The organism is Aquimarina sp. AU58 (genome assembly GCF_900312745.1).
GTDB lineage: Bacteria > Bacteroidota > Bacteroidia > Flavobacteriales > Flavobacteriaceae > Aquimarina > Aquimarina spinulae.
On sequence record NZ_OMPD01000006.1, the window covers coordinates 230,687 to 280,052 of the forward strand.

The 49,366-nt window shown below is 34.0% G+C and carries 36 protein-coding genes and 1 tRNA gene (1 of these 37 only partly in view); 12 read left to right on the plus strand and 25 right to left on the minus strand.

The features are described 5' to 3' along the window. The 14 genes from DK441_RS02475 to DK441_RS02540 all read right to left on the minus strand — a co-directional run. On the minus strand, positions 1-410 hold the start of the coding sequence (locus DK441_RS02475) for a tetratricopeptide repeat protein (RefSeq protein WP_109097322.1). 3,139 nt of this gene lie to the left of the window's left edge; the window shows 410 of its 3,549 coding nt (coding positions 1-410); its start codon is at positions 408-410; the stop codon falls past the left edge of the window. A 225-nt stretch (positions 411-635) separates the two neighbouring features. Further along, a complete protein-coding gene (locus tag DK441_RS02480) occupies positions 636-1,268 on the minus strand; it encodes a Crp/Fnr family transcriptional regulator (protein WP_109097323.1) in 633 nt (210 codons plus the stop codon). After that, the gene (locus DK441_RS02485) at positions 1,265-2,044 is read right to left on the minus strand and encodes a patatin-like phospholipase family protein (RefSeq protein WP_109097357.1); all 780 of its coding nucleotides are present in this window, start codon (positions 2,042-2,044) and stop codon (positions 1,265-1,267) included. The genes DK441_RS02480 and DK441_RS02485 overlap by 4 nt, the downstream gene beginning before the upstream one ends. A 14-nt stretch (positions 2,045-2,058) precedes the next feature. Continuing rightward, the gene (cls, locus tag DK441_RS02490) at positions 2,059-3,480 is read right to left on the minus strand and encodes a cardiolipin synthase (protein WP_109097324.1); all 1,422 of its coding nucleotides are present in this window, start codon (positions 3,478-3,480) and stop codon (positions 2,059-2,061) included. A 23-nt stretch (positions 3,481-3,503) separates the two neighbouring features. Further along, positions 3,504-4,340, minus strand: a complete 837-nt coding sequence (locus DK441_RS02495; RefSeq protein ID WP_109097325.1) for a universal stress protein — start codon at positions 4,338-4,340, stop codon at positions 3,504-3,506. A 236-nt stretch (positions 4,341-4,576) separates the two neighbouring features. Beyond that, positions 4,577-5,623, minus strand: a complete 1,047-nt coding sequence (moaA, locus tag DK441_RS02500; protein ID WP_109097326.1) for a GTP 3',8-cyclase MoaA — start codon at positions 5,621-5,623, stop codon at positions 4,577-4,579. Continuing rightward, positions 5,616-6,527: a bifunctional molybdenum cofactor biosynthesis protein MoaC/MoaB gene (moaCB, locus tag DK441_RS02505; RefSeq protein WP_025664322.1), complete on the minus strand. Its 912-nt coding sequence runs from the start codon at positions 6,525-6,527 to the stop codon at positions 5,616-5,618. The genes moaA and moaCB overlap by 8 nt, the downstream gene beginning before the upstream one ends. 50 nt (positions 6,528-6,577) lie before the next feature. Then, a complete protein-coding gene (locus DK441_RS02510) occupies positions 6,578-7,021 on the minus strand; it encodes a molybdenum cofactor biosynthesis protein MoaE (RefSeq protein WP_109097327.1) in 444 nt (147 codons plus the stop codon). Between the two features lie 50 nt (positions 7,022-7,071). After that, on the minus strand, positions 7,072-8,169 hold the full coding sequence (gene moeB, locus DK441_RS02515) for a HesA/MoeB/ThiF family protein (protein ID WP_109097328.1): 1,098 nt from the start codon (positions 8,167-8,169) through the stop codon (positions 7,072-7,074). A gap of 23 nt (positions 8,170-8,192) precedes the next feature. Further along, positions 8,193-8,429 (minus strand): MoaD/ThiS family protein, encoded by a 237-nt coding sequence (locus DK441_RS02520; protein WP_109097329.1) that lies wholly within the window; start codon positions 8,427-8,429, stop codon positions 8,193-8,195. Beyond that, positions 8,413-8,997 (minus strand): molybdenum cofactor guanylyltransferase, encoded by a 585-nt coding sequence (locus tag DK441_RS02525; protein ID WP_109097330.1) that lies wholly within the window; start codon positions 8,995-8,997, stop codon positions 8,413-8,415. The genes DK441_RS02520 and DK441_RS02525 overlap by 17 nt, the downstream gene beginning before the upstream one ends. A 16-nt stretch (positions 8,998-9,013) precedes the next feature. Then, complete coding sequence (locus DK441_RS02530; protein ID WP_108809146.1) at positions 9,014-9,349, minus strand: winged helix-turn-helix domain-containing protein; 336 nt, start codon at positions 9,347-9,349, stop codon at positions 9,014-9,016. Between the two features lie 359 nt (positions 9,350-9,708). After that, the gene (gene glp / locus DK441_RS02535; RefSeq protein ID WP_109097331.1) at positions 9,709-10,884 is read right to left on the minus strand and encodes a gephyrin-like molybdotransferase Glp; all 1,176 of its coding nucleotides are present in this window, start codon (positions 10,882-10,884) and stop codon (positions 9,709-9,711) included. A 598-nt stretch (positions 10,885-11,482) separates the two neighbouring features. Further along, positions 11,483-12,031, minus strand: coding sequence for a hypothetical protein (locus DK441_RS02540; RefSeq protein ID WP_160111920.1), 549 nt, complete (start codon positions 12,029-12,031; stop codon positions 11,483-11,485). A 333-nt stretch (positions 12,032-12,364) separates the two neighbouring features. On the opposite strand from DK441_RS02540, the gene DK441_RS26400 reads away from it, so the two are divergent. The 7 genes from DK441_RS26400 (at position 12,365) to DK441_RS02570 (ending at position 26,679) form a co-directional block, all read left to right on the plus strand. Further along, a complete protein-coding gene (locus tag DK441_RS26400; protein ID WP_160111921.1) occupies positions 12,365-12,526 on the plus strand; it encodes a hypothetical protein in 162 nt (53 codons plus the stop codon). Positions 12,527-12,614: 88 nt separating this feature from the next. Next, the gene (locus DK441_RS02545; protein WP_160111922.1) at positions 12,615-14,570 is read left to right on the plus strand and encodes a hypothetical protein; all 1,956 of its coding nucleotides are present in this window, start codon (positions 12,615-12,617) and stop codon (positions 14,568-14,570) included. 16 nt (positions 14,571-14,586) lie between these two features. Then, entirely contained in the window at positions 14,587-15,255 is a 669-nt protein-coding gene (locus DK441_RS02550) for a response regulator (protein WP_109097334.1), read from the plus strand. Between the two features lie 723 nt (positions 15,256-15,978). Continuing rightward, entirely contained in the window at positions 15,979-16,503 is a 525-nt protein-coding gene (locus DK441_RS02555; RefSeq protein ID WP_235015693.1) for an FKBP-type peptidyl-prolyl cis-trans isomerase, read from the plus strand. A 1,335-nt stretch (positions 16,504-17,838) separates the two neighbouring features. Further along, the gene (locus DK441_RS02560) at positions 17,839-19,923 is read left to right on the plus strand and encodes a TonB-dependent siderophore receptor (RefSeq protein WP_109097336.1); all 2,085 of its coding nucleotides are present in this window, start codon (positions 17,839-17,841) and stop codon (positions 19,921-19,923) included. A gap of 19 nt (positions 19,924-19,942) precedes the next feature. Next, positions 19,943-20,560: an HmuY family protein gene (locus tag DK441_RS02565; RefSeq protein ID WP_109097358.1), complete on the plus strand. Its 618-nt coding sequence runs from the start codon at positions 19,943-19,945 to the stop codon at positions 20,558-20,560. Positions 20,561-20,937: 377 nt separating this feature from the next. Then, positions 20,938-26,679 (plus strand): choice-of-anchor L domain-containing protein, encoded by a 5,742-nt coding sequence (locus tag DK441_RS02570; RefSeq protein WP_109097337.1) that lies wholly within the window; start codon positions 20,938-20,940, stop codon positions 26,677-26,679. A gap of 13 nt (positions 26,680-26,692) precedes the next feature. Here DK441_RS02570 and DK441_RS02575 read toward each other — a convergent pair whose 3' ends face one another. Genes DK441_RS02575 through DK441_RS02585 form a run of 3 tightly spaced genes read right to left on the minus strand, consistent with a single transcriptional unit; the run spans position 26,693 to position 30,694 of the window. Next, positions 26,693-29,251 carry a carboxypeptidase-like regulatory domain-containing protein gene (locus tag DK441_RS02575; protein ID WP_109097338.1) on the minus strand — a complete coding sequence of 853 codons (2,559 nt, stop codon included), beginning with the start codon at positions 29,249-29,251 and terminating at the stop codon, positions 26,693-26,695. Continuing rightward, positions 29,252-30,160: a FecR family protein gene (locus DK441_RS02580; protein WP_109097339.1), complete on the minus strand. Its 909-nt coding sequence runs from the start codon at positions 30,158-30,160 to the stop codon at positions 29,252-29,254. Between the two features lie 15 nt (positions 30,161-30,175). Then, entirely contained in the window at positions 30,176-30,694 is a 519-nt protein-coding gene (locus tag DK441_RS02585) for an RNA polymerase sigma factor (protein WP_109097340.1), read from the minus strand. A 268-nt stretch (positions 30,695-30,962) separates the two neighbouring features. Between DK441_RS02585 and DK441_RS02590 the strand changes: the two genes are divergently transcribed. Both DK441_RS02590 and DK441_RS02595 read left to right on the plus strand, forming a co-directional pair. Continuing rightward, positions 30,963-31,955, plus strand: a complete 993-nt coding sequence (locus DK441_RS02590) for a hypothetical protein (protein WP_109097341.1) — start codon at positions 30,963-30,965, stop codon at positions 31,953-31,955. A 63-nt stretch (positions 31,956-32,018) separates the two neighbouring features. Continuing rightward, on the plus strand, positions 32,019-32,474 hold the full coding sequence (locus DK441_RS02595) for a DUF6438 domain-containing protein (protein ID WP_160111923.1): 456 nt from the start codon (positions 32,019-32,021) through the stop codon (positions 32,472-32,474). Positions 32,475-32,655: 181 nt separating this feature from the next. Here the strand turns inward: DK441_RS02595 and DK441_RS02600 are convergent, their stop codons facing one another. The 8 genes from DK441_RS02600 to DK441_RS02635 form a co-directional block, all read right to left on the minus strand. Further along, complete coding sequence (locus DK441_RS02600; protein ID WP_109097343.1) at positions 32,656-34,857, minus strand: PepSY domain-containing protein; 2,202 nt, start codon at positions 34,855-34,857, stop codon at positions 32,656-32,658. Between the two features lie 12 nt (positions 34,858-34,869). Further along, positions 34,870-35,364 (minus strand): DUF2271 domain-containing protein, encoded by a 495-nt coding sequence (locus DK441_RS02605; protein WP_200822825.1) that lies wholly within the window; start codon positions 35,362-35,364, stop codon positions 34,870-34,872. Between the two features lies 1 nt (position 35,365). Further along, positions 35,366-36,859, minus strand: a complete 1,494-nt coding sequence (locus DK441_RS02610) for an ankyrin repeat domain-containing protein (protein ID WP_109097360.1) — start codon at positions 36,857-36,859, stop codon at positions 35,366-35,368. A gap of 10 nt (positions 36,860-36,869) precedes the next feature. Then, positions 36,870-39,323, minus strand: coding sequence for a TonB-dependent receptor (locus DK441_RS02615; RefSeq protein ID WP_109097344.1), 2,454 nt, complete (start codon positions 39,321-39,323; stop codon positions 36,870-36,872). Positions 39,324-39,371: 48 nt separating this feature from the next. Beyond that, positions 39,372-40,277 (minus strand): DUF6607 family protein, encoded by a 906-nt coding sequence (locus DK441_RS02620; RefSeq protein WP_109097345.1) that lies wholly within the window; start codon positions 40,275-40,277, stop codon positions 39,372-39,374. Positions 40,278-40,949: 672 nt separating this feature from the next. Then, complete coding sequence (locus DK441_RS02625) at positions 40,950-41,297, minus strand: hypothetical protein (RefSeq protein WP_109097346.1); 348 nt, start codon at positions 41,295-41,297, stop codon at positions 40,950-40,952. A gap of 352 nt (positions 41,298-41,649) precedes the next feature. Continuing rightward, a tRNA-Leu gene (locus DK441_RS02630) sits at positions 41,650-41,731 on the minus strand. Positions 41,732-41,901: 170 nt separating this feature from the next. Continuing rightward, complete coding sequence (locus tag DK441_RS02635; protein ID WP_109097347.1) at positions 41,902-42,591, minus strand: aspartyl/asparaginyl beta-hydroxylase domain-containing protein; 690 nt, start codon at positions 42,589-42,591, stop codon at positions 41,902-41,904. Positions 42,592-42,669: 78 nt separating this feature from the next. On the opposite strand from DK441_RS02635, the gene DK441_RS02640 reads away from it, so the two are divergent. The 3 genes from DK441_RS02640 to DK441_RS02650 form a co-directional block, all read left to right on the plus strand. After that, entirely contained in the window at positions 42,670-44,058 is a 1,389-nt protein-coding gene (locus DK441_RS02640; RefSeq protein WP_109097348.1) for a dipeptidase, read from the plus strand. Positions 44,059-44,481: 423 nt separating this feature from the next. Next, positions 44,482-46,614 (plus strand): hypothetical protein, encoded by a 2,133-nt coding sequence (locus tag DK441_RS02645; RefSeq protein WP_109097349.1) that lies wholly within the window; start codon positions 44,482-44,484, stop codon positions 46,612-46,614. A 264-nt stretch (positions 46,615-46,878) separates the two neighbouring features. Further along, the coding region (locus DK441_RS02650) for a M43 family zinc metalloprotease (RefSeq protein ID WP_109097350.1) at positions 46,879-49,366 on the plus strand (2,488 nt) is incomplete at its 3' end.

A 49,366-nucleotide genomic window follows, 5' to 3' on the forward strand; every position in this document is an offset into this window, starting at 1 on the left:
TTTTGAAAAGCAGGAGAATTATTTTCATGATAATGACCTATATTATCAAAAGCATTTGCCTTTTCTTCACTATTATCTTGTAAATGTTTCTCACAAATTTCTAAAGCATTATTAGCATTCTCAAGAGATTTTGTGAAATTAGAAATTTTGTTTTGTATACTAGATATTTTGTTAAAGCAATTTGCTGCCTTTTCCCAATCCTTATTTTTTTGATATAGTAAAAGAGATTTTTCAAAAAAATCGATAGAGTTTTTGTAAACTTCTTCGGTGAGTAATGAATCTGCCTTTTTGTAGTATTGAGAGGCTAATAGTATATCTTTTTCTCCTTGTGAATAAGCGATTTGCCCAATAGTAATGAGCATTAAAATTTTAATCAATGGTGTAGATAAAACAGATAATAGTCGTTGCATAAATAATATTTTGCGATTACGCAGGTTTAACTTTTGTGTTAATAACAAAGAAACCGAAATTATAGGAATATTTTAGTTGTTTTTATTTAATACTTATCAGAGTCAGACATAACTAAATGTTTATACTATGTACAGTTTGAAAAATAATGCAATTATTATTGCAATACATTAACAATTGTTACAAAGTTTGTTTAAAGGGTATTCTTTACTAAGAACATCAACAGTTTACATTTCTAATACTTCGATATTGTTTCTGTTAAGTTTAACAACACCTTTTTTCTCAAGTTTTTTAAGCAATCGGGAGATTACTACTCTAGACGTATGAAGATCATATGCAATTTGCTGATGTGTAGTATTGATAATTTTGGTATGACTGATTTTGGTTTTGTCCTTAAGGTGCTTTAATAAACGATCATCCATATTTAGAAAAGCAATACTGTCTATGGTTTCAATGGTTTCTACTAATCGTTTGTGATAACTGCTAAAAACAAAGTTTCTCCAGGATTTGTATTTTGTTGTCCATTCTTCCATTTTTTCGATAGGAATCATTACTAATTTGGTATCAGTTTCTGCAATGGCTTTAATTTCACTTTTATGATGCCCCAGACAGCAAGATAATGTCATTGCACAGGTATCTCCTTGTTCTAAAAAATATAATAATAATTCGTCGCCATCATTATCTCCTCTAAGCACTTTTATAGCACCACTAATGATCAAAGGCATAAATTTAATATAGCTTCCGGGTTTGATGAGTTCAAAGCCTTCGGGGATTTCTTTAAAAGTTCCTACCTGATTAATTTCTTCGAGCAATTCGTCTTCAAAAAGGTGACCGTATTTATTTTTTATTTCTTTAATCATCCTTCTAGATTTTTTAGGAATAATCCTAATTGTAATTTTGCTTCCTGATATCCAAGATCATATATTTTATCCAAGCTACTACTGCTAAAAATACCGTGATTAACCAATTTCTTAGGTTGAATTATAATATCGCATAGATTAAACTTAACTTCGGCATTTGGCATAGCTCTAAGGTAATAAGCGCGTTGCATAACGTTGTATGAATGCTTAAAATCAGAAATTTTTGGTTTCCTAATCGGAGATACATCTACACCAATAATCAGGTCACAATGTTTTTTGAGTGGTGATACCGGGAAATTATCCAAAATTCCACCATCGGCATATAATTCATTATTAATGGTTACCGGAGTAAAAACACCGGGAAATGCAGCAGATGCCAATAAAGGTTTTATCAACTCTCCTGTGTTAAATACTTTTGTTGTTCCTTCTATAAGATTGGTTGCTGTAACAAATAGTTTTTTATGTAAGGATTCAAAGGAGTTTTCAGGGAAATACGTAAGCAGGTCGGTATAAAATTTTTCAGAATCTAAAAAACCAGCTTTTTTTCGAGAGAACCGATTTAATTTGAACAAAGGGGTTTGGGTAAAGAAATTTTTTATTTCTTCTGGAGGATGACCACCAGCATATAGTGACCCTACGATAGCCCCTGCACTTGTACCGGAAACAAAATCGACAGTTATTCCGGCTTCCTCCAGGGCATGTATAACTCCTATGTGAGCAACACCTTTAAACCCTCCACCAGAGAGTACTATCCCTATGTTTTTAAATGCTTTCATTTTCATTAATAAATTTACAAAACCGGACTAAAGATTTTGGCAAAACCTTCTTTTAATTTTTCACTCCAGGGACGTTGTATAAAGGTGCTAAAATCCAATTGCTTACTATTTTTAATATCTCTTAAAAAATCATCTCTTAATTCTATAGCAAAATTATCGTCGTAGATTACTGCATTTACCTCATAGTTTTGTTCAAAACTTCTAACATCCAAATTAGTTGTTCCTACAGATGATATGGTGTTATCGGCTACAATGGTTTTACTGTGTAAAAACCCTTCTGAGAATAGATGTATTTTTACTCCAGCCTGTAGTAGGTCTTCAAAATAAGAACGAATACACCATTTGACTATAACGTTATCCGATTTTTCTGAAAGTAGCACTCTTACATCAATTCCGCTCATTGAGGCTACTTTTAATGCATCCAGAATGGATTCTCCGGGGATAATATAGGGGTTTGTAATATAGATATAGTCTTTGGCTTCATTAATTATAGAAAAATACATCTGTTGGGTTGCCGAAAAATCAGAATCCGGGCCACTATGTACGATTTGGGCTGTAGAACCTTCTGTCTTTTTATAGGTATGAAAATATGAAGTGTCCAGAACTTCATCATTAGCACTTATCATATACCAATCCATTGCAAAAATGGCCTGAAGACTATGAACAACGGGCCCGTTGAGTTGTAAATGCATATCATGCCAAACCCCTAGGTTAGCATCACCTTTTACGTATTTATCAGATACGTTGATACCTCCTGTAAATGCAATCTTACCGTCTATTACTATGATCTTACGATGGTTTCTATAGTTTATCGATGATAAAAATTTACCAAATTTTATAGGCAAGAATTTATGGATTTCGACTCCTATGTTTTGTAGTTTTTTGATATACTTTTTACTCAAAGACATACTACCTATACCATCGTATAATACACGTACTTTTACTCCGTTTTTTACTTTTTTCTGAAAAAGCTCGAAAAGATCAGATGTTAATTTACCTTCTTCAAAAATGTAATATTCTAAATGGATAAAATGCTCTGCACTTTCTAAAGCGTCAAATATAGCTTGAAAAGTAGCTTCACCATTTTTAAGCAATTTCACGTTATTTCCTGTGCAGGGAGCAAAGTAAGAGTTTTTGGTAATTAGAGAAATGATTTTGTGGTGTTCTGCATATTCTTCTTCTGTTATTGAAGAATATTGATCCAATGCTTTTGCGATGTACGAAGTTACTTTTGGTGTATGTTTTAATCGGAATAATTTATTTTTTCTACGATTTCTACCAAGCATTAAGTACAAAAAGATGCCACCAACAGGAATCGTAAAAATAGTAAGAAGCCAGGCCAATGTTTTTGTAGGCCGCATTCCATTTAAAAGCAGTCGTATAACAATAAAAATTCCTAACAGGATATAAAGCGTAGTAGCAATATATAATAACATTTTATTGTATGAGTTTAAACATATCAACTATGCATAATTAAGAGAGGTACTCGTGTTCCATAACTTATTTTAGACGTTTCTGACCCCTTAAAAAATCGATCTAAAAATGTTTCTCTTTTGATAAACATAGCCGTCATATCAACATCCATGATTTGCACAAAACTATTAATAGCTAAAGCAGTTGGGACATTAATAATAGAGTGAAATGTATGATTTATTTCTTTAAAAAACTCTTTCATGTGTTTTTTGTCATCAAAATCGGCTACAGTTACAGTATCATCTTCTTTAATTTTAAGAACCCGTAAAGAAGATTTATGTTTTATGATAGTATCCATTAAAGGCTCGATACCTTCTGTATTAAAATGATCCCAGTAGTCTATAGCATATAAAATGGTTTTTGGATCTTTAAATTTATGTCCTTGAGGAATGGCTATTATAGGGCAGTCTATTTTGCGAATAACATTAAGCGTATTACTACCAAAAACCACCTCTGATGCTCCTGTAGCACCATTTGTTCCCATAATGATTATATCGATATTCTTAGATTTAACCACTTGTCGTATAGCATCTATAAAGACATCATAGTCGGTAATGGTATTAAATGTATAGTTTTGATTTGGATATTGGTCGGTTAGTTCTTTGACCATTTGACTAAGTTTCTTTTTAGTATCGCTAATTACCGACTGGTGGATTGTGGTATTAGCAGGAGCAGCCATAAGATCATCTGTAGTATAATGAGATGCTTTCTGTACATTAAAGAGATGAAAAGTGCAAAGTTCATTTTTAAAAAATTCTAAAGCATAATATATTGCATTTCTGGCATTGTCTGAAAAGTCGGTAGGAAGAAGGATATTTTTCATACGTTTAAATTTTAGTAATTACTTGATAATACATTAATTATAAAATTGAGAACGTATGTAACCACTCCGTTCTCACATTAAGAAATTTTAAACATCTTCTTTTGTGAAGAAATTTTTAATTTTCTTAATATTCGTTTCATGTGTAAAAGATTTATAGTTCTAAAAATAAACCAGATAGCATAAAATAACTATGATATCCGTCATGATGTTGGTCTATTGTTCTTACTCAGAATAAGTTAACCGCCAATAGCAATCATGCTACGATTATTAGAATGTATATCTGATTGGTTAAATTTATCCAGTGTATCCATCCCATTGCGTACTTTAAATTTGGTTTGTACTGCCTTTTGGATGATAGGGATTATTGATTTTCCCGCTCTTAACGTGGTCAAAAGATCTGATTCTTTTGAAGAGAATAAACAGTTTTTTATCTGCCCGTTTGCAGTTAGACGTATTCTATTGCAACCATCACAAAATGGATTGGTCACAGAGCTTATGATAGCAAAAGTGCCTTGATATCCTTTTATTTGATAACTTTTTGTAGTGTCATTAGGGGCATCTTGGAGTTTTACAATATCATTCTTTTCAAAATTAGAATGTACTTTAGAAAGAATCTCTTGTAAAGAAACCAGTCTCTTCATATTCCATTGATTTCCATCAAAAGGCATAAACTCGATAAATCGAACATGTACAGGTAGGTTTTTACTTAAATTAATAAAGTCAATAACTTCATCATCATTAAAACCTTTCATCAAAACACAATTCACTTTTACCACAAAACCTTCTTTAACTAATAAAATGATATTCTGATATACTTTTTCGAAATATGATCTACGGGTAATTTCTTTATTTTTTTGAGTATCGAGAGAATCCAGGCTAACATTAAGAGTTTTAATACCACATTTTTTGAAGTGATCTATAAATTTATCCACGATCACGCCATTGGTAGTTAATGTTAATTGAACAGGAAGTGAGGAGAGTTTTTCCATAATAAGAGCAGCATCTTTACGTATCAAAGGTTCTCCTCCTGTTAACCGAATTTTGGTAACACCCATACTTACAAATTCTTTGGCAATGGTATAAATTTCCTCATAGGTCATGAGATGATCTTTGGGGGATAATTGAATACCATCTGCTGGCATGCAATAGGTACATCGAAGATTACATCGCTCGGTGAGCGAAATACGCAGGTAATTGTGCTTTCTGCCAAAAGGATCAGTAAGAATAGCTTCTGATCTCACCGGTTTTTGAAACCTTTGAGGTCTGGTGTTAGTTTTAGTCATGTCTCGCTCCTTTTAAAATTCTAAACACATGTAATACTTCAGGAAAAATAGCATCCATAGACTCTTTTGCTCCATTAGTAGAGCCGGGTAATGCTAATACCAGAGTGTTTTTAATCGTTCCTGCTACACTTCTGGATAACATAGAGTAGGGCATACGATCTTGCCCATATTTACGTACAGCCTCTTCGATACCGGGAATAGTTCGGTCTAAAAGCGGTCGTAAAGCATCCGGAGTAACATCTCGTTTAGAGAGACCGGTACCCCCGGTATAAATAATAAGATCTGCTCCTTGTTGTTGATATTGTTTTGCATTTTCCTGTATGATTTCGGCCTCATCGGGAATGATTACATAATCTAAAATATCAACTTCACATTGTTCTAGTTTTGCGATGATAGCTTTACCAGCTTTGTCCTCTTTCTTTCCTTCAGAAATAGTATCAGAACAAACAATAACAGCAGCCTTAAGATCTCTTCTAAATTTATCTTTATAATCAGATTTTCCTCCTTTTTTATTGAGTAATTTGATATGATGAATCTCGACACCTTTATCAATAGGTTTTAGCATATCATACATATTTAGAGCTACAATACTTGCTCCATGCATAGCTTCTACCTCTACACCGGTTTTATAAATCGTTTTTATAGTAACCAAAACTGTGATTTCTAATCCTTCAATGGTATACTCAATTCCAGTATATTCAATTGGTAATGGATGACAATCTGGAAGTAAATCCGGAGTTTTTTTTACACCAAGTAATCCAGCTGCCTTACTCATTGCAAATACGTCTCCCTTTGGAACAGTACCTTGTTCTATTGCCTCTATAGTTTCGGGTTTACTAACCTTTACAATTGCTTGAGCTGTTGCAATTCTTAATGTAGATGTTTTATGAGTGATGTCTACCATATTTTGTCACTTGTCTTTTTTGAGATTTGAATTTTTATCTTTTTGAAGTTTTAACTATTCTGTTTCCATTGATGTGTTTGATCTTCAAAAATTTCTTTTCCAAAAACGGGAACATCTGCTTTAATAGCTTCAACCACATATTCCAGAGCTTTAAAAACTACTTTTCTTCTCGGGGAAGACACAAACACAAAAAGACAAATCTCTCCGGCATTTACTGTCCCTAAGCTATGGTAAATATGCATACAAGTAAGGTCAAATTTTTCGAAAGTGGCCTCTCGTATTTCATGAAACTTTTGATTTGCCATTTCTTCATAAGCAGTATAGTCAATAGCCGTAACGATCTTACCATCAATTTCATCTGCACGAACCTGCCCCAGAAATATGTTATGGGCTCCTATACTGGTTTTAGTTTGATGTTTTGCAATAGATGTTCCTATAAATTCTGACGAAATAGGACCTTGTACAAATACATTTTTTGGTTTCTTTTTTTCCATAGTTATTTTTTAGATCTTTTTAATCCAAATGTCTTTAGACCTCACAGGTCTTAGAGACCTGTGAGGTCTGGTATGATTTCATGTAAAGCAATAGCCCCTCCTTTTATATGAGATATGTTTTCGAATCCATTCTGAAGTAAGATGTCTAAAGCTCTTTTACTTCGAATACCAGATTGACAAAAAACTATCGTTTCTTTTTCTTTAGAAATAGTATCTAATTTTTGTTTAAGACTATCTAATGGGATATAAATAGGGTTTAAATATTCAATTTTTGGTTGCTCATGAGTCTCACGAACATCTATAAATTGGGCATTTTTTACTAAAAAAGCTTCTTGGGCAGTGATTTCTGAAATTTGCTTCACACCACAAAAAAGGTCGTAGTCTGTAGTTTCAAAACGATTTGCAGAATCAAGGATTTTGGATACTTCTGCTGTAACTCGATTAATAGTAAAAGATGAGAATTGTGTAGTTAAGCAATTGTACATTAACAGTTTTCCGTTAAGTACATCACCCAGGTCTAAAATAATTTTAAGAACCTCGTTGGCTTGCATACTACCAATAATACCTGGTAATACTCCCAGAACTCCTATCTCTGAGCAAGAAGGAACACTTCCTGCTTTTGGAGGTTCGGGGAATAAGCATCGATAAGAAGGACCATTTTGATAATTAAATACAGATACTTGCCCTTCATACTTAAAAATAGCTCCGTATACCAGCGGTTTATCGGTGATAATACAAGCATCATTAACCAGGTATCGGGTGGAGAAATTATCAGTCCCATCAACAATAATATCATATTCAGAAAAAAGAGATATGGCATTTTTTGGAGTTAGTTTTTCTGTATATGTATTAATAGTTACTGTAGGATTAAGATCTGTAAGGCGCTGTTTTGCTGCTACGGCCTTATTTGTTCCCAAAGAATCGGTGCCATATAAAATCTGGCGATGTAAGTTAGAGATATCTACGGTATCAAAATCAACAATACCAATTGTGCCTACTCCTGCCGCTGTAAGATATTGTAATACGGGACACCCCAGTCCACCCGCACCGATAACTAATACTTTAGCAGTATCTAGTTTTTCCTGACCAGCAGTACCGATCTCGGGTAAGATGATTTGTCTATGATATCTGGGATTAAACGAATTCATGATCTATATTTTGAATAATTAAATTATCCACCAGCGAATGGCGGCAACAAAGCTACTTCTACTTCTGAGTTAATAATATGACTTTGGTCAACTAATTGTTGGTCGATAGCCACTTTAAAATCAGTATTATTTAATTTTGGGTATTGATTTTTTAGCTTTTTTACTAATTGAGAAACCGAACAAACCTCGGTTTGTAAGTATTCTTCATTAGTTGTTGTGGCCTCGGCCAGCATACCAAAATATTTAATAGTCAATTGCATTTGTAATTGTTTTTAAATCCTCAACGGTATTCATATTGGTTACCAAAAGACGCTCTTTTTCAAGTACGGTAATGGTTTTTGTTTTTACTGCTGAAACGAGTTTACGTAAACGTCGCTCTCCATTCGTTAGTAATTTCTGGCAATGATCTGTACATCGTTTTTTATATAATGCGATTAGTGGAATACTCTTTCCATCAGCTTCAAATTGAACAATATCATAATCTTCTTTTTCATAGGATAGTAGCTTTTTTAAGAATTCGGTTGTTACTAAAGGAACATCACAGCTAATAACCAAATTATGTTCTGTTTTACTATGCATTAATCCAGAGTGTAGCCCTGCTAACGGCCCAGATTCGACTATAATATCTTCAACTCTTTTGACTCCAAAACCATCATAATCAGAATTACTACTAACGATAAGTATAGTATTAACCAATGGACGCAATGCATCAATACTATGTTGAATAAAAGGTTTACCGTCGAGTAGAATTAATCCTTTTTCTCTCCCCATTCGAGAACTCTTTCCTCCGGCAAGGATAATTCCTGTTATATTTTTGGGACCAGTCATATAAATGTTAAAATGGTTATAGTGAGATTTGTTTTAGCTCTTTATCCAGAAATTCCCAGCATTTTTGATTAATGTGATCAAATGTTTCAATGACTTTCTTACCATACGGAGTAAGATTTGCACCGCCACCGCCTTTACCACCAGTAGAAGTAATCACCAAAGGTTCTTTGGTAGATTTGTTCATGCTGTCTAATAAGTTCCAGGCTTTTTTATATGACATTTCTAACGCACTGGCAGCCTTGCTTAATGAACCTGTTTGTGCGATCGCTTTTAATAACTTTACTCTTCCTTCACCCAGAAAGACACCATGCTCAGATTCTATCCAAATTCTACTTTTTATTACATAATCCATATCATAAAACCGTTAGGTTTTCAAAGATACAACGATTTTTTTAGAGATGTTTTTCTTTTAGAAGATTTTAATACATAATCTGAATGAGGTTGTCTGAAAAGGTGAATTTCAACGTCAAACGAAGCCCTTTGATAAACTCAGGACAGGCTATCAAAGTTTTTATGCTATTAAACGATTAGCATTCGACACGCTACCATTGACTTATTTTTTAATAATCTACTTTTTAAGCACATTGTCACCCTGAGCCTGTCGAAGGGAATTTTAACTATAAATTTGCTTCGACAGGCTCAGCATGACACCCAGGTAAAATCCGTTAATTTACCTAATGAGTAACTTTTTTGTTGATGTTTTCTATTGTTTTATAGCAAATTGATCACCTGTACTGTATCGCCAATATTAACTTCTGTTACATCTTCGGGAAGATAAACCAAGGCATTGGCCATGGCAAAAGATCGTAACATAGAAGATGCTTGTCCGTCCAGGATAGTTACTTTGTCTTCTTCGGTATATGCTTTTAAAAACTCTGCTCTTTGGCCTTTTTTTGCATATTTGAGATTAGAAATAGCAGATGTTCGTTTTAAGCCATACTCTTTATATCCAGAGATTTTGAGTAATGCAGGTAGTACATAGATATAAAAACAACTTAGTGAAGAAGCAGGGTTGCCGGGTAACGCAAATATGGTTGTACCTTGTTTTTTGGCAAAATAAAGTGGCTTCCCTGGCTTTTGCTTTACTTTATAAAAAATTTCATCGACATCTAATGCTCTAAGTGCTTTACCTACAAAATCATAATCCCCAACCGATATTCCACCAGAAATTAAAACCGCATCATAATGAGCTATTGTATTTTCTAAAAGAGCAAGAGTAATATCATATTCATCTTCTACCTTAAAATAAGATATATCATCAAATCCTACTTTAGTCAAAGCAGTCGATAGCATGATCGAATTACTCTCATAGATTTGTCCATATTTAAGAGTTTGCCCTGGTGGTACTAATTCATTTCCTGTAGTGATGATTGCTATAGAAGGTTTTTGATAGACCTGTACATGGGTGATTCCCAAAGACGCGAGATATCCTACACCGGCAGCAGTAATTGTAGTTCCTTCTAAGAGTGCTATATCGCCTTTTTTTATTTGCTCTCCAAGAGGGCGAATATTGGCATTGGGCAGTACAGTCTCTTGTAATAGTACCTGTTTATTTTGTATGTCTACCTTTTCTTGCATGATAACAGCCTTTGCTCCAGATGGTACTGGGGCACCAGTAAAAATTCTAATCGCTTTACCTTGCTCGAGATTAGGATCGGTATCATCGCCGGCTTTTACTTCGCCGATTAGGTCAAATTTTTTCTCTTCGACAGATCCCAATGCATATCCATCCATTGCAGATTGTCTAAAAGGCGGCATATTGATGGGAGACATAACATCTTTTGCCAGTACATATCCCAATGCTTTTGATATAGGTATTGTAATGATTGCATCTGTTTTTTCGATGCTATTTTGTATTAATTGCAGGGCTTTTTCTACAGCTATCATAGGTAATTTCGTTACTAGTTTCTGGTCGTAAATAGATCACTATTAGATTTGTTTATTTTTGCGCAATTTCAATTTGTTTTTATCACCTGATGCTAAGGCATCTGTGTCAAAAAAGAAAATCAAAATTCCATCAAAAATAATTCAAATCCTAAAAACCACCTGTTTACAACCAGAAACTATGTACACAAAGGTACAGCGAAATTTGATTAGCGAAACTCTATTTTGAAAAGTTTTGTAGACATCTAGTAGGATTTTAGACCTCACAGGTCTCTAAGACCTGTGAGGTCTTGTTAAATTGGATGTATATACTACGGTCGATAACCAATTTATCATTAAAAAAGACCCCAAAGGAATACCGAATCGCGTTCGGTTACACCTATGGGGTCTTACACTTAGGGTTGAGTTGATCCTATTCCTTGAATAAACTCTGTTAAAAAATGCTAGTCTGGGCCTTGCCTTGTCAATGATTATAAAATCATGTTTTTCCAATTACATTTTGACAGACACCCTATGACTACACTGGTTATTGTTGACTTGTTCTACTTATACTAGACTTGATTTAGTACAAGTTTAACGGGTCTTTTTACGGGATCCCTCATCATAAGGATACGATAGTCGTAATCCTAAGCGTGGGATTGATCTGAGAGATAATGGTAATACTCTTATCTGTTTTTTCGATCACTTTGGTCTCAGGAATAATATCTACAACTTGGTTTTCATTTTTAAGATAGTAGGCATTTTCTTTTTTCTGAAACGATTCATGTAATGTTACTTCATTCTCGGTATTTGATTTTAAATACATAGATAATGGTCTTGGCTTAAAATCGATAAGCCATGCAATTAACTCTAGATTAGCAGGAGTGGTTGATTTTGTTTCTCCTGTTAAAAAATTTACAATGGGTTTAAATTTGTCACCGTGAACACGTTCGATAGCGTATGCTTTATTTTCTCCTTCTTCAAATTGAAAAAAGCGATTTAGAATACTTTCATCATACTTCTCTTTTCTACGGTTTAACAGCCATAAGCAGGCTTCTTTAATTTGTTTTCGGGTTGGTTCCTGGAGATAACAGTTCATTTCTCCACCTTTTTCCCTTTTGTACTTTTCAAGAATCTCATTCTTGTACGTCACACTTGTTTTTGTTCTCATAGGCATAGGTTATTGGAATCTTTAGGATTTCAATGGAATCTTTGGAATCCTTGGAATTGTTTACGGATATAGACTTGGGGTCTTTATAAATTCGCTTCAACAATTAGTTCCAGTTTCATTTTGCTAACATAGTAAATGTATGGATTTAGATGTTACGGAAATCCGTAGCGCGATGGTAAAAGCTCAAAAGGAAAGTGGCTAAACACTACCGCACCGGATTTCAACTTTCCGAAAAAACGAGGGAATATTCCCTAACTATTTGATTGCTATCCCAAATCCCTGGTATAGAACCAGGCAGCAATCCCCATGTTAAATCTTAAAAAATTAAATATTATGAGAACTTTTTTATACCTACTTATGACCCTATTTATCACTGCAAACCTTGCATCTTGTACTGCAGATAATATTAACGATACAGAAGATATCTCTGTTGAGACAGTTGGAACTGATGGTGATAACGGAGAAGTTGATCCTGATGCAGATCCTAAAGAGTAATTAATAATTTATTGATAGACTAAAAACCGGGTGTATATGGTATAATAACATACTATGTACACCCGATTTTATTTAGTATTTTAGAGGGATGAAACTTTGGCGTGTCGATTTCTTCTTTATTATGATTAGAGTACTACTACTTTTATGTGGTACTATACCTGCTTTTAGCCAAACAAAAACACAAATACCTTTATCTTCAAACGAATTAGATAGTCTTGCTCAATATTATGAGCTAAGTGATAAAGATACTTTATCAATAGCATTACGGTTAGATTATATTGATTCCTTTTTAAGTGGAGCAAGATTCTTTCAGCAAGATTCCTTGATTTCTAAAGGTTTGACTCGAAAAACATGGTTGTTTGGTAGGGTTAAACAATATGATAGTGCGATTATATACACACATCGATTATACGATTTAGCTAAACAAAATAGAGATACTACGTATATGATAAAAGCATTGATGAAATTGGGAATCTATCATAAGAAGAATAATCAGTTAGCTGAGGCTTTTCGATATCATAATGAAAATTTTAAAATCTCAAGAATAATTAAGGATACAATAAGAATTGGTAGAAGTTTATTGAATATGGCTAATATTCAAACCTCTTTAGGGGATTATTCGGGGTGCAAAACAACTGCAGTTGATGGAGTAACTTATTTAGAAAACACTGACGATTTAAAAACTCTTGCAGGTTTATACCATATCATTTCAGTAGCGAATTTGGAGCAAAAAAATTATAAAGAAGCTTTAAAATATAATACACAAGCTCTGGTTCTTGGTAAAGATAGTATATCTGCAAAAACGATAAGGATCAATAATATGTTGATGTTCAAAAATACAAAAGCCAATATATTAGCAGATCAAGGGAAGTATGATCAGGCAATAACTATATTGGAAAAACTGGTGACTGATCCAATAGTGCGAGAAGATCAAAGAGAATATGCAAGAGTGCTTAGTAATTTAGGATTCATACAATGGCTTCAAAATAGGAATAATAGTAATTCGGAGAAATTACTGCTTACAGCATTAGAAGTACGAGAAAAAATACTAGATATCCAGGGCCTAACTGCCAGTAATATGTATCTCACTAAATACTATCTAAACAAAGACAAAGAAAAAGCGTTACAATATGCAGAAGCAGCCTATCACAATGCAAAGCAACGTCGTAGTTTAACATCAATTCTTAAGGCTTTAGGGTTTATTTTTAAACTAAAAGAAAAAACTAATGAAGAGGCAAAGGAATATGATCGAATTCATAAAAAAATACAAGAAGTAAACCAAAGTAACCGGGAGATTTATGCGGTAACTCGCTATGAAAATGATAAACTCACCAACGAAAACCTGATTCTAAAAGCAGAAACGGCCAGGAAAGAACGGCAACAGGTGATTTATTTGTTTAGCACCCTGTTTGTTTTTTTAATAGGAGGACTGGTGTTCTATTTATATAGACAACGATTACGGCGAGAAAAAATACGAGAGGTCTATAATGCAGAAGCACGTATCTCTAAAAAACTACATGATGAGCTGGCTAATGATGTATACCAGGTGATGATACAGATGCAAAATGATCAAAATGATCCTGAGGTGTTAGATAAATTAGAAGAAATATATCATACGACCCGGGATATCTCTAGGGAGCATAATAGCTTTAGAACAGGAGAGGAATATGCTACCGAACTTAATGGTATGTTAAGTAGTTATAGTACCAATGGTACCAAGATTATTATTAAAGATATAGATGAGATCAACTGGCAGGCGATAAACCCCGAAAAAAAGATCATTGTACACCGTACTTTGCAAGAATTAATGGTAAATATGAAAAAACACAGCCATGCCGAACTGGTGGCGATCACATTTAAGAAAACACCCAAAGGTGTAGTAATCACGTATGCTGATACTGGTGTTGGCGTAGCAGCAGAAGAAATAATATATAGTAACGGACTCCAAAATACGGAAAACCGTATAAAAACGATCGGGGGATCATTTATCTTTGATTCAGCAAAAGGAAAAGGCTTTAAAGCGAAGATAAATTTTCCGAATTAATTATAATATAGAGCTTATGTTTAAGAAAGTTTTAGTTACAGAAGATCTTGGTAGTATTAGCCATGGTATCGCACATATTCTTCGAGAAAGAACTGGGATTGATGAAATACAACAAGCACAATATTGTGATGATGCTCTTTTAAAATTTAGAAGAGCAATTAGTGATGATGCCCCATTTGATCTGTTGATCACAGATCTTTCGTTTAAAGAGAGTCATAGAGAACGAAAATTGGCTTCGGGGATTGAACTTGTAGAAGCCATACGAGAGATCCAACCTAATGTTAAAGTTATTATATATTCTATGGAAGATAGACCCGGTAAAATTAAATCGTTTTTTGCAGAACAGCACATAGATGGTTATGTATGCAAAGGACGTTATGGACTAAACGAATTGGTAAAATCGGTTACCGATGTGTTTAACAACATTCGATACGTATCCCCACAATTAGAAAGTGCAATGAGTAAGAATAATGTTTTCGAACTCCAGGATTATGATATTTTGTTATTAAAGCATTTGTCTGATGGCCTTACCCAGGAAGAGATAGGGAATCATTTTAAGAAAAATCAAATTTCTCCTAATAGTACAAGCTCTATAGAGAAGCGACTTAATAAATTGAAATATAATTTTAAAGCCAAAAACGCCATTCATCTGGTGGCAATGACCAAAGATTTAGGGCTTTTGTAGAGGTTTTCCCTTCGACAGGCTCAGGGTGACAGGTGTCAGAAGCTCGAAGTCGGATGCTAAGTGTATTCTTGTTATTGAGTGTATTAGTATGTGAGTTTTTGAGTATGTTAGTTTGTTAGTGATTGAGTGTTCTGCATTGATTATTGAATATTCTATATTCGGTGTTCAATATTTACAATGTTATTCCGACCCATTGATATTGCCTGTCCCGAGTTTATTTTTACATTTAGAGTTTTACATTTAACATTGATATTTCTTTGTCATCCCAGCCCTTCGGCATGGCTCTGGATAAACTAAAGGCTGGGATCCACAGCGAAAACGCCACTCCAAAGTAGATTCCGGATCAAGTCCGGAATGACAGGCTAATTCATATCAAAAAGGTATCGCAGTACGCTAAAGTAAAAGTTTAGGTGTTGTAGGTATAGATTTATTCTAATCAGACCTCACAGGTTTCTAAAACCTGTGAGGTCTGGTGTTTCATACTCCAGATCTTAAACCCTTGATTTTCCTTTAGATAAATATCATTTTTATTTATTCTGGATCAAGTCTAGAATAAACACTTCTTTTTTTACCCTATACATCTATCAAGATCATTTTTTTTAAAACGCATAAAAAGTTTTCCCCAGTTTCATTTTTTGAAACTGGTATTTTTTATTATCGCGTCATAGTTGCTATGTCAACAAATACATTAACCAAAATATAAACAATCACAAATACAGTAACATGATGAAAAACGCATTAGTAATAGCGAGCTTTTTGATTTTTATTTTTTCATGCAAATCAGATGATGATGGCTCAATTTTAGAACCAGACCCCATAAATTTGGAGTATACCCAAGAAGAAAAAGATGCAGAGATTGCATGGATCAAATCATTTATTGAAGAAAATGGGATCCCAGCCATAGAGACAGAATCGGGATTGCACTATGTTATAGAACAAGAAGGAAATGGGTTGACTCCTGCAGAGGAAGATCTTATTGTTTTTTATTATAAAACGATAAACCCTGCAACCGGAGAAGTATTAGGAGAATTAACCAGGGATGATAGCAAATATGGATTAGTAGGTTCTATGTACGGTATGCTAGAGGGTGTAAGAGAAGGATTTATGTTAGTTAATGAAGGAACTATAATTACTATGATCGTACCATCATACCTGGCATACGGAAAAAGAGGTTCTTTTATAGGTGATATTGAGCCAGAAACAATTCTGATGTATACAATGGAACTAAATCTTGTTTTGAAGAAATAGTATATTAACTAAGTATTTTTGTTTCAATCATAAATTCCGGATGACAGGCTAATTCATATCAAAAAGGTGTCGCAGTACGCTAAAGTAAAAGTTTAGGTGTTGTAGTTAAAGATTTTGTTCTAATCAGACCTCACAGGTCTTTAATACCTGTGAGGTTTAGTTTTACTACCTGCCAGATAATATGATGAAGTGTTGTAAGTGTAAAAATCTAAAAATCAGATATTTAAATTTTTGAAATGCCAGATTCACATTAGTTTAACGCTTTTATTACGGAAATCCACAAGGAATTGTCGTTTATTAGCTTTAAATTTGAGGTAATACTTAAAATAATTGAGATTGTGGCTTAAAAAGAGCAGCAATTATTGATATTGATCAATCGTAAAAAGCTACTAAATAGGTAGTTATAAAACAGAAACAACCCCGCAATTGTAAAACTTTGGCGAGCCAACAAAAGCAGGGTCTGAATAACGATTGATTTAATGTAAACCAACCATTATAAGGATATTTTTAGAGTAAATAGCTCAAAAAAGGATATGATTTCTGAATGATTTAACCCTAAATCCTTATATATAATTTCTATTCGATAATTTGTGTCCAAAAAACATAAAACGAACTATTTTATCTTTTTTAGTAGTTCTATTTTCCTAAAGCACAATATAGTAAGAAGCTTTCAAATAATTACGGTTTCCCGTAAGATATTTCTCCTTTTTTTTAAATATTTTTTGTGCTATTTTCATATTAAATCCCATAATACTAGTATAAAAATCTATAATTCAGCTATTTATATTGCATGTTTTATAATGTTGGTTGTAAGAAGTTACGGTATAGAGGTAAGTATATAAATGACTTATTGAAATTTGTTTAGAGATCTATTTTTAAGGATTCTTTGTTAGTATAAACTAAAGATTGAGTTGTATTGATAATGGAGCTTTTTTTCAGACCTCACGAGATTATTTGAACTTGTTTCAGCATCTCTATGAGGTCCGAAGGTGGGGTAATCGGGTAATCATATATTCTGTTACATGTACCAGTAACAAAAAAGGTCGTCTGAATAACCTGGTTTTTTCTTAATCGATCTTGGGAGCAAATGTTTCGGTATCTCTATATACAACTTTGTAACAACCATACCTCTCTTTAATAGCATCACATCTCAATTGTTTTTTCTACTTAAGTAGTTGCTACAGATCGTAATGTTATTCCCAAAAATGCACAAAATGTCGTTTTTATCATTTGTAGGTTATTTCTGTAAATAAATGACAAAAATAGTTAAGTTTATTTAGAATAAATAAAAATAAATATATATTTGCACTCTATTAAGAAGCATTCTAAATAAAAATGAAGTTTGAGAGTCTGATAATCTGCGTTTTAGCAGGTCTTGTTATTGTAAGTGGATATTCGCAAGAAAAAACTATAGATACTACTGTGGTTAATGAGCTACAAGAAGTAGTTCTTACCGCTACCCGAACAGAAAGACAGCTTTCTTCTCTGCCTTTACCAGTTACTATTGTTTCTCAGGAAACCATTAAGCAATCAGGAACCATTAGACTTAATGAAATTCTAAGTGAGCAAACAGGGATTATAACTGTAGCCGATGAAAGTGGTTTTGAAGGAGTACAAATACAAGGGATTGCTTCAGATTATATTTTGATTCTTATAGATGGTGTTCCTCTGGTGGGTAGAAAAGCAGGAAACTTTGATGTAAATAGATTAACCGTTGGTAATATAAAACAAGTAGAAGTTGTTAAAGGGCCATCTAGTAGTCTTTATGGTTCTGAAGCTTTGGGCGGTGTAATTAATATCATTACCGAGAAACCAAAAAGTGATGTGTTATCGGGCAATGCTTCTTATCGAATAGGCAGTTATACCCAGCAGGATATTAATGTAGATATTAAGCAACGCATTAAGAGACTTGGGTATGGTGTTTTTGCAAATCGATTTTCTAGTGAAGGTTATGATCTTACTCCTGATACTGCGGGACAGACTGTAAACCCATTCGAGAATTATACAGTTAATGGTAGGTTGTATTATGATTTTTCTGATCAGTTTTCGTTATTTCTGTCTGGTCGTTTATATACGCAATACCAGGATGCCGGATTTACAGCCAATACTACAAGTTTTGAAGGAGATAGCGAGGAACAGGAGTGGAATAGTCACATACGTCTTGATCACAAATGGAGTAATGATCTAACTACTCAATACGAGTTTTATTATACGAATTACAATGCCAAAGAAGAACTGGCAGACTCTAGTTCTGGCGATATAGTAAGTGATAGTGATTTTGATCAGCGTTTATTGCGTCCCGAAATACGAACTACCTACGCATTTAAAGATAGAAGTAAACTTACGCTCGGGATAGGTTTTCAATACGATGAGTTAGATCGTACTTTTTTTGATACACAAGTAGATTTTAACTCTCAGTATGTGTATGCTCAATATGATGTAGACCTTATTGAGCGATTAAACGTCATTGCGGGAGCACGTTTTGATAATCATTCAGAATATAATAACCAGTTTAGTCCTAAGCTTGCATTGCGGTATAAAATCACAGAGGCTTTGGCTGCCAAAGCTTCTATAGGATATGGTTTTAAAGCTCCAGATTTTAGACAGCTTTATTTTGATTTTACAAACTCTGCGGTGGGGTATACCGTACTAGGATATAATGTGGCTTTAGAAAAATTAAATGAACTACAAGCTCAGGGTCAGATTCTTGATGTGGTTGTTCCCGAATCATCATTACAAGATCCCCTCGAAGCAGAGAGCTCTATAGGATATAATGCAGGATTAACTTATAATGAAAAGCGATGGAATGCAGAACTCAATTTTTTTAGAAACGATATTGAAAATCTAATCGATACTCGTGTTATCGCTCGTAAAACTAATGGGCAAAATGTATTTAGCTATTTCAATTTTGATAAAATATACACGACAGGTATAGAGTTTAATACCAACTATAGAATAATCGATAATGTAAGATTGAGTGCCGGTTACCAATTACTCTACGCTTTTGATAAAGAAAAAGAAAAACAAGTAAAAAATGGCGAAGTATTTGCTCGTGATCCCGAAACTAATCAAACAGTTGTAGTCTCACGATCAGAATATTTTGGACTTGTGAATCGCTCGAGGCATAATGCGAACTTTAAAGTTTTTTATGATATCGTTTCCGAGAAAGCGAATATAAACCTAAGGCTGTTATATAGAAGTAAATACGCCTTGTTTGACACTAACGGTAATGATCTTATAGATGATTATGACACCAGTTTTGTCGATGGATTTGTGACAGCAAATATTGCAGCCAGTAAGACTTTTTACGAAAATTTTACACTACAAATAGGTGCAAACAATCTTTTTGATTATACCGAAGATAACATTCCCACTTTACCAGGGATACAATTATATGCAAAACTTAACTATCAATTTTAATATTTTAAATGTCATGACAATGAAAAAATTATCAATATTATTTTTAGTACTTAGTGCAGTACTTATTTCGTGTAGCAGCGATGATGATGCGCCTACTCCAGTACCGGTTAAATCTGAGAAAATTTCTAACCTTGAGGCTATACAAACAGGCGGTCAGGGAACTGGAAACCCTATAGGAGGAGCATTTACCAAATTTGATTTTGAAACAGGAAAAATAACTACAAGTGATACCGATTGGGATGTCGCATTTAGAGGTACTACCATAGCAATTAATGGAGGAACAGTTACTGGTGTTGCAGAAGAACCAGCACGTAATGGTAATGTAGGAGCAGCAGTAGTTACTGGAACATTTGCAGGAGTAACCAATGCAAAAGATGTAACTTTTAATCAAGATGCAGACGGTGCATTTGCGATCCCTACAGGAAGTGATAATGGTTGGTATAATTATGCTGGACCTCCAACTCATTTGATCTCTCCAATCCCTGGAAAAATACTTGTTTTTAAAACCCGTAATGGTAACTATGCAAAAGTAGAAATACTGAGTTATTATCAGGATGAAGATACTTCTAAAAAGTCACAATATTATACATTTAATTATGTGTATAATCCTAACAAAGGAGAAACCTCTTTTGAGTAATACGTATACCTCAAATTCAATTATATAATGTGTATATTGAATTAACTATTTAGATGAAACCGGTAAATTTTGACTTTACCGGTTTTTTTATGAAGTAAGTTTATACTATTTCTAAATTGAGATTAATATGCGATTTACATCTACATAAATTGCTTTCTTATACAAAAGCATAAAAATCATGTTATTAAGTAATTAAAAATTCGCCCCTATTTCTTGGGTATTCGTCACAAAACCTCATTTTTACTTTGTGATTTCTGTGGTTGAGCTATGTTTGCGTTCACAAAATTATCTACATACTCTAACCTTAATTCTAACCTACAAGTTTATTACTCTTCGAAACCTACCTATATAATTTGATATAAATTTTTACAGTAATTATGATGATAAGGAACACCCTATTTCCAATATTAGTCTTTGCTTTTTCTGTATCTGCTTTTTCACAATCCAAGTATTGGGATACTGTACTATTTCCTCAATCGAGAGGTATTGTAAAAACAAGTGACTCTTCTGATCCTGATCATTATACTATACTTAGTTTGGATCTAACTGCATTTGCTATTCACCTGCAACAAGCTCCTAACAGAAACACAGTTCCTAGAGAAGCAGGATTGATTGTAGAATTTCCTGATCAGAATGGCCGACTTTCTAGATATAAAGTACAAGAAGCCTCTATACTACACTCTGATCTGGCAGCAAAATACCCTGACATAAAATCCTATGCTGGAGTCTCACTCGAGAATACTTCTGTTACGATACGGTTTAGTGTAACCCCATCTGGGTTTCATGGGATGATTCTGGGTATGCCACAAGGCACCATATATATTGATCCTTATAGCAAAGACAAACAGTATTATATGGCCTTTGCCAAAAAAGACCTTCAGGCAGATCTATCACAGTTTCGTTGCCAGGTACAAGAAACCGTGCAACCCAGAACGGCTACAAAGGGGGATACTTATAGACAAAGAAATGCCAATGATGGAATCCTTAGAAAATATCGTCTGGCATTGGCATGTACTGGTGAATACGCTCAATTTCATTCTAATGCAGGGGATACCGATGCTGATAAAAAAACAGACATTCTTATTGCAATGAACACTACCATGACTCGAGTAAATGGTATTTATGAAAAGGAACTCTCGATCACTATGGAAATAGTTGTTGGTAATGATGCTCTTATTTTTTTAGACCCGGCTACCGATGGATTAAGTAATAATAATGCATTGGCTTTAATAAACGAAAGTCAAGCTATATGTGATAATACAATAGGAAGTGCGAATTATGATATAGGACATACTTTTAGTACAGGTGCTGGTGGATTAGCAGGATTGGGTGTTGTATGTAGAAATGGAAGGAAAGCAAGTGGAGTAACCGGAAGAGCAGCACCAGTAGGTGATCCTTATGATGTAGATTATGTAGCTCATGAGTTTGGTCACCAATTCGGAGCTCCTCATACGTTTAATAGTACTACTGCAGGGGGGTGTACTACAGGAACTGTTAGCCCTTCTACCGCTTTTGAGCCAGGAAGTGGGAGCACTATTATGGCCTATGCAGGGATTTGTGCACCTCAAAATGTACAAAATAATAGTGATGATTACTTTCATGCGATTAGTCTTCATAATATATATGATTATATTTCTTCTACTAGCTGCGGAACATTAACTAATATCAGTAATACAGCACCAACTGCCAATGCGGGTAGTGATCATACGATACCTTATGGGACCGCTTTTATCCTCGAAGGAGAGAGTACTGATCCCGATGGGGATGCCCTTACGTATGCCTGGGAGCAGATGGATAATGAGCAGGGGGCTGTACCGATAGTCTCTACTGCCACCCAGGGACCTATGTTTAGGTCAATACCACCGAGTACAGCCCCTGATCGGTATATGCCTAGTCTACCGGCAGTGATTGCTGGGAACCTGGCACCCACATGGGGAGTAATCCCCACAGTTGCCCGAACCATGAATTTTAGGCTTACAGTAAGGGACAATAATGCTGCAGGTGGTCAGAACAATAGTGATGACATGGTGGTCACAGTAGCTAATACAGGGCCTTTTCTGGTAACGGCTCCTAATACTGCCGTAACCTGGGCTGCAAATAGTACACAAACAGTAACCTGGGATGTTGCAGGTACTACAGCTAATGGGATCAATGCAACCGATGTAATTATCCTATTGTCTACCGATGGAGGGTATACTTATACCAATACCATTGCTACAGTACCCAATACAGGAACAGCAAATATCACTGTGCCGAACCTTCCCGGAACAACTAACAGGATTATGATTCGCGGATCAGGTAATATTTTTTATGATATATCTAATACTGATTTTACGATTATAGGACAAAATAATTGTATGGCAATTGTTCCCACAGGATTAACAGTATCTACAATTACCGATACTACGGCAGAGATATCATGGAATCTGGTTACCGATGCAACTTATGATTTACGGTATCGAAAAACAGGAGATACCAACTGGACAGAAGTATCAGTGACATCTCCCACATATCAACTTACAGGATTAGACCCGGCAACAGAATACGAAGTACAGATACAAAGCAAATGCCCTGATAATAGTACTTCGGGATATACCTCTTCTGAAACGTTTATTACTCTAGCCCCAGTATGTAATGCAACCGTCCCTACAGAAGTATCAGTTCCCTTGGCAAATGTTACTACGACTACTGCACTGGTGTCCTGGACTACAGTACCCAATGCGACTTATATGGTACAGTATAAAGAACAAAATGCTACCAATTGGATTGATCTACCAACCACTACAACACCGGTTACACTAACCGGACTAACATTAGGTACCACCTATCTTGTAAGAATAAGTAGTGTTTGCGGAGGAAATCAGTCTGCTTATAGTATTTCGGTTGTTTTTACAACATTAACTACTAATCCGGTTTTTGTACCTATTGATGTACATCCTATAGGAGATCCAAATTCGAATCTGCCATTAGAAGAACTGGCAAAGGATATATTAATAGGAGGTTGTGCAGGAGGGGTAACAGATATAAAAGCAATATCTGGATCAACACCCAATTATGGAAACAGTTATGGGTACTTTACATATGGAGGAACAACCGATGAAAATATAGAACACTCTTTTCCTTTAAAAAAAGGAATTTTACTCACTTCAGGATCTGCATCAGAAGCAGAAGGGCCCAATGAAAGAGGCAATTTTTCATTTGGAGATGCAAGCTGGACTGGAGATTCAGATTTGAAAGAGATTTTAGATGATAGATTAGAGAATTCTTTTGCAACCTTTAATGCGACCAGTATTACATTTACATTTGTTCCGGTGGTAGATGAAATATCTTTTGATTATGTATTTGCATCAGATGAATATGAAGACAACTCGTGTTTTGAAAATTCAGGTAACCTAGATTATCAGGATGGTTTTGCATTTATTATTAAAGGCCCTGGGATTACTCCCGACAGGAAAAAGGATAATACTCTTTTTGCACATGGAGGCAAAAATATAGCATTAATTCCAGGCACAAATCTACCGGTAAGTGCCAAAACTATTTATGATAACCCTAGTTCAAATTGTATTGATCCTAATTCTTTTCCAGAATTATATGTAAGCCATTGGAGCTCTATAGAAAAACAAAATAAATCTCCTATAGAATTTGACGGTCGCACAACATTATTAACCGCTTCAGCAAAAGTAATTCCAGGAGAAAAGTATACTTTAAAATTAGTAATAGCAGATCGAGGAGATCATCAATTTGATGGAGGAGTATTTATACAAAATAGTATTTTTGGAGATTTTGATGTTGATCTTGGACCAGATATCAATACATGCGCACAACAAACAACGCTTACTGCTCAGGGAGTTTTTGATTCTTCAATACAATTTGAATGGCAATTAGATGGAATACCCATTCCTAACGAAAATACAAAAACACTTACGACAACCCAATCAGGTACTTATACCGTTATTGTTACCGGAGGAGAATGCCCGGGAGAAGATGAGATCAAAGTGAATTTAAGCGGGGGACTACAGGTAGGTCCTGTAAAAGATCTGGAAGCTTGCGCAGATCAAAATGGTCAAGCAGTATTTGATCTTACAGTTAATGATGCTCTGGCGACTAATGGCCAAACGGGACTTACTGTTACTTATTATACTACAGAAACAAATGCTGATAATGGAGTAAACCCTATAGCAAATCCTACCTCTTATACAGTAACCAGTGATGATACAATTTATGTGCGTATTGATGATGGTAATGGTTGTTCTGGTGCAGATGGGAGTAATTTTACAGTAACGATTACCGCCTTAGATGTAGATATGTCAATAACTCAACAAGCCTGTTCTGGAGAAGCTATATTAACCGCTACAGGAACATTTAGTACTACAGCTACTTATGTCTGGGAGTTGGATGGTAATCCATTGACTGAAACTTCAAATACGCTTACAGCTACTGCATCAGGAGACTATACTCTTACAGTTACCGATGGTTGTGCTGGCAGTGTTACCAAAACGGTTACGATTACCAATGCCTTAGTAGTAGATATGACAGTAACTCAACAGTCCTGTTCAGGTGAAGCTACGCTTACGGCAGTAGGAACATTTAGTACTGGTGCTACTTATGCCTGGGAGTTAGATGGTAATGTTATTCCCAACGAAACCTCAGATACGCTTTTGGCTATTGCATCAGGTGATTATACCCTCACAGTTACCGATGGTTGTACCGGTAGTGTTACCAAAACAGTTACGATTACCAGTGCCTTAGTAGTTCAAATAGATGAAGATCAAACCGCCTGTTCAGGTGAAGCTACGCTTACGGCAGTAGGAACATTTAGTACTGGTGCTACTTATGCCTGGGAGTTAGATGATAATGTTATTCCCAACGAAACCTCAGATACGCTTTTGGCTACTGCATCAGGTGATTATACGCTCACGGTTACTGACGGTTGTTCCGGCAGTGTTACCAAAACAGTTACGGTTACCAATGCCTTAGTAGTAGATATGACAGTAACTCAGCAATCTTGTTCTGGTGAAGCTACACTTGCTGCTGTAGGAACATTTAGTACTGGTGCTACTTATGCCTGGCAGTTGGATGGTAATCCATTGACTGAAACTTCAAATACGCTTACAGCTAATGCATCAGGAGACTATACTCTTACAGTTACCGATGGTTGTGCTGGCAGTGTTACCAAAACAGTTACAATTACCAATGCCTTAGTAGTTCAAATAGATGAAGATCAAACCGCCTGTTCAGGTGAAGCTACGCTTACGGCAGTAGGAACATTTAATACTGGTGCTACTTATGCCTGGGAGTTAGATGGTAATCCATTGCCCGAAACCTCAAATACGCTTTTGGCTATTGCATCAGGTGATTATACGCTCACGGTTACTGATGGGTGTACTGGCAGAGCATCACAAAATGTTAGGATAACTAGCCAGCCAGAAGTAACCATTTTAGACGATATTGAAATCTGTAGAGCATATGAATTACCAGTCATTCTCAATGGAACGTATTATACCGGAAGTAACGCAACAGGTACACAATTAGATGCCGGTACCGAGATTTACAATTCACAAACAGTTTATATCTATGCTGGTACACCAGAGTGTAATAATGAATCTAGTTTTGTGATTACGATCCTGGAGGAAACACCTTTAGTTATTAGTGCACAAAGTGTGCAGGCATTTTCAGAAAATAATAGAGTAGTAATAGAAGTAGAACAAACAGGTACATATGAGTACAGTTTAGATAATGGTTTTTTTCAGGATAATAATATTTTTGAAGATCTATCTCCGGGAACTCATAGAATAACGGTATGTGATACTGCTGGCTGTGGTTGTGATACAATAGAAATTTGTATTATGGGATATCCTAAATATTTCACACCTAATGGAGATGGGATTCATGATACCTGGAGTCTTAATACCAGTGGTTGCGGGACCATAGAAATTGAAAATCTATATATTTTTAACCGATTCGGAAAATTAATAAAGGTATTGCAACCTGGTGGTGCAGGATGGGATGGTACCTATAATGGGAAGCGGTTATTTTCAGCAGATTATTGGTTCAAAGTAGTGTATAAAGAAAACGGTGTGTTAAAAGAGTTTACGTCTAATTTCTCATTGATGCGATAGTAAACCATTTCATTTAAAAACTTAGTCTAAATGTAACATTAGGAGTAATATTAAGAGAAGATTTATTGACTTCTCTTAATTCATAAGAAATATTATTTTCACTATCTGTTAATTGATAGAGAGGATAGCTTCGATCTAAAATATTTTTCCTTCCATATAAATTTAATAAAGAGAAGCCCAGGCGGCTTTTAATTCTATCGTTTTTTGACGACCAGTTAAAGTCATATACTACAGAAAAATCTAGTCTGTGATAATCGGGTAGCGACTTAGAGTTTATAGCACCGTATTGAACAATAGGTTGATCATCTATTAGTGTAAAATCTAATGCAGGAGTATATGGGGTACCGGTACGGTATTTCCACCCCAACGAAAACTGAAATTTCTTCCACTGGTAAGCATGAGACCACGAAACAGAATGCGTGATATTATTATTTCCTTTAAACGCTTTACCCTGATTAAGGGTATTAAATATGAACTCGGTATCAGAAAAAGAATACCCAAGCCAGGTAGAGTACTTACCCGCTTTCTTTTTAATTAATAGATCTATTCCCGTAGAGATACTTTCTCCTTCAGACAGGTCACCCGAAGTAGACTCAAACCCTCTGGTTAGCGAAGTAAGTCCTTTTATCTTTTTGTAATAGGTGTCTATCTCAATGTTCCAGTTTTTTTTATGAAAAAGAGTGCCCAGCGTGTATTGCTGACTTCTCAACAATGGGATATCATCTTCTTGCGCTGCGACCCATAACTGATTTTCGAGACCAAAATTAAAAGTAGCAAACTCAATTACCTGGCTAATAGATTGATTTTTGACTTCTGCAGATCCTTTAACCCTAAAATGCTTTCCTATTTTTCGTTCTACATAGAATCTGGGTTCGATAAAAGTAGATTGTAATGCTGTGTAATAATTTCCTCTTACCCCAAGACTAATCAGCCACGTTTTGGGAGAACTATATTGTAATTGAGAATAAAAACTATGAGTAGGATTCTCTTGATAATTTCCCACTTCAGCATCATTTTCTTTTAGATAAAATGCTACCTGATTATAGTAGAATTGATATCCATTAGAAAAAGTGAAATGAGGATTAATAGTCCAGTCAGAATGAAATAATAGTCCATATTCTTCGATGGCATTTTCTTTTTCTATAGTTAGATCTTGATTAATAAAGAGATTTCTTCCCTGGTATTCGAGTAGATATTCAGAATATGAAAATTGTGTTTTTGTAGAGAATCGCGAACCCCACTTGCTATCCCAGGAAATATTTGTTCCAAAATTTTTAATAGCCAGCTTATCCTGTGACATATCTGCAAATTGAGAATCCTTAAAAGAATAATCAAGTTTGTTTTGAGTAAACAAATTAGAAATAGAGATATCGTGTTTTTTAGAAAGATTGGCAATTAATTTTAGGGTTACATCGGTAAAATAAAATAGCTCTTTATTTTCTGAAGATTCGGGATCAAAAATAGACCTGTTATCAGTAATACTTGTATTCTGAAAAGCCCGGTTAGAGTAAGTGTTAATTGTTGGAGTATCAATAACATCGGTAATAGATCTTCTGGCCGATAGTAAAACAGCAGTTTTTTTAGAAATAGGAAGTTTTAAATACCCATCGGCATGAGTCATATTAATTCCTATACCTCCTTGTGTTGTACCGGGTACAGTTTGATCTGTTTTGATGTCAATAACTCCCGAGACCCGATCTCCATAAATAGGTTGGGTTCCACTTTTGTATATGGTAATATCTTTGGTGATGTATGGATTGAAAGCAGAAATAAGTCCAAAAAAGTGATCAGAATTATACATTTTAATACCGTCCCATAGAATTAGGTTTTGATCGGGAGTACCACCTCTTATATAAATTCCTGAAGCAGTTTCTAGCGGACTTTCTATCCCAGGCAACAGTTGAATATTTTGCAGAATATCGGGCTCAGATAATCCCGAAATTATATTTAAATTATTAGGTTGAATTTTAACCGAGCCATCTCTGGTTTTTACTATTCCAGAGGTTAGATATTCCTTTATTATAACTTCGTTTAACACAAAATCTTCGGGAGATAGAATGTAGGTGTCACATTTTTTGTTGATTACTTTTTTAAGAGGGATAGCAATGGTTTTATATCCAAGATATGAAATAGTTAGAGTATCTGATATGCTATTATCTTTTAAAGAAAAAAAACCTTTATCATCAGATGAGGTCCCTGTTTTTTTTACTTCGTTAAGTATAGTTGCTCCCTCAATAGGAATGTGGGTTTCATCGGTTAGATATCCACAAAAAGAAGTTGTTTTATTAAGTTTAACAACGTAGTACCGTTCATCAACTTGCGTAAAATGTATGGGGAATCGACTAGATATTATTGCTATAATTTCGTCTAAAGATATAGCATCTTGATCTATGGTGATTGTTATGTCTGCGAATGACGAGGTGTTATAAGAAAATTTTACATCAAAAAGCCCTTCCATTTCGGTTAGAAAACCGTCTAATGAGAGGTCAATATAATGTATGTCTTTCTTTTTTTCTTGAGCATTTGCAGTTAGAAAAAAAAGAAAAATAAGCAATAAAAAGTGGTATTTCATTTATTCTTTAGACAATTCTACAGTATTCTTGTCTATAAAAATAAACTTAATATCCATTGCATCAAAAATAGTATGCAAAGCATTTTGCAAATTATCATGAGCAAACCCGCCACTGTATCGCTGATCGATACCAATGCGCTCACTTTTAATAGTAATTTTATATTGTTTTTCGAGAGCAGATATCACCTGTTGTAATGGGGTGTTGACAAAGCTACTTTCTCCTGCAGTCCACGAAGGAACGGTGTCATTTAATTCCCATTCTTCGAATGATGAATCAATACTTCTTACTGCTTGTCCTTTGGTAATAATTTTCGAAGAAATTCCATTTTCTACTTTTACTTTACCTTCATAACAGATTACCTCAAAAAATTTAGAAGAAGCGTTAACGTTAAATTGCGTGCCTAATACTGAAACAGAATTATGATCAGATTTTACAGTAAATGTATTTCCTTTTTTCACTTTAAAAAAGGCTTCTCCATCTAAAAATACGATTCGTTCGGTATTTTCCCAGCTTCCTTTTTTATAGTATAATTTTGACTTGGCATTCAAAATTGCTTCAGAACCATCAGGAAGTGTTACTGCTAGTCGTTCTCCAAATCCAGATTGGTGTGTAACGTTTTGATTAAAAAATAAAGTGTAGCCCAGAATAAGTGCAATACTTGCAGCGATTGCATAGGCCCATTTAGGAATCAAAGAGATTACTTTTTTCTCTTTAGAGACATCTTCTTGAATACGATCAAAAAGTTTTTCTCTATCTACCGTGGGGACTTCAAGTAACTTTGTTCCTTCCAGAATAGTTTCGTATAAAGTATATTCCTTAGATTTTTTGAAATCATTGATTTCTTCTTCGGATAATTCACCGCTGGCCCATTTGGCTAAAAAAACATCTATGTTATCTGACTTTTCCATTTTTTTGTTCTCTTGTTAAACCGCGCGCCCTAATTTTTCTCTTAATTCTAATAATGCCAAGTGCATTCTTCGCTCTACTGCTTTTTGGGTTAATCCAATAATCTCTGCAATTTCTTTATAGGTTTTCTTGTCTTTTCTGCTTAATAGAAAGACTTCTCTTTGCTTTGGCGGGAGTTCAGAAATACTACGTTGTAATTTTACCATGAACTCTTTTTCCTCCATTAAAAACTCTGGACTATAATCATATTGAATAGAAGAGAAGCTTTGCTGATTGTATTTTAGGATTACTTTTTCATGATTCAGCTCATTAAAAAAAGCGTTTTGAGCTACTTTCATTAAAAATGATTTTGCCTTACCAAAAAGTACTTTCTTGCAATTTTTCCAAAGTTTTACAAAAGCATCCTGCGTTATGTCTTCTGCCTGTTTCATATCTCCACACTTATAATAAATGAAATTCAGGATCACTTCAGAATGATTATCAAAAATCATCCTAAAGTTTTTTTCATCACAAACAGACTTTTGTTTTTCTGGCATCTTAGAAATACTTAGCTTTTTTTCAAAACTACGGTATTTAAAGAAAAAGTATAGAAAGATGTTGTTTTTTCTTTCTACTAATGCCTTCTACTTAAGCTTTTATTGTAATGATATCTCCATATACTATAACAACAGTATATTTTGCTTTTACCCTATTTCTAAAAAATAATATAGACGATTTAAAAAAAAGTAGATAAAAAAATAGGGTGTTTTAAAAGTTCACTGTTGTGTAAGAAAGGACGTTTAATTTTTAACCCAAAATAAAACTATGAAGAACGTAAAAAAATGGAATTATATACTGATCATTTTTCTGAGTATAGCGACAATTTCTATTCAATCCTGTAGTAAAGATGATGATGCAGCCGGTCCACAACCGAATCCGAATACAGATACCCCGGGTACTACCGGTGGTGATACAGGAACTGATAGTGGGACTAATGGTGATGGTGGAAGTATAACTCTTTATAAAATTGATGGCGATAAAATCATAAAAGAAAAGGATTATAAAGTAACCGGGAAATTATTAGAGTTTCAAAAGGATACTAAAAAGCATGAGGAAATATGGGACTTAGTAAAAAAAATTGTTCCGCCCGATTATAGATCAAGAATGAGTGAGTTTGTAATTTTTGCTGGCGAAAATGATGGAACCGCTGGATATGTAGTAGAAAGAACACAAGACCTCTCGAAGTGGCAGATGGGTATTGCGATAGATTTTGCATATCAAGGAGGATTTAATGCAGGAGGAGAACTGGCATATACTATAGTGCACGAATTTGGACATATCATCACTTTGGATAAAGTGCAGGTTGATTCTTCTGTATCTCAAGGCGATTGCAAAAATTTCTTTACAGGAGAAGGGTGCTCCAGAGATAATTCTAATATCAATAAACTATATCAAAACCATTGGGCCGATATCTGGGAAGAATTTCGAAAGGTGAATAATGAAAGTGATGCACAAAAATTTTATGATAAATATAAAGAACGTTATATAACGCAATATGCTTCTACCAATCCCGGAGAAGATATCGCAGAGATCTTTGCTACGTTTGTGACCAGAGCAGGAGGAGTAAACGGAAACAGTAGAGCAGAAAAAAAGATACAAATGATGTATGATAATGCAGAGATGATAAAGCTTAGAAATTATATAAGAGGCAATATCTCAAAAAGTAGCAGAAGTTTCCTACCTCTTCCCGGATCATGGAAAAATGCAAATACTTTTGGTAATAAAAATAAAACACACTGTGGTATTCACAAGCATTAAAATGATAAAAACTGTAGTAGTGATTTAATCATTCAAACCACTACTACTTAAAAAAGATAGCGCATGAAATATGTAATGATAATATTAATAATGGTAAGTTTTTCTTGTCAATCCACCAAAAATACTACTGCCAATACTTCAGAAGATGAAGCACTAGTATATTATTCAAAAGGATCTTGTATGGGAAAATGCCCGGTGTATGATGTATGGATATATGAAGATGGCTCGGTTTCTTACTCGGGAATACATCACGTTTCTGTAAAAGGAAATATAAAAGCTAAGCTAGAAGAACAGGAATTTAGAGCGTTAAAAACAATGCTGAATAAAGACTCATACGAAGGTTTGGCTTTTAAAAAAGTGAGAGATAAGCCAATTACTACATTACGTTTTAATGGTAAAGAATATAAATATTATTCTTCTAGAATTGATGGTGCCCTAAAAGAAATTGATACTACATTAAAAAATGCAATAGATAACATCACAATGGGTTACGAAAGTGGTGGAAATAAAGAAGGATAGTTTTTTGGGTAGGCCTTGAACTAGATATCTTTAAAAATAGAGGAAATTAAGGGGTTAATAATAAGTAGTAATGATTTGATTTGTAAAGGTTGCCCTTAATTTAGTGTCTATTTATAAACCTGATGAGTTTAACTTGTCAGGTTTTTTTTGTTTGATTAAAATATGATAAGAGCTTTAAAAATTAGTAACAATCCATTTTAAGTTGCCCTTTATTCTGATAATAACTTATTGGTTTATTATTAACTTCTTTACATATTTTGTCTAAGAGATTAATAACCTCTTTTTGCATGGTGACAGACCCACAAATTAGGATAACTCCGTTTTTATCTAATGTTTTTGTAATTAGATTACCATTTCTTTTTAGTATATGTTGTACATATATTTTTTCGGGTTGAGTTCTTGAATAAGCAGGGTGAAAAGTAGTTAAATTATTGTTTTTTAGATTGTCCTGAATTATTTCGTTATACAATTCATTAGATTGTTTATTTCTTCCTCCCCAAAATAGATGTGTTTTTATTTTCTTGTTGTTTTTGCTAATCATTCCTAAAAAAGGAGCTATTCCTGTTCCGTTTGCAATCATAATCACCTCTTTTGCATAGGTTGGGAAATTAAAATCGGGATTTCGCTTTATTGATGCCGTAATGCTATCGTTTTTGCTAAGCTCACTAAAATAAGTCGAACATATACCAAATTCATGCTTTTTAATACTCAAAAGAATATCGTCATCAATTTTACCAATAGAGTACAGGCGTTCGACAGCATTACCTTCTGGATAAAAAGCTAGTAAATCTCCTGATGTAAACCGTATTTTCTCTTCTGAACGTAAACGAAGTATAAATGTATTGTCAATATTTAGTGGGGACCTGTGAACAACAGAGAACCGTTTATTATTTTTAGATTTTGTGGCCTTTTGTAACTGTTTTACCTGTATTGGTAAATCAATCTTTTCTCCCCATTTTAAAGACCAATCTTTAAAAGATTCATAAGATTGATTGTTTATAGGGTATGGTTCTGTAATCGATTTAAATTTTGAATGAGATTGTAACATCTTGTCAATGTCTATCGCATATTTACAAAAATCTGGATATGCTAATGAACCAAAACCAACAACCGAAAATTTCATTTCTTTTTTGGGTTCGATTTTTTTAAAAGATTGCTCAAAGCTTTTTGCATTTGTAGGAGGTTCTCCCTTACCATAAGTTGCGGTAAATACGACTAAATGCTCTGCTTTTTTATAGGAGGAATACTTGTTTAATTCTGAAATAAAGACCGTTTTTCCCAAATTAATCAAAGCATCATAGAAGAGTCTTGCATAATTAAATGTATTTCCGGTTTCTGAACCAACCAAAATGATGTATTCTGATTTGTCTTTATGATACACATTTTTTAGTACCAGACTTCTCTTTCTTCGTTTTAGAGTCATTAAAAAACCTGAATACATAAAGAACAAAATAGAACAGCTGGAAATAAGTAGTATGACAGACCATAATATGCTCCCTTGACCTGTATGCAACACCAAGCTCCAATGTGATAGTAATGTATTAAAAGGATATGCTACTTCGCTTAATACATCGCCTGTAACTTGATTAATATTCAATTCTCTATCAGATAGTTTTATATGAAAATAATCCTCGGGATCATCAGAAAAAGGGAATTCTACTTTTCTAACATGTTTTAACCGTATTTGATTAAAAACTTCAAAATCTTTGATTTGCAGTTTGGGGGTTTCTTTTATATTCTCAAAATCTATTTGATGTTTAACGATATTGGATGGTAGCAGTGAAAATTTTTCTAGTGACAAGTATACACCAGTTAGGGCTATTATAATGATAGGAATTAATGTTAATCTACCTATTTGTATGTGGTAATATTGTTCAAAATTCTCTTTTATAACTTTAGAAAAAAAACGACGTATACCTTGTTGTCTTTTAATAATTAAAAGAACTCCGGTTGTTGCAATTAAAAATAATATAAAAGAAACTAGTCCCACAAAAAAACGACCAGTACTTTTTAGAAATAAAGAACGATGTAGATTGGTCGCAAACTTAAAGACAGGATCTTTTTCGATAATATCACCTACCTTTTTACCAGTTAAAGGATCGACATAAAAAGTTTTGTTTTTTCCTTCTTTGGTAATTACCGAGGCTGATACAAAATCATTATTATCGATTTCAATTTCAATTATTTCATCATAATGTTTTTGCAATACTGTTATGGTTTGTGCAAGAGTGAGGTTTTTTGTGTTGTTTGCAGCATAAGGCTCTAGCTGATTCGATATAGGTTCGAATGCTAAAATAATCCCTGTTAAAGAGGCTATAAGTATAAAAGCAAATGAAGATATAGCCAAAGCAAGGTGGCTATATCTCCAAATTGAAATCGTCATTTAATCGTATTGTTATTGTGGCATCATACGAATATATCGTATAAATCCTTTTCCTTCAACTTTACTTTTTACAGTTTCAGATGTTAACTCAAACTCTACATCATCCTTATAATACTCTTGATCTTCTACAGCGGTTTCAAAGCGTATTTTATAGCCAGAGTCTATCTTATCGTTTTCAATTTCAATAATATTGATAGATCGTCCACCGCCACTTACAGTTGCTCCTGTGATCGCATCAATGTCTTGACGTTTTTTTCCATAGAATTTCCACCAATCTGTAATATCATGATACCATTCTTCATCATCACCTTGTACAAATAGTGTTTTTTCGTAGTTTCCATTCGGATCTAATAAAGAAATAACGATATATGCACCTTCTCCCGTATAATTTGTCATTTGTATCATGCATTTATAAGTATTACTATCTGTAGTACTTTTAAACCCAAATACTGTAAAAATGGCAAATGCTATTATCGGAAACAGTTTAAATGTTACTATTTTTTTCATTTTATTTTAAAAAATTTAAATCTACGTTGTTTCCCTTTAATACTTCATTTTCACTTGCCAAATCAAATACAGATTCTTCAAAATCAGTTTTAATGGTCTTATCGGCTCCAATAGATAATAAATATGTTAAGATTTTATTATTCTTAGCACTCATTGCGGCTTTATGTAAGACTGTAATTCCTTCTTTATTCTTAGCATTGATATCGATATTATAATCAGGAATCATTTTTAATAACTCCAGATCATTTTTCTCTATGGCTAAATGATATAATGTATTTCCATTTTTTTGAGGCTTGGCAATATCAAACCCTTTTTTAGTCAAAGTTTCTATTTTCTTTTTGAATTGATCTACCTTGTTTGGGTTATACGATTTTAGGGTGTAGTATCCTAGATCATTCCCTTTAGAATCGATTACATTTATATCGGCTTTTTGATTAATTAAAAAATCAACCACATCTATTGTATTACTTTTTATGGCATTGGTTAATGCAGAATGCCCTTCTTTATTAGTGATATTTATATCATTTGTGCTTTTTGCAAATAATTTTATAACCTCTAATGTATTGCTATGAGATGCATTTAACAAAGGAGTATTGCCTTTATCATCCTTTTGATTACTATTTACCCCTTTATTTAAAAAATAATTTAGGACTTCGAAATCTTTATTTCTATACGCTAGATTGTGTAGAGGAGTTACTCCATTTTTGTTTGTAATATTGGGTTCAATACCTAAGTTTTCTAAGTATTGAAAGAATGCCAAAGAATTATACCCTCTTCTGGTACCTCTACTGGCAAAAATCATAGCGTTGTCACCTTTGTCATTAAGCTCTTTATAAGAAACACCTTTTTTGATTAATTGGTCTAGCATTTCTATATTCCCATTACGTGCAGTGTAATTAAAAACTCCATTTCCATCATCATCTTTGTCATGAATGTCTAAACCTTTTGAAGTAAAATAATCAATAAGAGTAAAATCTTTTAGGGAAGGAGTTACTAACAATAAAGCGTTTGCTCCATGCTCATCTTTGTCGGTTTGTACATCAATCCCGTTTTTAATGCACAAATCATAAATTTCTGTATTTGTTTGGCCCGCTGCTGCTGCAAAAGTCAATACCGAAAAGTAATGAGAATCTTTTAAATCCATCCTTGCTTTTTGAGCTATAAGATATTTCATTAATTCTACATTATTTTTATATGCTGCCCAAAATACATAGGTTCTTTTATCATGGGTTAACTTATTAACATCATTCCCTTTTTTAGAAAGTAAATGTTTTATTATTGCATTATCTGCGTTTTCTAAAATAGCATATACTACAGCATCAAATCCATTTTTGTTTAATACTGTTGCACTATTACCTTCTGTAATTTTCTGGTCTATAACTTCTATTGAAGGATTAGTTTTCCAGAATTCTCTTTCTAAAAAAACATTTTTTGTCTGAGCTTGTATAACATTAACAAACAAAAGAAATGCGGCTACTAATTTTATAGTATTCATTTTTTTAAATTTAAAATTTATATCGTAATACCGTCCCAAAACTAGCAGGTTGAATCCTGTTAAGATATACAGTACGATACGCATTATATCCAATTTCATTAAAAACATTATTTCCGAAAACATCTAAACTTAATTTACTATTAAATTTATACGATGCTTGTACATTTACCGTAGTATATGCTTTTAAGTCAAATGGCCTAACACCAGGAACGACTCCGGTATGTGTGTAATTTCTAGACCATACATTATGTGGGCGTTCTCCTAGATAGTAAGCTCCAGCACCTAAAGACAGACCTTTTACATATTTTTGGAAGTTATAACGTACCCAAAAATTTGCTGTATGTCTAGGTGTATTTATAGGACTAGAATTAAAATAATATGATACATGATTTTTATATTTGGCATCTAAGTAAGAATAACCCCCTATTATTTCTAAATTGGGCAATACTCTACCTATTAATTCTATTTCAACACCACTTCTGGTATCTTCTCCTCCTTGTAAATAATATCCTAAGAAATTACCTGCCGGGTCAATTGCTTGCAAGTTTAAATTTTTACTGTAGGTCGAAAAATAAGTTACGTTAAAACGTAAAGCTTTGTCTAACCATACCGATTTAATACCTGTTTCAAATTGATCCCAACGTTCTGTGCCTAACTCTTTGCCATTAATATCCCGGTAAAAAGAAGTCATAGGATTAGAGCTACTGGCATAGGAACCAAAAATAATAATATTTTCTGTAGGTTTGATATTTAATCCTACTAAAGGATTAAAGGCATCATCTCGTTTTGCTCCAGTCAAACTTCTTCCTATAAAATTACCTTTAGTTCTTTCTAATGAGGTGTATCGCAATCCTAAAAAGAGATCTACCCATTTGGTAACAGAAATTTTATCCTGGACAGTAAATCCATATGACTTTGTTTTAGATCCTGTAGCTCTTGCAGGGTTTGGTGTTACCGTAACCCCATTAGGTAAAATATTATTGATAGGTTGAGTGACATCGATGATATCTATATACGTAGGAGGATCATTATCGGGATCACTATCATTATCAGGATAGTTAGCCGTATAAGCCGTATTGTCAAAAGTAGTATTTCTATAATCTATTCCTGCCTGAAATGTATGTGTTAAAAAACCTGTTTTAATGTCTTTACCAACCAAATCTATTTGTAAAACACTATTTTTATCACTTCTTCCCTGAGCATAATACTCTCGATATCTCTGTGTGTTAGGTAGCTCTGGTAATCCAGATCTTCCGCCTCCCTGAAAAGCATAAGAAGTCTCTGCATATGTTTCTAAATCAGAAGCAAAATATCCAGCTTTTATGCTTAGGTCATCATTTATTTCTCGCTCAAAACGTACTGCATAAGTGGTGTTTACAGAATTATTTCTATCTGATTCGAAACCTAAAAATTTATCATTTGGTAATTTTAAAATGTTATTTGTTGCATAATCTCCTAAATTAATAGTTCCTTGATCCGGAGTTCTACTATCATCCATATAATCCATTTCGAGAACGATAGAAGTTTTTTCATCGGGTTTCCATGCTAGGGAAGGGTTTATATAAAAACGCTCCGAATTCACTTTTACTCTATAACTATCTGCTCTATCATATGAACCTGCTACTCTAAAAGCAATGGTTTCTTTTTTGTCTAAAGGACCATAAAAATCAAATGTGGGGCGTACTTTGCCGAAACTGCCAAGTCTTAAACTTACTTCACCTCCGCTATAAAACTTAGGAGTTTTGGTTACAACATTTATGACTCCTCCTACAGAACCCAAATCACCTCCTAAACCTTGACTAATTGCAGAAATCCCTTTTAATACCTGAATATTATCAACACCTGCCATATCGGTAATAACACCAACTCCTCTGAAATCTGAATTGATTCTAACTCCATTTTTTAATAAAGGAATACCTCTATATCCTCTTAAAGACATACTTTCTCTTATATTTCCGTATGTGGCAAATGTATACACACCAGCAACATTTTTGGTAACCTCGCTTATGGTTAATGCATTTTGCTGATCAATAAGTTTATGCGACAGTACAGAAATACTTTGTAACTGCTCATTGGGCTGTAAAGGTAGCCTGGTGAGTGTTTCTAATTTTTCTGCTCTTTTATTTCTAGAGCCAAAAAGTTCAACCTCTTCTAACTGAGTATCATTTTGCAATACAAAAATAAGACTCGATATATCTCCTGATATAGCTGTCTTTTGACTAAGTTCGGTATATCCAACAGCACTGGCTACTATCTCATGAGTGGCAAAAGGAACATTGGTAATCGTAAAAGTCCCATCTTCTTGTGCTTGTGCACCTAGGCTAGATCCTTTAATAAAAACATTTGCATAAGGAATCGCTTCATTAGATTCACTTTTTACAACACCTTGTATAGTGGCTTGACCATACATTAAATTTAAACTACATAGAAGTAGCAATAGGGGTAATTTTTTAATGACTGACATGATTATATTATATATTTATTGTGGTTGTGGTTGCGGTCATGATTATTCTTATTGAACTACAAAAGATTCAATGACTTTATTAATATCTTGTTCTTTTGTGTATTCATCAGAAAATAAATGCTTGTATAGTGGTTTATTATCGACTTTAGCTTCTAATACTAAATTGGCATTTCTACTAAAAACCTTTTTCCATTTATTACGAACCAAAGCCCATTTTTGGTTGTTTTCTTTCCACCAATTTGCAGCGGCTTTACATCTACTATCATCTACTTTTACATAAGTATTATACCCTTTCTCCTTAGCCAAAATAACATCGGCCTTGCCTGCTTCCCGTATTACTTTATCATTATTTTGATCGTGGATCCAACCGTCTTTAGTAATCTCATGTCTGTTTCCTCTAACAGTTACATTATAATCACTTCTTTTAGTGTATTCTCGTCTTGGTAGTGGAGCATCTGTTCTGTTTTCCCAAAAACTTTTTCCATCTACATGTACCCAGGTTGCAGAACCTTCATAGCGAGGACTATCGTCTACCTGATATACTTTTTGAGTCCATTGCCCTTTTACCTCAGATTCAGGCTTACTTTCATAATTCCAGGAATTATTACCGTTAAACATATAGAAATCGGTGTTTTCATATATCCAATCTTGTCGCCAATGTTTTACAATATGAGGTTTTGAAGGATCCCCTACTTGTAATAGATGCTGAATAGAAACTTTGTTTTTATCCTCTTCAACCAATTGAGCCCATTCTAACCCTTTGGCAATTTTTGTTTTTGAAGGTTTGTAAAGAGAATCATTACTATATTGAAAGGTTTCTGCAAAATTGAAGGTTACTTCATAGCAACCGCACATTTTTTTTATAGCATTTTTATCCTGCTTTTTCTTACCCTGCGCAGTTATCGTACATACTGCAACTAATAGTAAAAGTGATGAAAGTGTTAATCGTTTCATTTTTGAATATTTTAAAAAATTACTAATCCTTATTTAGATTGAATTAAAATAGTTATATATTTGTTGCAAATTTATTAAGAATGAATCTAAATAGAAATAGATTTTAGCTTTATTTTTTATTTTTTTACCTCAATTTCATTTTCACGTAAAAAGGATAATAGATATACATCATAGAGGATGTACTAGTAATTATGATAAACCTCATTTTATCAAGGTCGTCAATGAGAGTGTTAAAAGGGGGAATCAGAAATTAGAGAATACTTTATTAAAATAGTAAAACGTGTTTTTTGTTTTATAACCATAGTGTTAATGTAAACTCTCCATATCAAAGGATATGGAGAGTTTTTTTATCCTTAAGGATAAAAATAGCAGTAGAAACTTAAGCTGTAGCGCTTATATAGAGGTAATTATCAATAAATCATATTTTCTGAGTTTTAGCTTAATTTTTATACCACCATTCTCTTGCAAACTGTACACTAGTAATTAGTCCGTTTTTTACTTCATAAATGGACAAGTATAATTATTCATAATCATAAAAACCTATAAAGTGCTGATAATAATATAGGTGAAAGATTTGGGTGAAAAATAAGAAACCTGTAAATCAATTATTTACAGGTTTCTTATTTGTTTTGGGCGGACAGAGAGATTCAAACTCTCTCACCTAAGATTTTGTTAGTTATCAACTACTTTGCTTTCTGTCATCTTTATATCGATAAGAATTAAACGTTTTTTGTATTGTTTCACTTGTGTATCCTTGCTTACAATTTCTATGTTATCAATTTCATAAGTAATTATAAACTCTTTTCCTGTAAGTTTTTTTGTTCTTAAATCATACTTAGAGATCGCTTTTTTACTTACAAAAGTAAATTCGAGCACCTTTCCTGTATCCTTATTAGTAAAATAATACGCTTTATCAGATTGTCCGCTATAGGTTACCTGTGCTTCTACGATATCATTATTATCTATAGAGGTAAAACTAGCTGTTAATACTACTACTAAAATTAAAAGAATCTTTTTCATTGTATAATATGGTTTTATTGTTATATATATTGAGACACCAAAAGATAAACAAAGTCACTAATAATTCCAATAAAAAAACTCTTTAAGAGTAGACGTAAAATACGTTCTAATTTTTTTTCGTTTAATGAAAAGCGATTTAACAATCAATAAAGCAGAAAGCCTTCTAGGCTTGTTTATAAATTGTCTCACCTTTTTCTAATCGGCACCACTCCTAATTAAAATCTAAATTGTAATCGCGTTGAGTGCGATTTTTGTTAGTGTTTCTCGATAAGTCGGTTTTGTGTTAACTTATTTAAGGGCAAGACAAACCTAAACAAAAAAAGCTTCTCGATTAAGAGAAGCTTTTTTGCTGTGCGGGCGGAGAGACTCGAACTCTCACACCTCGCGGCACTAGATCCTAAGTCTAGCGTGTCTACCAATTCCACCACGCCCGCATTAATACTTTTACAATACTTAGGACTTTCTGTAAAAGCGAGTGCAAATATACATATTCCTTATAAATCTCAAAGAACTTAAATTATTTTTTTTAAAGAATATGAAAAGTAATACATAACAATTTAAGAAACGAGGATATTTTCTTTAGAATCCCTTCGTTTTTTGGGAGCTACAATTCTGATTTTAGTTGATTAATCAATGCTTTGGATGCTTCGGTATTCATAGCTTTTAATTCTTCTATCATTTTCAATTTAGTTGCCTTAGAATATTGATGAGGTTGATTTTCTGCCGTAAAATCATAACCCGCTTCAGCAAATAATTGATCCGACCATTTATTACGAATACAATCTATAATTAAATGAATACGATCGGTTGCTCCTTTGTTTTCTACCCGATGTGGTAGATTAAAGTTTCCGTACCAGCATTCGCCAACGGCCATAGTTACTTCTTGATGATGTATATAAAAATGAACATCCCGATTTGTAGTGATCGGAATATGAACTCTAAAACTTCCATCCTCATATCCCAAATTATGATCTGTATGTTCTTTTATGCTACTATTAGGAGAAAGATTGAGTAGGCGAATAGATTCTTTTTCACACTCAAAAAGTGCAGTTATTTCCTTAAAATAAGGACAGTGATCTAATAGAGAAGTATTCTTGTAATTATGAGCACCAGATGAGTGCGCATAAATTTGATTCATATCTCCATTAAGAGATCTAAGCGCAATAGATTTCCAATTACCAGAATAATCACTGGTATTGAAATGAGAAGTAAAAGAATAGGATTGACAATGTTTTAAGTCTTCCAGAAGGCGATTTTCAGAAAATAAAAAAGGAAGTTTCAAAAATGCATTCATATTAACAGATATACTTAAATAGAGAACAACTAATTTACTTCATTTTTACTACTTTTAGGCGAAAATAAACTCAGATTCATGCAAAATATACAATCTTACGTTCAAGAACATAAAGATCGATTTATAGATGAGCTTTTCGAGCTACTTAAAATTCCATCTGTTAGTGCAGATACAGCATATAAAGATGATGTAATCAAAACAGCATCAGAAATTAGCAAAAGCCTTAAAAATGCTGGATGTGATGCCGTAGAAATATGCGAAACTCCAGGATATCCGATAGTATATGGAGAAAAAATTATAGATAAAAACCTTCCGACAATATTGGTTTATGGGCATTATGATGTACAACCAGCTGACCCAATAGAGTTATGGGATAGCCCTCCTTTTGAACCTGTAATTAAAAAGACAGAGATCCATCCCGAAGGAGCCATTTTTGCCAGAGGATCTTGTGATGATAAAGGGCAGATGTATATGCACGTAAAGGCATTAGAAATTATGACCAAAACGAACCAGTTGCCGTGTAATGTTAAATTTATGATCGAAGGAGAAGAAGAGGTAGGAAGTAAAAGTTTAAGTTGGTTTGTAGAACGTAATCAGGATAAACTAGCTAATGATGTAATCTTAATTAGTGATACAGGAATGATCGCTCAGGATGTCCCTTCTATTACTACCGGATTAAGAGGACTAAGTTATGTCGAAGTCGAAGTAACAGGACCCAATAGAGATTTACATAGTGGTTTGTATGGCGGTGCGGTTGCAAACCCCATCAATATATTGACTAAGATGATTGCTTCTTTACACGATGAAAATAATCATATTACTATTCCGGGTTTTTATGATAAAGTCGAAAACCTTTCTACAGAAGAAAGAGCAGAAATGGCAAAAGCACCTTTCTCTCTTGATGGATATAAAAAATCATTAGATATTAATGCAGTGTACGGAGAAGAAGGATATACGACCAATGAACGCAATTCTATTCGACCGACATTAGATGTGAACGGAATCTGGGGTGGCTATACAGGAGAAGGAGCAAAGACAGTTATTGCCAGTAAGGCTTATGCCAAAATTTCTATGCGTTTGGTTCCTAATCAAGATTGGGAAGAAATCACAGAATTATTCAAAAATCACTTTGTAAGCATAGCACCAGATGCAGTAACGGTAAAAGTAACTCCGCATCATGGTGGGCAAGGCTATGTAACCCCAATAGATAATATTGGATATAGAGCAGCTAGTAAAGCATATCAGGATACCTTTGGTAAAACACCAATACCACAACGTAGCGGGGGTAGTATTCCTATTGTTTCTTTATTCGAAAAAGAATTAAAAAGTAAAACAATCCTAATGGGATTTGGCCTAGATAGTGATGCAATACACTCTCCTAATGAACATTTTGGAGTATGGAATTACTTAAAAGGAATAGAAACGATCCCACACTTCTATAAATATTTTACCGAACTAAGTAAGTAAGGCTCTTACATATATTAAAATAATAATAGCGTTACCCTGATTTATTAATCAGGGTCGGGCTATTCGTTATATCTTTTTTGCTATCACTCGAGCGTCTTTTTTAGAAGTTTTAGGGTCACAAAAAAGGATGCCACTACTATCCCTAACGTATACAAAAAAAGATTTCATTAAATCCAAATTATGTAACCTTTAGTGCTATGTAAATTACTGATAATGAATGAAATGACTTACATAAAAATTATGATTCACACATTTTAACACCTTTTGTCGAAAACATGAAATATCTATTTTTTCTACTTTTTTTTAATCGTAAATTTAAGGTAACAAAATCCCCTTAATTTCTATTTTTAAAGTTTTATCGTAAACATTGATTTGATTAATACAAATTCTTAAAATCAATTTTTAATATTAAAAAATAGTACGATGAAAAAAACAATATTAGGGTTTTCGGCTTTATTAAGTGTAGCATTCACTTTTGCTCAAAATAATGTTATAGATGTCGATCAAACAGGAATAGGAAATGAGACAGAAATTTCCCAAAAAGGAGTAAACAATACTTTAGCAATAGTTCAGGATGGTAATTATAATAGTGCAAGAGTAGAGCAGGGTATAGAAAATGAGATAATAGGTAATGGCATTATTCGTCAAATCCAGACAGGAGATCAAAATGATGCATATGTTATGCAGCAAGGAGATTTTAATGCCGTGTATCAAAATCAGTTAGGTACATTGAATACCGCAGAAGCGACCCAATATTCGGGTATTTTGGGAGGTAGAATCGAACAAACCCAGATCGGAAACAATAACAAAGCATTGGCATCCCAGAGAACAGATTTTTTCAATGAAATGAAAGTTCAGAATAGTATTGTACAATCACAGAATGGAGCCTTCAATATGGTATTGGCAAATCAGTATGATGGGGGATATAATAAAATCACACAAAATCAACAAGGAGAATTTAATCAAACTACAGCAAATCAATACATAGAATTTGAAAGCCATAATAGAATTGAACAGAGGCAATCTGGGAAAAATAATAAAGCAGTAGCAACTCAGTCTAAAGGATTTCAAAGTTATATTGTTCAAGATCAAAATGGTTTAGGAAATGTTGCGATTGCTGATCAAATGTCTTTGGAGTGGGGTTTTGAGGAAGCTTATGGATTTCATACAATCACTCAATTACAAATAGGAAATCATAATATAGCAACTGCAATCCAGAAAGTAGCTAGTAATACTATTAAACAAAGTCAGATAGGAACGTTTAACCAAGCTACAGCAAATCAAAAATCAGGTTTTTGGTACAGAAATACTATTGAACAGATACAATATGGGGAAAACAATAGTACGGTAGCAAATCAGTTTATGGATTATGAGTTTGATCGAAGTAGTATTTTTCAAGAACAAAAAGGAGTGTTTAATTATGCTATGGCAGATCAATTTTTACCTTATGATCAAAATAGTATTGAGCAACGTCAATCTGGGGAGTATAATAGTGCAATAGCAACTCAAAAAGAGAGTTTTGGTCAAAATAGTATTGAGCAACGTCAATCCGGAGAGAATAATAATACAATAGCAACTCAAGAAGAAGGCTTTATTTCAAATAGCATCTTTCAAGAACAAAATGGATTAGGAAATACGTTGATTGCCAATCAACCATTTTCAAGCTCTAGCTTTGGAGATCGAATGATAAAACAATCTCAAAATGGTAATTATAATACTGCGACTGCAATCCAAAATGGTATATATACCATTGAGCAAAGCCAAACAGGAGAATATAACCAGGCTTTTGCTTATCAGGTAAGCTCATTGCCTGTGGGTATAGGTCAACATCAGAAAGGAATAAGGAATATGGCAGAGGCTTTTACTAATGGAGCGTTTGTAGGAGGTGTAATCCCAGGCGGTATTTCTCAGAATCAGGTAGGAGAAAGTAATTATGTTTATGCAAATCTGGAGATTAGAGGTTATGTGAATCAGAGGCAAGAAGGTATAGGAAATGATGCATCTACTACTATTTATAGTTTTAATACTAATGTAACCCAACGGCAGACAGGAAATTATAACAAGTCTACTGCTACCGTATATGGTGATTATGAATCCAACGTTGGGCAATATCAAGAAGGGGCTTTTAATAAGGGTGAAGTGCTAATAGAAGGAAATGGTATTAAGAGCACCCAAACCCAGAAAGGAGAAGGAAATAGTGTCATAGCTACTGCTAATAATTGGGGAGGTGCTCATGAAATGACGAGTATGCAAAATGGGTTTTTTAATACTGTTGAGCAAACTCTGGATGGCGGTCATCTTAATAGTGCTATTGCCACTCAAGATGGGGAACAAAATTTCTTATCCCAATTACAACAAGGAAAAGCGAATGGAGTAATTTCTGCTCAGGATGGATCATTTAATACTACGTATGCTACTCAGATTGGAAATTATAATAGCCTTAATACAAAACAAATTGGTAGTGCTAATAGTTTAACAGCTTCTCAAGAAGGCAATTCGTTATCGGTAACGATAATTCAAGAAGGAAATGGTAATAGTTCGGTTATTTCACAATGATTTATTACAAATTAGATTCAGTTTATCAATAATTAATAGGTTAATAAAACAAACAAGCACCCTTACTATAGGGGGCTTGTTTATATTTTCTTCTTTGTCAAAATCAACAGTAATTATGTCTTAATCTTATGCTTTTTATGGTATAGATGTTAAAATAATGTGAAACAGATAACATAGTATGGTGTTTGGTTATAATAGTACAACTCTAAATGCTTCAATAGTTTTAATTTTCGTTATTAACTATAACACAAAATCAATACGATTATGAAAACTAAAATTATTATTTTAGCAGCTATGCTATTTACCTATGTTTCGTCTCTTCTGGCGCAGCAACCAGTAGATGCAAAAAGATGTGAGGCAAGTAATGCCAATGCGTATATTTTTTCGGCAAATCCTAAAGCAAAAGCCGAATATGAAAACTTCAATACGTTTACCAAAAATTATGTTCAGAGTAAAGCTTTTTCGCAAAAAGCAGCAGAAACGTATACTATACCTGTAGTGGTTCATGTATATGGTACTACTCAACATGGGAAGACCGTTGATTATAATAAAATAAAAGGAGCACTTGATGCTCTTAATAAAGATTTTAACGGACTTAATGATGATTATAATTCAATTGACCCCGTTTTTGACGGTCGTAAATCAACACTAAGTATACGATTTGCATTGGCTAAAATTGATCCTAACGGAGGTAGTACTAATGGAGTAATTATTCATCCTGTGGCTTCTGGAATGGGAAATTATAGTAGTCCTGTTGTTGCTTCAGATGGATGGGACAATTATAAATATATGAATGTGTATATCACAGGTGATTTGTATGGTGATGGAGTTTCGAACAATTCTGGGGTAGCATGGTATCCGAATACAACAATGTCTGATGCAAATATTGCAAGAGTGGTATATAATGGTCGGTATCTGCATGGAAATACAGATAAGGAGTTTGCATCTATATTTACTCATGAGTTTGGACATTGGCTTAACTTAATCCATACCCATGAAGATGGTTGTAGTGGTACAGATGAGGTAAGTGATACCCCTCAGGATTCGAATTCGACCGGTTCTAATGATTGTAGTGAAACTAGTGATTGCGGTACACAGATCAACTATGAAAACTATATGGGGTATAATGGAGCAGCAGGCTGTTATAAAATGTATACTCAAGGGCAGATAAATAGAATGCTGGCAGCATTAGAACACCCAACAAGAAAACCATTATGGCAACCAGCTAACCTGGTAGCTACAGGAGTAAATCTTACCGGTGCCTCACTAATAGCAAATAATAGTACTGTAGAAGAATCATTATCTAATAATGGAACCTTAGTAGATGATTCTTATGATATAGATATACAAGGAGGTACTTTTTCATTAAGTTCTGGAACATTAACACAAGGAACACATTTTACATCAAGCCTTCCTCAAGGATTTTCGGCTAGTATAACGGTAATAAACAATAAGAAATTAAGGGTAAAATACAGTGGGACTACTAATAATCATGGATCTGCTGATAATGCTTCAGGTACAATCACTCTTAAAAATGCGATTATTTCAGGCGGAACAAGTACATTAAATTCTGATAAAGTAATATTTAACTTCTCATTTTATGATCCTTTTAAAGTAGTTTATGTAGATAATAGTGATCTTACAGTTGATGCCACTACGGTATGGAAACCATTTACAGATGCTAATATTCCATCCTTAGGCGGAGGAACAAATTACGGAGGGTTATTTTACAACGCTTCTGGGCATCCAAGTGGTCAGCCTGCATTACAATTCGAAACCTATAAAGCTGCAATGATTACTGTAGGAAGTACAAAAAGGGTTGCAAATTTACCAGCAGATACACCAATTAGTACTACTAGTAATTGGGTAGATGGAGGAGCATATCCAGATTTACATGAGATTAGAACAAATTCATATACCAATTGGGATGGGCAAACTGGGTATGCAGGATTTAGATTTATTAAAAATGCTAAAGAATACCACGGTTGGCTTCGATTTCAGGTAAATGCTAGCGGAAACTCATATTCATTATTAGATTATGCATATAGTACAGAGCCTTATGGTACTATTAAGGCAGGAAGTAAAGAATTGGGACCAACTCCTACCTGTAATGATGGTATCCAGAATGGAGATGAAACGGGAGTAGATTGTGGTGGATCATGTGAGCCTTGTAGTACACCAATAACATACTGTGATTCTAACGGGAAAAGTGTATCAGACGAATATATCGGTAGAGTACAACTAGGAACAATTGATAATACTTCTACAGGTTCTACCGGAGGATATGGAGATTATACTTCGGTATCTGCTACATTATCTAAAGGTACTTCTCATACGATTACCATTACCCCAACCTGGTCAGGAACCGTATATTCTGAAGGATATAGCGTGTGGATAGATTATAACCAGGATGGAGATTTTGCTGATGCAGATGAGCAGGTATGGAGTAAAGCTGCTTCAAAAGATACATCAGTAAGTGGTAGTTTTACTATTCCATCTAGTGCCAAAAACGGGAATACCAGAATGAGAGTATCTATGAAATACAATGGTATCCCAACGCCATGTGAATCTTTTGACTATGGAGAGGTAGAAGATTATACTATTACTATTGGAACCGGAGGGTCAGATCCAACCTGTACAGATGGTATTCAGAACGGAGACGAAACCGGAGTAGACTGTGGTGGATCGTGTACTCCTTGTGCTACTAATGACGGAGTTGTCTATGTAAATAATGAAGATATCACTGTAAGCT

Excerpts from the sequence above, each read along its gene's own strand:
- DK441_RS02480 (WP_109097323.1), bottom strand. The coding sequence starts at position 1,268 with ATGATTAAAGAAATAAAAAATAAATACGGTCACCTTTTTGAAGACGAA.
- DK441_RS02485 (WP_109097357.1), bottom strand. The coding sequence starts at position 2,044 with ATGAAAGCATTTAAAAACATAGGGATAGTACTCTCTGGTGGAGGGTTT.
- cls (WP_109097324.1), bottom strand. The coding sequence starts at position 3,480 with ATGTTATTATATATTGCTACTACGCTTTATATCCTGTTAGGAATTTTT.
- DK441_RS02495 (WP_109097325.1), bottom strand. The coding sequence starts at position 4,340 with ATGAAAAATATCCTTCTTCCTACCGACTTTTCAGACAATGCCAGAAAT.
- moaA (WP_109097326.1), bottom strand. The coding sequence starts at position 5,623 with ATGACTAAAACTAACACCAGACCTCAAAGGTTTCAAAAACCGGTGAGA.
- moaCB (WP_025664322.1), bottom strand. The coding sequence starts at position 6,527 with ATGGTAGACATCACTCATAAAACATCTACATTAAGAATTGCAACAGCT.
- DK441_RS02510 (WP_109097327.1), bottom strand. The coding sequence starts at position 7,021 with ATGGAAAAAAAGAAACCAAAAAATGTATTTGTACAAGGTCCTATTTCG.
- moeB (WP_109097328.1), bottom strand. The coding sequence starts at position 8,169 with ATGAATTCGTTTAATCCCAGATATCATAGACAAATCATCTTACCCGAG.
- DK441_RS02520 (WP_109097329.1), bottom strand. The coding sequence starts at position 8,429 with ATGCAATTGACTATTAAATATTTTGGTATGCTGGCCGAGGCCACAACA.
- DK441_RS02525 (WP_109097330.1), bottom strand. The coding sequence starts at position 8,997 with ATGACTGGTCCCAAAAATATAACAGGAATTATCCTTGCCGGAGGAAAG.
- DK441_RS02530 (WP_108809146.1), bottom strand. The coding sequence starts at position 9,349 with ATGGATTATGTAATAAAAAGTAGAATTTGGATAGAATCTGAGCATGGT.
- glp (WP_109097331.1), bottom strand. The coding sequence starts at position 10,884 with ATGATAGCTGTAGAAAAAGCCCTGCAATTAATACAAAATAGCATCGAA.
- DK441_RS02540 (WP_160111920.1), bottom strand. The coding sequence starts at position 12,031 with ATGAGAACAAAAACAAGTGTGACGTACAAGAATGAGATTCTTGAAAAG.
- DK441_RS26400 (WP_160111921.1), top strand. The coding sequence starts at position 12,365 with ATGAGAACTTTTTTATACCTACTTATGACCCTATTTATCACTGCAAAC.
- DK441_RS02545 (WP_160111922.1), top strand. The coding sequence starts at position 12,615 with ATGAAACTTTGGCGTGTCGATTTCTTCTTTATTATGATTAGAGTACTA.
- DK441_RS02550 (WP_109097334.1), top strand. The coding sequence starts at position 14,587 with ATGTTTAAGAAAGTTTTAGTTACAGAAGATCTTGGTAGTATTAGCCAT.
- DK441_RS02555 (WP_235015693.1), top strand. The coding sequence starts at position 15,979 with ATGATGAAAAACGCATTAGTAATAGCGAGCTTTTTGATTTTTATTTTT.
- DK441_RS02560 (WP_109097336.1), top strand. The coding sequence starts at position 17,839 with ATGAAGTTTGAGAGTCTGATAATCTGCGTTTTAGCAGGTCTTGTTATT.
- DK441_RS02565 (WP_109097358.1), top strand. The coding sequence starts at position 19,943 with ATGAAAAAATTATCAATATTATTTTTAGTACTTAGTGCAGTACTTATT.
- DK441_RS02570 (WP_109097337.1), top strand. The coding sequence starts at position 20,938 with ATGATGATAAGGAACACCCTATTTCCAATATTAGTCTTTGCTTTTTCT.
- DK441_RS02575 (WP_109097338.1), bottom strand. The coding sequence starts at position 29,251 with ATGAAATACCACTTTTTATTGCTTATTTTTCTTTTTTTTCTAACTGCA.
- DK441_RS02580 (WP_109097339.1), bottom strand. The coding sequence starts at position 30,160 with ATGGAAAAGTCAGATAACATAGATGTTTTTTTAGCCAAATGGGCCAGC.
- DK441_RS02585 (WP_109097340.1), bottom strand. The coding sequence starts at position 30,694 with ATGCCAGAAAAACAAAAGTCTGTTTGTGATGAAAAAAACTTTAGGATG.
- DK441_RS02590 (WP_109097341.1), top strand. The coding sequence starts at position 30,963 with ATGAAGAACGTAAAAAAATGGAATTATATACTGATCATTTTTCTGAGT.
- DK441_RS02595 (WP_160111923.1), top strand. The coding sequence starts at position 32,019 with ATGAAATATGTAATGATAATATTAATAATGGTAAGTTTTTCTTGTCAA.
- DK441_RS02600 (WP_109097343.1), bottom strand. The coding sequence starts at position 34,857 with ATGACGATTTCAATTTGGAGATATAGCCACCTTGCTTTGGCTATATCT.
- DK441_RS02605 (WP_200822825.1), bottom strand. The coding sequence starts at position 35,364 with ATGAAAAAAATAGTAACATTTAAACTGTTTCCGATAATAGCATTTGCC.
- DK441_RS02610 (WP_109097360.1), bottom strand. The coding sequence starts at position 36,859 with ATGAATACTATAAAATTAGTAGCCGCATTTCTTTTGTTTGTTAATGTT.
- DK441_RS02615 (WP_109097344.1), bottom strand. The coding sequence starts at position 39,323 with ATGTCAGTCATTAAAAAATTACCCCTATTGCTACTTCTATGTAGTTTA.
- DK441_RS02620 (WP_109097345.1), bottom strand. The coding sequence starts at position 40,277 with ATGAAACGATTAACACTTTCATCACTTTTACTATTAGTTGCAGTATGT.
- DK441_RS02625 (WP_109097346.1), bottom strand. The coding sequence starts at position 41,297 with ATGAAAAAGATTCTTTTAATTTTAGTAGTAGTATTAACAGCTAGTTTT.
- DK441_RS02635 (WP_109097347.1), bottom strand. The coding sequence starts at position 42,591 with ATGAATGCATTTTTGAAACTTCCTTTTTTATTTTCTGAAAATCGCCTT.
- DK441_RS02640 (WP_109097348.1), top strand. The coding sequence starts at position 42,670 with ATGCAAAATATACAATCTTACGTTCAAGAACATAAAGATCGATTTATA.
- DK441_RS02645 (WP_109097349.1), top strand. The coding sequence starts at position 44,482 with ATGAAAAAAACAATATTAGGGTTTTCGGCTTTATTAAGTGTAGCATTC.